The sequence below is a fragment of the Providencia sp. PROV255 genome, from assembly GCF_028478065.1.
In the GTDB taxonomy this organism is placed as follows: Bacteria; Pseudomonadota; Gammaproteobacteria; order Enterobacterales; family Enterobacteriaceae; genus Providencia; species Providencia rettgeri.
On the sequence record NZ_JAMPMI010000006.1, the window covers coordinates 1 to 57,671 of the forward strand.

The following is a 57,671-nucleotide window of genomic DNA, read 5'->3' on the forward strand; positions in this document are numbered from 1 at the left end:
CGTCGCACACTCGCCCTAGTCACATACTCGTGTATGCTCCTAGGGTCTTGTTTAGCTTGCCGCCTAGCGACAGGCCGAACTATTTAGCGGATTATGTAGGTTTTGTCGATATCAGAATTCGGCCTGTAGTGTTGTGTATGGGTTCTAGTTATATGCTTGGGGGCACGTTTAGTTAATGTGCTTATTCAAAAGCACCATTCATCAGTTTGATAATAGGGTCCGAACGCTTATAGCTGTTGATTAGAGGAACGAGGCGTTTGAAATGTTCGCTGGCACAGTGAATATCGAGCGCTTCTTGATTCGGCCACTCCTCGATAAAAATAAAGTGCCCAGGATCTTTTTGGTCAACGTAAAGGTCATAACTGATACACAATGGTTCTTGTTTAGTTGCAGCGACCAATTCACGGTATAGCGGCATAACAATCTCAATCGCTTCGCTTTGAATAAAATCTTCCGCAATGACTTTTAACATATATTTCCCTTTTCTTTATAAAATAACTGTGTATAAACACAGCAATACAAACACAAATTCGTTGAGAGCTCAATGTAAAAAACTGGCGAGATGATGAGTTTTTTTTAATTAAAAAATTTATTATTCATGAAATGTATTGTAATAAAAAAGCCCTGATAGTTTCCTATCAAGGCTTTTATGTTTACAGCTAGCGAGTTGTTAGAAATCAGCAGGTTTTGCCATTTCAGAGGTTGCGACGTTTGAAGCAACGTGGCCACCTGCGCCACCTTTACCTTCAAAGGTAGAGGCTTCACGCTGGAATTCTGTTATCTCAAATGGTGCAGCAGCAACTGCAGGGGCTGGTGCTTTTGTCATTGGAGAATAAGCATGACGTTTATGTAAGCTGACCGCTGGGCTGCTTGCTACCGTTGCTGGTTCAGCTACGGCAACAGGTTCGATAACTTCCTCGACACTGACTACTTCAGTTGAAGCCGTGATAGTAACTTGAGGAAGCTGCGTTTCTTCAACGACGTCATTAACCTCTTCATTGACAATAACAGGCGCCGTTTGTTCGTCTACGATAGTAACGCTTTCAACCGTTTCTGTTTGAGCTGTTTCAACTTGCGGCTCAATAATCTCAGCCGCTATTTCTACAGTCTCTTTTATTACTTTGACGGTTTCAACTTCCTGTGTACCGTTAGTTTCATCGATGGCAATTGGTGCTGATTCAACCATGTGATCGACAGTGGTTGCTTCGTTAACTAAAGATGTTTCTTCAGTATTAACGGTTTCCACTGGAGTGTCATGCGACTCTTGCTTAACTTCCTCAGCCACGACAGGAGTGACGGCCACGCTACTTTGTGACGGGGTAACATTTGTCGTTTCTGCTACAGGAGCATCATTAATACTTTGTTGTTCAAGCATTTCTTCATTAGTGATGATTGCCATGCTTTCTTGTTGAGGCTGGGCAATTGGGTAATGAATAAATACTTTGCCAGACGCCAGCTCAGGTGAGGCAACGGCAGCGATTAATGGCATTGGTGATTTAGTTAGATGGCGTTCATCACGATAACGACGGCGACGTTGCCCACTGACACGTAAGTGACGTGGTGAACGACGTGAGCGTCGTGGAATGATGGTGTCTTGCTTTTCTTCGCCTTCTGCTTGAGTGTTTAACTCTTGCAGGTCGTCAGTTTGTGCGTCACTTTCAACTGGGGTAGTAGGGGCAACGAGTGCTGGTAATGCAGCAACAGGCATTGCCTCCGCGACTTCAGTCACTTCAGCAACTTGTTCGTTGTCTGTTACACGGATTTTTTGTGTCAATTGACGACGTTGGCGACGTGGCGTAACAGGACGTTGTTCTTCTTCCTTTTCAGCCGCATTCTCTACATTGTCTTGCTGAACATCTTGTTGTGATTTAGCAACTTGCTGTTGACGTTTTTCATCTTGACGACGGCGACGTTCAGCGCGTTGTTCACGACGTTGTTGCTGATTATCACGATTCGCATTGTCAGTTGTTTGCTCGTCTTGCGTGTTCGTATTCTTATTGTTGCGACCTTTATTGCGATTATTCGTTTCATCCGCTGATGTATTACGATTATTGCGATCATTACGGTTGTCGCGATTATCACGGTTATCACGATTGTCACGATTGTCAGTATCATCGCGGTCACGACGATTATTATTACGACGGTTATTGTTGCGACGATCATTATTCCGACGGCGCTCATTATTATTGCGGTTTTTCGGCGCTGGTTTCTCAACCACTTTTTCTTCTTCGCCAAACAGGCCTTTAAAGAATGCCGCAATTTTGCTGAACAAACTAGGGGATGCAGGTTCAGCCGCCGCTGATTTAACAGGTGCTTTTGTTACAGTTTCTTTTGGTTTCACTGTAGACATGTCTACAGGCTCTTGCAGTGCAAAAGCAGAAATTGCAGGTTGCTCAGGTGTTTTACGTTCAGATGTCGTTTCATCAATCTGATTTAACGTCTCTGTTTCGTGATATTGCGCTAAGTTATAGCTTAACGTATTGACTTCTTCACCTTTACGAATGCGGATCACATGGAAGTGAGGCGTTTGCATTTGGTCATTAGGAACAACAACAACACGGACATGGCTTTGACGTTGTTCGATATCACTGACCGCTTTGCGTTTTTCGTTCAGCAGGTAAGAGGCGATTTGTACGGGGACAATGGCATGCACTTCATGGGTATTTTCTTTCAGTGCTTCTTCTTCAATAAGACGAAGAACGGACAGAGAAAGTGATTCGTTGTCACGAATGGTTCCGGTTCCTGAACAGCGAGGACACACATGGTGGCTTGACTCACCTAAAGAAGGGCTCAAACGTTGACGAGACATCTCCAATAACCCAAAGCGTGAGATGCGTGCAATTTGAATGCGTGCACGGTCTTGACGTACCGCTTCACGTAGGCGGTTTTCAACTTCACGTTGATGCCTAACGGGTGTCATATCGATAAAGTCGATAACAATCAAACCACCCAGATCGCGTAGACGCAATTGGCGTGCAATTTCATCAGCCGCTTCTAAGTTAGTGTTGAACGCAGTTTCTTCGATATCGCCACCACGTGTTGAACGTGAAGAGTTGATATCGATAGCGGTCAATGCTTCAGTGGTATCAATTACTAATGCACCGCCTGATGGCAAGCGAACTTCACGTTGGAACGCAGATTCGATTTGTGATTCAATTTGGTAGTGGCTAAAGAGTGGAACATCACCACTGTAGTGTTTGATTTTGCTTGCAAAATCACCACGGCCGATAGCTTCGATATGGTTGCGTGCCATTTCGACAACTTTTGGGTTGTCAATCAAAATTTCGCCGATATCTGGGCGCAGATAATCGCGGAATGCGCGGACAATAACGTTACTTTCTTGGTGAATCAAGAACGGTGCAGGGCGATTTTCAGCGGCTTTTTGGATCGCTTCCCAGTGACGTAAACGGTAGAGTAAATCTTGTTGCAGCGATTCTGCAGATTTACCCACACCTGCGGTACGAACGATTAAGCCCATGCCGTCTGGAATTTGTAAAGAAGACAGTGCTTCTTTTAGTTCAGTTCGATCTTCGCCTTCGATACGACGTGAAATGCCCCCCGCACGTGGGTTATTTGGCATTAAAACGAGGTAACTTCCTGCCAAGCTAATGAAGGTGGTTAGCGCCGCACCTTTATTGCCACGCTCTTCTTTATCCACTTGAACGATAACTTCTTGGCCTTCTTTTAACACATCTTTGATGTTAGGACGGCCTTGAGAGTGATAGTTGCTTGGGAAATATTCACGAGCGATTTCTTTGATAGGAAGGAAACCGTGTCTTTCAGCGCCGTAGTCAACAAAAGCAGCTTCAAGACTAGGTTCGATACGAGTGATTTTACCTTTATAGATGTTGGCCTTTTTTTGCTCATGACCGGGACTTTCAATATCCAAATCATAGAGACGTTGCCCGTCAACAAGGGCAACACGCAACTCTTCCTGTTGAGTTGCGTTTATTAGCATTCTTTTCATGTTATTACTTACTCATTATTTTCTTTTAAATAAAGAGCAGCGAAAGAAAGAGCTACTGTAAACCGATGGCCTCGTGATTTTTACAAAACCGTCTGCCTCGCGGCAGTCGTTCGTATAGAGACGCGCAGTATTCGGTGAACCTGATTTTTAGATTAAAAATTCAGCGTTCTTAATCAGGATGCCGTAAGTTATTAAAGAAAACGGAAGTTCCTAACCCAATAAGCCAAAATTCGTTGCTCGCTAATTTATTTGATGTTGCTAAATGTCTTACGCCATTGCTGCATTGTTACGCCATCAAATAAGAAATCCTATAAAACGTTAACTTTCGTTTTTTAAACATCTCAGCAACTTCATATTATTCCATTGCCATAGCTATTATAGCAAGTCGATACGGAAGTTATATGGAAATTTTATTTAGAAATAGGATAAATCATGCAGAAAATAACCAAATTAAAAAAAAACATAAAAAATTTTGTGGAGTCGGTATGATAGGGAAAGCAAATAAGCGCATATTTTAATCAATTAGAGTTAACGCATTCCCGAATGAATACACAAAATCAAGTTCAATTTATTGACATCAGCGATGACGAAGCTGGGCAACGTATCGATAACTTTTTGCTCACTAAACTTAAAGGTGTGCCAAAGAGTATGATTTATCGCATTATCCGCAAAGGGGAAGTGCGTGTTAACAAGGGGCGGATAAAGCCTGAATATAAATTAGTCGAAGGGGACCAAGTGCGCGTTCCTCCCGTTAGGGTTGCTGAGCGTGAAACCGCACCGGTTTCAGCCAAACTGGATAAAGTCGCTGCATTAGCGAATTGCATTTTATTTGAAGATGACGTTCTCTTAGTGCTGAATAAACCATCGGGAACTGCTGTTCATGGTGGGAGTGGTTTAAGCTTTGGTGTTATTGAAGGTTTAAGAGCGTTACGTCCAGAAGCGCGTTTCCTTGAGTTAGTTCATCGTCTTGATAGAGACACCTCAGGTATTTTATTGGTGGCTAAAAAGCGTTCAGCACTTCGAGCGTTACACGAACAATTGCGTTTAAAACAAATGCAAAAGGATTATTTAGCACTCGTAAGAGGCAACTGGCAGTCGCACATGAAAGTTATTCAAGCCCCTTTACTTAAAAACATTCTACAAAGTGGCGAGCGAGTCGTTAAAGTGAGCAGTGAAGGAAAACCGTCAGAGACGCGTTTTAAAGTGGAAGAACGGTTTGATAATGCAACTTTGGTAAAAGCGAGCCCTGTCACGGGGCGGACACATCAAATACGTGTTCATACACTTTATGCAGGGCATCCTATTGCATTTGATGACCGGTACGGTGACAAGCAATTTGATAGCCAACTGGCAGGGACAGGTTTAAATCGCTTATTTTTGCATGCGAGTGCATTGAAATTTACGCACCCTAAAACGGGTGAAGAGATGCGTTTGCAAGCCCCTTTAGATAACCAATTGAATCACTGCCTAAAAATATTACGTAGCCGTAAAGCAGAAAAGTAAGTCATTTGATTAACTGGCAGGTTTTCCCTGCCAGTATAAAGGATTAATTATCAAATAATGGGCTAACTTGGTGTGGACGTAACATTTCGAGTAATAAAATAAGCGGAAGCCCAACTAACGTATTGGGGTCACGCCCTTCTAAACGCTCAAATAAACTAATTCCTAGTCCTTCTGATTTAAAGCTCCCTGCGCATTGATAAGGTTCATCTTTAAGTAGGTAATTCGTTATTTCTGCATCAGATAGTTGCCTGAAATGAACGTGAAACAATTCACACTGCACATTAAATTTATCTGTTTCAGTATCAAGCAGGCATAGTCCAGTATAAAAAGTGACCTTATTACCTGACGCGGATTTAAGCTGCTGAAAAGCGTTTTCAAAATTATGCGGTTTCCCCATAATTTTATTATCAATAACACAAACTTGATCAGAGCCAATAATCAAGTGCTGAGAGTATTGAGCTGAGAGTGCGTTAGCCTTTGCATGAGATAAACGCATAACTAAAGCCTGAGCCGACTCATTCAAAATGGGGGACTCATCAATATTGGGGGCCACTGCTAAAAAAGGTAATCCCAGTTTTTTTAGTAGGGCTTGTCGGTAGGTTGAAGTTGACGCCAAAATAATCGATTTCATGATTTTTCTCGAAACTCGTAGCCAAAAGGGTTAACTCATTTTAAACTATAAAACGTAAAACCTACGGTTTTTTGGTGAAAAGGCGAGTTTACCCCGCCTTTTTCTTTGACTATAGCTCATTACAAAGTTAATATGCGCGCCTTATGCAAAAGGTAAAATTACCCCTGACTATCGATGCGCAGCGTGCAGCTCAGAAAAACCTCGACTATGTCGGGAGTTATACACCTGAGCAAGTTGCACGTCTTGCAGAATCAGTAGTCAGTGTAGACAGTGATGTAGAAACCGAATTATCATTTAATATTGATAAACAACGTCTCACGGTTATCGAAGGGAAATCCGATGTGGATCTCACCCTCCAATGCCAACGTTGCGGAAAAAATTTCAAGCATCATGCCTACGTATCGTATTGTTTTAGTCCTGTCGTCAATGACGAAAAGGCCGAAGCATTACCGGAGCTCTACGAACCGATTCAAATTGATGAATTTGGTGAAATAGATTTGCTGGGAATGATAGAAGATGAAATAATTCTATCCTTACCAGTTGTTCCGGTTCATGATTCTGAACACTGTGAAGTGTCCGAAGCGGACATGGTGTATGGTGAACTGCCTCCCGAGGCAGAAAAACCAAACCCATTTGCCGTATTAGCCAGTTTAAAGAAAAGTACTTAAGGAGTAAGGTCAATGGCCGTACAACAGAATAAACCAACTCGTTCAAAACGCGGTATGCGTCGTTCACATGATGCACTGACTGCTACCCTAGTTTCTGTAGACAAAACTTCCGGTGAAACTCACCTGCGTCACCATGTGACTGCAGATGGTTACTACCGTGGCCGTAAGGTTATCAACAAGTAATTTGTTGTTACCTTGGCTAATCTAACCATTGCGTTAGATGCTATGGGCGGGGATGTTGGTCCCCGCGTCACGGTGCCTGCTGCATTGCAGGCACTGGCATCTAATCCAGCACTCAAATTACTGCTTGTCGGTCAACCCGAAGCCATTCAACCTTTGCTTGCACACCAAAGTGCTGAGCAAATTTCGCGTGTCGAAATTATTCCTGCGGACGGTATTATCGCAAACGATGCAAAACCATCAAATGCGATAAGACAAAGCAAAGGAACCTCGATGCGAGTGGCCTTAGAGTTAGTGAAGACAGGGCAGGCACAAGCGTGCGTGAGTGCGGGGAATACGGGTGCGCTGATGGGGCTAGCAAAATTAATGCTAAAGTCTATAGAGGGGATTGAGCGCCCAGCGCTAATGACCATCTTACCTAATCAGCAAAAAAGCCAAACAGTTGTGCTAGATTTAGGCGCTAATGTTAACTGTAGTAGTGATATGCTAGTCCAATTTGCCGTAATGGGTTCCGTGATGGCAGAAGAAGTGGTTAACATTTCTAAACCGAGAGTCGCGTTACTGAATATTGGCGAAGAAGAGAGTAAAGGTCTGGATAATATCCGCGAAGCCGCCTCAGTATTAAAAGAAACATCATCAATTAATTACATTGGTTATGTAGAAGGTAACGAATTACTGACAGGTAAAACCGATGTGTTAGTGTGTGACGGCTTCGCAGGTAATGTCTCATTGAAGACGATGGAAGGCGTAATACGCGTCATCCTTTCATTGATAAAATCGACCGGTGATCAACATAAAAAAAGCAGTTGGTTTATGCAACTGGCGAAAAAATGGTTAAAAAAACGTTTAATGAAACGTTTTGGGGACATGAACCCCGACCAGTATAACGGTGCGACTCTGTTAGGATTAAAAGGTATTGTCATCAAGAGTCATGGTGCAGCGAATGAAGGCGCTTTCAAAGCGGCTATTGACCGCGCAGTACAAGCTGTTGAAAAACAAGTCCCAGAAAGAATAACAGCGCGACTAAATATTGTTTTACCCAGGAGTGATCAATAACCTATGGCTATGTACAGTAAAATCTTAGGAACAGGCAGCTACTTACCAGCACAAGTACGTACCAATGCTGATCTGGAAAAAATGGTTGATACTTCTGATGAGTGGATTGTGACACGCACTGGCATACATGAAAGAAGAATTGCCAACGAAGATGAAAGTGTCTCAGTGATGGGTTTTCAAGCTGCCAAAAATGCGTTAGACATGGCGCAAGTCGATGCAACTGACATTGGTTTGATTATCGTTGCAACCACATCAGCAACTCACGCTTTTCCTAGCGCTGCTTGCCAAATTCAACAGATGCTAGGTATTCAAGATTGTGCGGCATTTGATGTCGCAGCAGCATGTGCAGGTTTTACCTATGCGATTAGTATTGCTGATCAATTCGTCAAAACAGGTATGACCAAAAAAGCATTAGTTATTGGTGCTGATGCTTTATCTAAAACATTAGACCCAGCAGATCGTGGCACGATTATTTTATTTGGTGATGCGGCAGGGGCTGTTGTTATCGGCGAATCTGAAGAGCCGGGTATTATTTCGACGCATTTACATGCCGATGGCCGTTATGGGGATTTACTCACATTACCTAATCGTAGCCGTTGCTCTGAAGACCCTGCCTATTTGACCATGACAGGTAATGAAGTCTTTAAAGTTGCAGTGCGCGAATTAGCACATATTGTTGATGAGACACTGGCACAAAGCGGTATAGCCAAAGAAGAACTTGATTGGTTGGTCCCACATCAAGCAAATTTAAGAATTATCTCTGCGACGGCGAAAAAATTAGATATGACAATGGATAAAGTCGTTGTCACATTAGACCGTCACGGTAATACTTCAGCAGCATCAGTTCCTACAGCGTTGGATGAAGCGGTGCGTGATGGTCGTATTCAGCGTGGTCAACTTGTGCTTTTAGAAGCCTTCGGTGGCGGTTTCACTTGGGGCTCTGCATTGGTTCGTTTTTAATTAACTGAGAAAATAGACATGACACAATTTGCTATGGTATTTCCCGGACAGGGTTCTCAGTCTTTAGGGATGTTAGCGGCATTGGCTGAAGAAAATCAGCTTGTTGAGCAAACATTCGCTGAAGCATCGGAAGCATTGGGTTACGATCTCTGGGCGTTAGTACAAAATGGGCCAGAAGAAGAATTAAACAAAACATGGCAAACACAGCCTGCTTTATTGGCAGCTTCTGTGGCTATTTTCCGTGTTTGGAAAGACAAAAATGGCGCGATGCCTACGATCATGGCGGGTCACAGCCTTGGTGAATATTCTGCTTTAGTTTGCGCGGGTGTTATCGACTTTAAACAAGCGATTAAACTGGTTGAATTGCGCGGAAAACTCATGCAAGAAGCCGTTCCTGAAGGCACTGGTGCGATGTATGCCATTATTGGTTTGGATAACGAATCAATTGAAAAAGCTTGCCAAGAAGCTTCTCAAGGCCAAGTTGTTTCACCGGTTAATTTTAACTCACCGGGCCAAGTCGTGATTGCGGGTGAAAAAGCCGCAGTTGAACGTGCGGGTATCGCATGTAAAGAAGCGGGGGCTAAACGTGCGTTGCCATTATCTGTTAGCGTCCCGTCTCATTGTGCATTAATGAAGCCAGCTGCTGATAAATTAGCCGAAGCGTTAGAAAAAATTGATTTTTGTGAGCCAGACTATCCAGTTATTAACAATGTTGATGTTAAAATTGAGAAATCGGCACAAAATATTCGTGATGCTTTAGTCCGTCAACTGTATAATCCAGTACGCTGGACGGAAACAGTAGAATTAATGGCAGATCAAGGTGTTGAACATCTTATTGAAGTAGGCCCAGGAAAAGTATTGACTGGTCTTACCAAGCGAATTGTCTCTAATTTAACTGCCGTCGCAGTCAATGATCCTGTATCATTAAGCACTGCTTTAGAAAATAGCTGAGGACGACATGGGCTTTGAAGGAAAAATTGCACTGGTAACAGGCGCGAGTCGTGGAATTGGTAAAGCTATTGCTTTAACATTAATTGCTCGTGGTGCTACCGTTATCGGAACAGCAACCAGCGAAAAAGGCGCAGAAGCCATTACCGCTTATCTTGATGGTAAAGGTAAAGGTTTAGCGTTAAACGTGACTGATGCAGCATCAATCGAAGAAACTTTGACCAAAATCCGTGAAGAATTTGGTGAAATTGATATTTTGATTAATAATGCTGGTATCACTCGTGATAACCTATTGATGCGTATGAAAGAAGATGAATGGCAAGATATTATTGACACCAATCTTTCATCCGTTTACCGTTTGTCTAAATCCGTTTTGCGTGCCATGATGAAAAAACGTTGTGGACGTATTATTTCAATTGCATCCGTTGTCGGTGTGATGGGAAATGCGGGGCAAACTAACTATGCAGCAGCGAAAGCAGGGTTAATTGGTTTTAGTAAATCATTGGCTCGTGAAGTCGCTTCTCGTGGTATCACTGTCAACGTCGTTGCACCTGGTTTTATCGAAACTGATATGACTAAAGCATTGACAGATGAACAGCGTGCAGGCATTTTATCTCAGGTTCCTGCGGATAGACTGGGTGATGCACAAGAAATTGCCAGTGCTGTAGCGTTTTTAGCTTCTGATGAAGCTGCTTACATCACAGGTGAAACATTGCATGTCAATGGTGGCATGTACATGATCTAAAGAAATGATGGAACTATTTGCATTATTAGTGTTATCTAACGCTAAATAATGCAAAATAATAGTTCCAACAGCCGGGATTGGGTTGTATCTTTTCCTGTATTTCATAAACTACGAAAACCATCGCGAAAGCGAGTTTTGATAGGAATTTTAATAGTATGAGCACTATCGAAGAACGCGTTAAGAAAATCATCGTTGAACAACTGGGTGTTAAAGAGGAAGAAGTTGTAAATACAGCTTCATTTGTTGATGACTTGGGCGCTGATTCTCTTGACACAGTTGAGCTGGTTATGGCTCTGGAAGAAGAGTTCGATTGCGAAATCCCTGACGAAGAAGCTGAAAAGATCACAACAGTACAGGCTGCGATTGACTACGTCGAGAACGCATCTAAATAATTGTACGAAAAACTTATCTAGGCGATCACTCGATCGCCTATGTTCCTTTTGTAACTTTTCCCTCCTTGGAGGAAATACGTGTCTAAGCGTCGTGTAGTCGTAACCGGACTGGGCATGTTATCTCCTGTCGGCAACACAGTTGAGTCATCATGGAAAGCTGTTTGTGACGGACAGAGTGGTATCAGCCTAATCGATCATTTTGATACTACTAACCACGCAACTAAATTTGCTGGCTTAGTAAAAGATTTCAATTACGAAGAATTTGGCATCTCCCGCAAAGATGCTAAGAAAATGGACCCATTTATCCAATATGGTATCGCTGCGGGCTTTCAAGCCTTTAAGGATGCTGGATTGGAAGTAACAGAAGCCAATGCTACTCGAATTGGTGCAGCGATTGGTTCTGGTATTGGTGGGTTAGGCTTAATTCAGGACAACTGTGAGTCATTACTGCACGGTGGACCTCGCAAGGTAAGCCCATTCTTCGTACCATCGACCATCATTAATATGGTGGCTGGTCATTTAAGCATTATGTACGGTTTCCGTGGCCCAAGTATTTCAATTGCAACAGCCTGTACATCAGGTGTGCATAATATTGGCCATGCAGCACGTATGATTGCTTACGGTGACGCCGATGTAATGGTTGCAGGCGGTGCTGAAAAAGCGACTACACCACTCGGTGTGGCCGGTTTTGGTGCAGCGCGTGCATTATCGACTCGCAACGATGACCCGCAAGCGGCAAGTCGCCCATGGGATAAAGACCGTGATGGTTTTGTTCTGGGAGATGGCGCAGGTATTATTATTCTTGAAGAATATGAACATGCGAAAGCGCGCGGTGCAAAAATTTATGCTGAAATTGCAGGGTTTGGGATGAGCAGTGATGCTTATCATATGACATCACCACCTGAAAATGGTGCGGGTGCTGCACTTGCGATGGAAAATGCACTGAAAGATGCAGGCATTAAAGCCAGTGACGTGGGGTATATCAATGCTCACGGTACTTCAACTCCTGCCGGTGATTTGGCAGAAGCACAAGCGGTTGTTAATGTATTTGGTGAAGGCACAGAGGTATTAGTTAGCTCAACCAAATCAATGACAGGTCACTTACTGGGTGCTGCGGGTGCTATTGAGTCAATTTTTACTATTTTGTCATTGTGCGATCAAATTGTACCGCCAACCATTAATCTGGATAACCCAGATGAAGCGTGCAAACTGGACTTTGTTCCAGGTGAAGCACGTAAAGTTGAGAACATGGAGTTCGCTCTGTGTAATTCATTTGGTTTTGGTGGCACCAACGGTTCATTAATTTTCCGTCGTTATCACGGCGAATAATTAATCTATTACCGTTATTAATTAGCCCTAGTCACTTAAGGTGGCTGGGGCTTTATTTTGTCCAGTTCTTTGCACAGTTCTTCGCTTTAGTTTATGATAATCCCACTTGATTACTGTCTGATTTATCAGCTTTTATTATAAGTATTATCAATGTCATATTGGGTTAATGGGCAACTTTGCCAGCAAATAAGTGTTACTGATCGCGCAGTCTCTTTTGGGGACGGCTGTTTTACGACCATACATGGCGTTAATCAGCAAGCTAAAATGTTAAATGAGCATATTGCCCGGTTACAGCATGATAGCCAAAGATTAAAAATTGCACAGCCAGATTGGAAAAGCTTAGTAGACCATCTAAAGCAGATTTGTGCAGAGCAAACTCAAGATGAGTTTGTGATTAAAGTTATCCTAAGTCGTGGTGCAGGCGGTAGAGGATATAGCGCGAAAGGTTTTACCTCGCCGACGGTGATAGTCAGTGTTTCTCCCTTCCCAAATAATTATGTTCAGCTACAGTGTAAAGGGGCACGCCTCGTTCTCAGCCAAATTCCGTTAGCTCGTAACCCATTACTAGCAGGAATGAAACACCTCAACCGTCTGGAGCAAGTTCTTATCAAACAAGAGGTTGATGAACTTGATGCAGATGAAGCGATTGTGCTAGACACCGACGGTATTATTGTTGAATGTTGTAGTGCGAATGTTTTCTGGCGAGTTGGGCAAGTAGTATACACCCCAGTTTTATCTCATAGTGGGGTAAATGGATTAATGAGACAAAAGATCATATCACTACTAGAGAATAGCCAGTACCATCTTCAACAGGTCGAACGCTTTGCTAACGTGTTAACTCATTGTGATGAAGTGATTATTTGTAATACGTTGATGCCAGTTTTACCAGTACAAAGCATTCAAATGAGTCAACAGTGTCCGCCATTGCAATTTGCGTCTCGTGAGTTGTTTGAGTATTTATTTTTGCGTTGCAAAATTTAGTTTTTATAAATGAATTAATTATTACCAACACACGCATTGAAATGGTCAATAAATGAAATTAGCCAAAAAAATCATTCTCATCGCCGTTACCTTGGCTGCTATTGTTGCAGTCGCTGTCTATTGGCAATACCGTCAGGTATTGAACTATGCCAAAACGCCTATCAGTATCACACAAGAAAAAATCTTCACAGTTCCTGCAGGAACTGGGCGTGTTGCATTTGAAGGGTTACTTATTGAAGATAAAATTCTTGAAAAAGGGAATGAATTCCAATGGTTGCTCAAACTACGTCCTGAACTGGCTCAGCTAAAAGCGGGAACTTACCGCCTGCAACCGGGAATGAACGTTGAACAGCTCCTACAATTAATTGTGAGTGGTAAAGAAGCACAGTTTTCAATCCGTTTTATTGAAGGTAATCGCTTGAGTGATTGGGGTAATATTTTACGAGATGCGCCTTATTTAGAGCATAAAACCACCAACTTAACCCCGACAGAACTGCATGCGCTTATTGGGTTTAACGGGGAAGGTACTTTAGAAGGATGGTTGTATCCTGATACCTATTTATACACAGCGGGAACAACAGATGCTGAAATCCTGAAACGTGCTTATAAACGTATGCAAAACAGCCTTGATGAAGAGTGGAAAGGGCGAGATAGGGATTTACCCTATAAAAATGCCTATGAAATGCTTATTATGGCTTCGATTATTGAAAAAGAAACCGGTGTTGATAGTGAAAGGGCCCAAGTTGCTTCCGTGTTTGTTAACCGCCTAAAGAAAAATATGCGTTTGCAAACCGACCCAACCGTCATCTATGGGTTAGGCGACAAGTATCGCGGTAAAATTTATCGTAGTGATTTAGATAATTATACTCCGTACAATACTTATAAGATTGATGGTTTGCCACCCACACCGATTGCGATGCCAAGCCTTGCATCGTTAAAAGCTGCAGCACATCCAGCTAAAACGGATTACATATTCTTTGTCGCAGATGGTAAAGGTGGGCATACTTTTAGTCGTAATTTAAACGACCACAATCGTGCCGTTAAAGTTTACCGCCAATTTGAACAGCAAAACTGATAAAAATGAAAAACCAATTTATTGTTATTGAAGGTCTTGAAGGCGCTGGTAAAACGACAGCAATCAACACGGTTGTCGATACGTTGAACCAAGCCGGGATCACAGATATTGTATTCACTCGTGAGCCTGGGGGCACCCCACTGGCAGAAAAATTACGCGAGCTAGTAAAGCAAGGTATTGCGGGTGATAAGGTCACTGATAAGGCTGAGTTGCTCATGCTTTATGCTGCCCGTGTACAACTGGTTGAAACAGTGATTCGTCCTGCATTAGCGGCGGGCAAATGGGTGGTCGGTGACCGTCATGATTTATCTTCCCAAGCGTATCAGGGTGGTGGACGTGAAATTGACCGTCATTTGATGCAATCATTACGTGACTTAGTGTTGGGGGATTTCAAACCTTCATTAACGTTATACCTTGATTTACCACCTGAATTAGGTTTGCAGCGAGCAAGGTCTAGAGGTGAATTAGATAGAATTGAAAAAGAGTCGTTAGCATTTTTCGAAAGAACACGCCGCCGTTATCTTGAGTTGGCCGCGGGTGATGAAACGATACTCACTATTGATGCAAGCCAAAACATCGAGCAAGTGCAGCATGATATTGGCCAAACGTTGACCGAATGGCTAGCGCGTGCTTGATAAACCACATAAGGTATTAATCCCATGAATTGGTATCCTTGGTTAAATGAACCTTACCGACAAATCATTACTGCGTACCAAAGCGGTCGAGGCCACCACGCGTTACTGCTTCATTCAATGCCGGGAAATGGTGCGCAAGCGCTATGCTATGGAATTAGTCGTTGGCTTATTTGCCAAGAAAGAGACGGGCTAAAAAGCTGTGGACAATGCCACAGTTGCCGTTTGATGCTTGCAGGCAATCATCCTGATTATCATATTCTTGAGGTAGAGAAAGGAAAGTCGACTGTTAGTGTCGATGCGGTTAGGAAATTAATTGAAACCTTGAGTCGCCATGCCCAACAAAGTGGTAATAAAGTGGTGTATATTCCACAAGTTGAGGCATTGACAGATGCGGCAGCTAATGCGTTATTGAAAACATTGGAAGAGCCAGCAAAAGACACTTATTTTTTATTAGGAAGTGATAAACAAGAGGATTTGCTTGCAACTATTCGCAGCCGTTGTCTAAGTCATTTCTTACCTGCACCCGATTTACAAATAGCACTCTATTGGCTGCAAAAGCAAAAACCAGGTATTGCTACTGAAAATGCGATAACGGCATTAAAAATATGCCAAGGTACACCGGTTTCTGCGCTAGCTTTATTGGACGAACAACGTTGGCAAAAACGTAATGCACTATGTCATAGTTTAAGCCATGCATTGCAAACGGGTGATATGTTGAGTTTGCTGCCTAGTTTGAATATCGATGAGGTGCCTGATGCCTTAAATTGGCTACTCAGCTTATTTACGGATGCCATTAAAATTCAACAAGGTGCGGGGGCTTTTTGCATCAACCAAGATCAGCAGTCTCAAGTCCTACAATTAGCCGGTGCTATGAATCGTACTCAGTTAATAAATATGTATGATAAGTGGTTATATTGCCGTCATCAATTACTGACAGTTCCTGCATTGAATCAGGAACTGATTCTGACAAATCAATTATTACAATGGGAAGCTTCATTGGCTGTCCCTACATTTTAAAAAGAGTTAAATATGTTTGTTGTTGATTCACACTGTCATCTCGACTGTTTAGATTATGAAAAGTTACACACGAATGTCGATGATGTTATCGCAAAGGCCTCGGCTCGTGATGTTCGCTTCATGTTAGCGGTTGCAACGACGTTGCACGGTTTTGAAAGCATGAAGAAAATGATTGGTCTGCGTGACAATATCGCTTTTTCATGTGGTATTCATCCCCTTAATTTAGACGAGGGATATGATTTTGCACGACTAGCACAATTAGCGGCAGGAAACGAAGTCGTTGCGCTAGGAGAAACTGGGCTGGATTACTATTACCAGCAAGAAAATGCTGCACTACAACAAGAGTCTTTTCGTCAGCACATTCGTATCGGTCGTGAAGTGAATAAACCGGTTATTGTACATACTCGTGCGGCACGAGAAGATACGTTATCTATTTTACGCGAAGAAAACGTGATGGATTGTGGCGGGGTATTACACTGCTTTACTGAAGATAAAGATACGGCAGTGGAACTACTCGATTTGGGCATGTATATCTCATTTTCAGGGATCGTCACATTTCGCAATGCGGAACAAATTAGAGAAGCCGCCCGAGTTGTTCCTTTAGATCGCATTTTAGTCGAAACCGACTCGCCATACTTGGCACCAGTTCCTCATCGTGGTAGGGAAAACCAACCTGCGTACGTTCGGGATGTTATTGAGTACATGGCCGTGCTGAAGGGCGTTAGTGTTGAGCAGCTTGCTGAAATTACGACGCAAAACTTCAATCGTTTGTTTCATTTAAATGTTGGTACAAATAACGTATAAATTAGTTCACAAGAACGATTAAATGACTAAGGAAATTGAAATGGCAGAAGAAACGATTTTCAGTAAAATTATCCGTCGCGAGATCCCGGCAGATGTGGTTTACCAAGACGAACTTGTCACGGCATTTCGTGACATTTCACCACAAGCACCATCACATATTCTTATCATCCCTAATAAATTAATTCCGACTGTAAATGATGTTACTGCGGATGACGAACTAGCGTTAGGCCGTTTGTTTACTGTAGCGGCTAAAATTGCCAAAGAAGAAGGTATTGCAGAGAATGGTTACCGTTTAATCATGAACTGTAATGAACATTCAGGCCAAGAAGTGTTTCATATCCACATGCATCTAGTGGGTGGTCGCCCATTAGGCCCTCTATTGGCGAAATAATAAGGTATAGGGGTCGACGATGAACCGTATTGCATTACTTGCTTTGGTAACCGTGTTGCTAAGTGGTTGCGTATTTAAAAAGACACAAGGACTGGTTTTTAATGAGCAACAGCGCATCATTATGGAGCCAGCAGTACTTGCACAAGGGGTCATTGTCGAAAACCCAGTGATAGGTAATGAAAATCACCAAACTATCGCCACGATCAATATGAGTAATTCGCAATCTGAAGTGGTCAATATTGCTTATCGTTTATATTGGTATGATAAGCAAGGGTTAAAAGTAGACACTTCAAATATTATGCATCAGCAAATTGCGGCGAATTCTGTTGCGAAAGTTCGTGCCGTGACTTCCTCTCCACGTGCAACAAATGTACGTGTTCATGTATTTTTATCGCCAAAGGCCGGAGAATAATAATGAAACGCATTTTAATGGTTGCTGCCGCGACATTAATTTTGGCTGGCTGCCCTTCATATCCACCTCAACAACCAGGTACACAACCCCCGATAGTGCCCGTCGAGCCTGAAAAACAACCGGAAGTGACTCCGCCACCCGTTGATGTTGTGCCAACTCCACCAAAACAACAAACTATAGATTGGTCAGCTTCCATTACGCCTTTAGTTAATCAAATGGTGAGTGCGGATGGGGTAGAAAGTGGCAAAGTATTGTTAGTTGACTCAGTGAAAAATAATACGAATGGCTCACTGCCTGTGCAGGCTGTGACATCAGTTATGACAACCGCGGTTGAAAATACGAATCGCTTTAAAGTTGTTCCTGCCAGTGTGGTGAGTTCTGCACGTAAAACACTCGGTTTATCACAAGAAGACAGCTTAGTAACCCGTAGCAAAGCGATAGGGTTAGGCCGCTATGTTCAAGCAGAGTATGTGATCTACAGCGTGATGTCAGGCTCCAACAAAGAAAGAAGCCTTGAAATGCAATTGATGGAAGTGCAAACAGGTGAAATTATTTGGACTGGAAAGCACAATATTGAGTAACCCGCAGTCGCTTTTTCGGCTGTTAGCGTTGTGTTTTCCAACAATCTCTGTCCATGATTGGAAAATATCTTCGCTAACAGGGCTATCAGGTGGAAGCTTTTTGTTGCAATGTTCCTTATCTGGTAGTGAAATAAAGCTTATCGCGCGCGCTGATGGAAATGCACAAACTGCTTTGTATGTTGACCGAAAGAAAGAAGCGCGGATATTGCAGCAATTACGCGCTTATTCATTTACACCTAAAGTGATTGGCCGAAATGCGCAATGGTTATTATTAGGGTGGTGTGAAGGACAACACCCTGATAATAATACTTTTCTGTTACCTAGTTTTCAGTGCGAGCTTGCAAATATAGTCACACAATTACATCGCGCTCCACTGCTGGGGTATCATTTACAACTACGCGATGAAATATCACATTATGGCTATTTAATTGATAAAAAAAGGTTTTCGCCTCGCTGGAAAAAATTACATCGTCATTTTACCTCTGATGCATTTCCCAAAACGCTGAAACTGGCTCCTGCCCATATGGATATTCATGCAAAAAATATTGTTCGTACATCAACAGGGCAGTTAATGCTATTGGATTGGGAATATGCAGCCAATACAGATATCGCTTTTTCTTTAGAAACCTATTTTCAATTTAATGGTCTGACTGACATTCAGCGAGATTTTTTCTTAACGCAATATTGTGATATTCACGGTGCTTATCGTGACAAACAGCAATTGGCGAAAAGCTGTCAATCATGGGCACCTTGGGTAAAATATATGACATTAATGTGGTATGAAGTGCAGTGGAATGAAAGCCAGTCATCTGACTTTTTGTTACACTCACAGTCATTAAGACAATATTTTGGTTTATTAGGTTGATGGCTGAAAGCTATCAGAAAACAGTATCGAATTGAGATAATTTGTTTAATAAGTGAGGCATGTTATGGGTCCTATAATGCTAGATGTTCAGGGTTATGAATTGGACAATGAAGAGCGCGAAATATTAGCACACCCATCCGTGGGCGGCTTAATATTATTTACCCGTAACTTTCATGATGCAGCGCAATTACGAGAGCTTGTTCGCCAAATTCGTGACGCATCAAGACACCGGTTATTGATAGCCGTTGACCAAGAAGGTGGTCGAGTACAGCGTTTTCGTGATGGTTTCACCGCATTGCCTTCTGCTCAGGCATTTGCCGCGCTCAATAGTGAAATGGATGGCGCCAAGCTTGCTGAAGAGGCGGGCTGGTTAATGGCATCAGAGATGATAGCCATGGATATTGATATTAGTTTCGCACCTGTTCTGGACCTTGGCCATCAAAGTATTGCGATAGGCGAACGCTCATTCCACGAAGATCCTGAAATTGCCATGGTTATGGCGGAGCGTTTTATTAAAGGCATGCGCAGTGCGGGAATGAAAACAACAGGAAAACACTTTCCTGGTCATGGCGCTGTGAAAGCTGACTCACACAAAGAAACACCACGCGATGACCGCACTTTAGAGAAGATCCGTGGTAAAGATATGTTGATATTTAAAGATTTTATTCAACGAGAGCTACTCGATGCGGTTATGCCTGCCCATGTTATTTATACTCAAGCTGATGACCGTCCGGCGAGTGGATCGCCATTTTGGTTAAAATCAGTATTGAGAGAACAACTTGGGTTTCAGGGGGTTATCTTCTCTGATGATTTATCGATGGAAGGTGCGGCGGTTATGGGAAGTTATCCCGAGAGAGCACAGGCTTCATTGAATGCTGGGTGTGACATGATTTTAGTCTGTAATAATCGTGAAGGTGCTGTCAGTGTTTTAGATAATTTACCAAAACAACATGATAGCCAAGCTTCTAAGCTATATCATAGTGGTCGACAATATAGCTTAACAGAATTACAAGCCGTTGGGCGTTGGAAAGAAAGTCATCGTCAACTGGTTGACTTGCATTCACGTTGGCAAGAACATCGCTAATAATTTCAATGATATCTAAAGGGCCAGTATTTTATTTACTGGCCTTTTTTGTATCAATACACATCATAAAGCCCATGATTATGCATAAATAAAATAATAAAATTATTGCCCACAGTAAAAGTTACCCGTAACTTCATTAATAATTGCACAGTTAATCTCAATGTTATTTGAAATTGCTTTAGATAAAATGAATCAATACTTATTTCACTATTAAAAATAATTAGATTATTTTTTATTGAAATAAAAAAATGAAAATATTAATAATTATATTTATTGTTAATTGTATTTTGAGTTTACTTAAAATAAATAACTGGAAATTTGGATTATGGTCTGTTTTTTCATTTAGTTGGAATTATTAAATATGATTATGATACTTTTAATCATGAAATCGATTATCTTCAAAAGTTAAGATAATTTTAAATAAATGAAACATAAGATGAGTTAAAGGGGGGAGGGAATCACTAAGTCATGCTTATCATTTACTCAAATGTTACTTAATTGAAATTGAACGCTAGGGAATAATGCTTTCTTCTATGAGGAATTAAATAAAACATTCATAGATTGGTTATACACCTATCAGCAATATGCATTTATATGTGAAATTTTATTAGGTTATATTTTATTCATAAGTCTTTATATGTATCAAGCTGATTACAAATATCCATTTAAATCTGTGTTTTAACCAGATATAAATGAATTATTTATTAAATCCTATCCAAATGAAAGATTTATACATTAAGAACCCCTTAAGATAAAACGTGACCAATATCACTATTAATGGGTAGTTTAATGCAACCGATGTAACGTGTTGTGACAGCGATCGTTTTAATTGACATAAAATTACGATAGCATTCGTATTATGAAAGATTTATGACAATTTAGAGTGATAAGTAATCAATTAAAAAAACAGCAATTTAGAAGTTGTATTTTAAGTTAAATATTTAAATTGATTTGAGGTGATTATTTCTCAGGGGCATCTTTTGTCATAAAAAATAGATAAGGAATAGAGTGGTAATTATTTTTTAATGGGTAAGTGTAGCGTCATTGCTTGAATTTTAAGTTAAATAAACGCGTAATGTGAGTAGTGTGTCATTATCGATTAAATAATATATTTATGTAATCCCTATAAGGGATACCTCTATTCATAGAAATAAGTAAACACAAATGCAGACGAATACTGTATTAAATTTTTTAAAAAATGACTTATGTGTTTGAAATGGATGTATCTGTTTGTCTTTAAGTGAAATTATTTTATTAAGCTAAAAATAAAAATGGTGTTTTGTTGTTCATGGAAACATGGCACAGCATAAAATTAATTCAAATAATCATTAACTAGGTTAATTCCAATGAAAGTTAAAAATATTGCGTTATTAATGCTTTCTCCTTGCTATTTAGCTGTAGCAATGGCAAATGCCAGTAACTGGGAAGATTCTATCAAGGAAAATTCATTCATTGCGGATTCGGAGCTAGAGCTGTCAACCCGTAACATGTGGAAATACTTAAAAACAGAAAACCGTTTTGATAAAGACGAAAACCGTTATAGAAAACAAGTAGCGAATGCTTGGGGTCAAAACTTTCAAGCGGATTTCAAATCAGGTTATTTCGCTGACATCATTGGTTTTGACGCTTCCTACTATGGTGGTATCAAGTTAGGCGCAAGTAAAGACTTCGCCTCCCGTGCAATTTTATATAATGATGATGGCCATGCGAAAGGGTACAACAAAATTGGTCAACGTTATGCAAAAGTAAAACTAGACCTTGAGCCAGTGAAATTTAATGCCAAAGCAGGTTGGTTTACACTGAAAAATACGGGTATTTTCACGAATTCACAGCGTTTATCATTGAACAGCTATAGCGGTTACTACACGAATACTGCGATCAGTGATTGGAGTTTGGATTTATTATATCTCGATAAAAAAGTTATGCGTCGTGATAGCCCAAATATTGATGCCATGTATTTTACTGATGCTAACGGCGTTCGACACAATGTTAATCATGTCATCACGGGTGGAATTAACTACAATACTAACCCATTGAAAGTTTACTATTTCTATGGTCAAGCCGATGATTTATTCCGTCAGCAAGGTTTAGAAGCGAAATATAAACTAACTTCAGATGTCACTTTAGGTACGCAGATCTATAACCATGAATATGGTAGTGACGGTAAGCGTACTGAGACCGATAAACAAAAAGGTAAGCGTAATTTTGACAAGCGTGCTTGGCACTATGCAGGAACGGCAGAATGGCGCATCCCTGAATCGCCTTGGACGCTAAGCACAGGCTTAACTTACACCCAAGCGAAAAAAGCGAACGGTGTCGGACAATTTGCGCGTAACCCAATTGGTAACACGCGTGGCCGTTTTAACTCTCCAGCTTATGCAGATATCGACTACGTACGTGATGGCGAAACCATGATTGCAATGGCGGCTGAATATCGTATCAGCAAAGAACTGTCTGTTGGTGCCCGTACCAACTATTCAGAATTTAAATATGAAGGTGAAAGATTAAAGCAAGGCCAATTTGGTCTGTTTAGCTATTGGAAACCAACTGAGAATCTATCTGTGTCATTAAGTGGTGGTTTGGGTTGGCACCACCAGCAAGAAAACGACTACACAACGCCAAAATTATATGATGGGCACTCACGTCGTGCACATTCGTTATCTGGATCAATGACAACGACTTACCGTTTTAAAATGTAGTCGATAATTGAAAAAGATTAAAAAAGGTAGGATAAATGAAACATAAAATTGGATTACTCACACTGCTTATCTCTGGTGCACTCTTGGCGGGTTGTGCTCCCAAAAATGCAGATACTGTAAAAGTACAAGTCATAGGTATTAATGATTTCCATGGTGCTTTACAAGCTCCGGGTGATGGTAAATTAGGCGGAATTGAGTCAATTGCAACACTGGTTAATCAATTAAGAGCACAAAACGATAAAACTATCGTGGTTGGCGCTGGTGACTTAGTAGGGGCTAGCCCATTACTGTCATCAATGTTCTATGACGAACCCACAATTGAAGCGCTAAGCGCGATTGGTATGGAAACCAGCGCAGTTGGTAACCATGAGTTTGATAAAGGTAAAGAAGAGCTGCTGAGAAAACAAAACGGTGGCTGTCACCCAACCGCAGGTTGCGTGGGTAAAGATTCCTTTGCGGGTGCTGATTTTAACTACTTAGCAGCTAACGTTATTGTTAAAGAAACAGGTGAAACTCTGTTCCCATCTTACTTTATTAAAGAGTTTGATGGCATTCCAATGGCATTTATTGGTTTAACGTTAGAAGGTACACCTGCTATCGTAACGCCAAGTGGAACGGCAGGGTTAGAATTCAAAAATGAAGTTGAAACTATCAATAACCAAGTTAAGTTATTAAAAGCACAGGGTATTAATAGTATCGGTGTTTTGATCCATGAAGGCGCAACACAACAAGTTGACACTAAAGTTAAAGATATTAACCGTTGTGATAATATCAAAGGCCCAATTGTTGATATCGTTAAACAGTTAGATACTAATGTAGACTTTGTTGTTAGTGGCCATACGCACCAAGCATATAATTGTGAAATCAATGGAATGACAGTAATTTCTGCTCAATCTAATGGGACTTTATTGTCTCAATTAAATATTGAGATTGATAGAAATACGAAAGATATTGTTAGCATCAATGCAAAAAATATCCCCGTTGAAACCAGCCGTTATGAGAAAAACCCTGAGTTAACCACCTTCGTACAAAAATACGAAAAAATTGCCTTACCTATTTCACAGCAAGTGATGGGGTCTTTGACGGCTAATGTGGATAAAAAATTATTACCAGCAGGGGATTCTACCTTAGGTAAGATTATTGCAGATGGTCAATTATATGCAGCCTCCAGTAAAGAAGCAGGCGGTGCACAAATTGCATTTATGAACAGTGGCGGTATTCGCGCTGACATGAAAGCAGGGGAATTGACTTATGGTGACATTTTCACGGTGCAACCGTTCTCTAATGTGGTTGTCACACAGTCACTGACAGGTGCTCAAATCAAGCAAGCACTTGAGCAACAATGGGATCGTGCTCGTCCGCAAGTTATGCCTGTTTCTAAAGGTTTTTACTACGAGTGGGATGACAGCCGCCCAGTGGGTGACAAAGTTATTCAAAAATCAATGAAATTAAACGGTAAGCCGTTAGACATGAATAAAAGCTATCGTGTTGCTGCAAATGAATTCTTAGCAACTGGTGGTAGCCGTTTCTCTGCCTTTAATCAAGGTAAAGACCGTGTTTATAGCCTTCCAGACAACGAAGCATTAATGCAATACTTTAAAGATAACTCGCCAGTTTCAGTTCCAACTGATGTGCGTATCAAGAAAATTAAATAATAAAATTTAATATTTCATGAAAAACTCTGAGGGTGTTTATCATCCTTGGAGTTTTTTTTGTGCTTTATTTAGAGGTATGTTGAAAATGAGAAGAGGGTAATTGATTATGCGCAACAAATAAAAAATGATAGAATAATGATTCTCATTATCACCATTCTATCTGTGGAATTAAACAATTGATTGATATAAATACCAAAAAGCTGACTCGATTCATTTGGTGGAAAAAATGATTTGACGAATGTGATCGTAGTCATAATAATCAACTAAATTGATGTGAATCAATATTTGGTATTACCAATAGACCACTCATGATATTCTAGTTGGTATGGAAGGAGCTGTGGCTAATTATTGTTATATAAGGCTTTTCTAGATGAGAAGCCTTAAATAACATTAATATATTTTGTTTCGAGGGATTTATGACCTTATCTCAACCCAAAATCATCGTTGTAGGCGGCGGTGCTGGTGGATTAGAACTGGCAACACGTTTAGGCCGTAAGTTGGGCCGTAAGAAACGTGCACAAATTACGTTGGTTGACCGCAACCCGAGTCATTTATGGAAACCGCTATTGCATGAAGTTGCGACAGGTTCTTTAGATGATGGCGTCGATGCGATAAGCTATCTGGCTCATGCTCGCCATAATGCGTTCAATTTCCAACTGGGTTCACTAACGAATATTGACCGTGAAAATAAAACAGTCGTTCTCGGTGAACTTTATGATAAGCATGGTGAATTATTAGTTCCTTTGCGTGAGCTTGAGTACGATATTTTAGTCATGGCATTAGGCAGTACTTCGAATGATTTTGGTACACCGGGTGTTAAAGAACATTGTATTTTCCTAGATAACCCACACCAAGCGCACCGTTTTCACGATGAAATGTTAAATCTATTTTTACGTTATTCAGTACGCGATAACGCAGAAGAGAGCGTTAATATTGCCATTGTTGGGGGGGGAGCTACGGGGGTTGAGTTATCTGCTGAACTCTATAATGCGGTTGAGCAATTAACCAGCTATGGTTTTAAAGGGTTAGACACAGATGCACTGAATGTCACATTAGTTGAAGCAGGCGAGCGTATCCTACCCGCTTTACCTCCGCGAATTTCAAGTGCCGCACACCAAGAACTTAATAAGCTAGGTGTAAATGTATTGACGAAAACTATGGTAACCAGTGCTGATGCAGATGGTTTGAATACTAAAGAAGATGGTAAAATTCATGCAGACCTAATGGTTTGGGCAGCGGGGATTAAAGCACCTGATTTCATGAAAGATATCGCTGGATTAGAAACAAACCGTATTAACCAATTGGTAGTAAAGCCGACATTGCAAACGTCTCGTGATGATATGATTTTTGCTATTGGCGATTGCGCATCTTGTGCTAAGCCAGAAGGGGGCTTTGTTCCTCCAAGAGCACAGTCAGCCCACCAAATGGCCAGCCTTTGTTATGACAATATTGTTGCTTTAATGAAAGGCAAACCTTTAAAAGAGTATGTATATAAAGACCATGGCTCATTAGTTTCACTATCTCGATTTAGTACAGTTGGTAGCTTAATGGGGAATTTAATGCGTGGGGATATGATGGTAGAAGGGCGAATTGCGCGTTTTGTATACATTTCTTTATATCGTATGCACCAAATTGCATTACATGGTTACATTAAGACAGGGCTAATGATGCTTGTTGGCAGTATTAACAGAATTATTCGACCAAAGTTAAAACTGCATTAATCTACGAGTAGTTACTGGTTTAATTTGGTTTGATGATCGCCATGCACCTGTGTATTTATATAACAGGTGCATGTTTTTTTGTATTTTATAATGATAAATAGGTATGCTAATAAAGTATATTAACTGAATCTGTCAAGGTTTATTTATGTTAAATATTACTTGGAAAAACTATTTAGATCAAATTTAAGAGATTGAATATCGATTATATTGCCACTATTACTTATATATTCTATTTAAATGAAATTAAAACCTACAAATTAATATATATTGAGTCAATATAATTTAGCTTACCTTAAGTTTAAAATAATTTAAGTATAAATGTATTTATATAACGAAAAGTTATCATGGAAATCACTCCATCTATCTTATTGATTATTAATTATAAAATAACGCATTCAATTGAGGTGATATGTGAAGTTGCACTAATGGTGAAACTTATGGTTTCTAATACAGTTATAATAAATACTTGTTTTGATGATAAATTAAGATAATTCCAAAAAACAATACAAATAGTACGTAATTATCGAATTATTTTAGATTGTGGTTACAATAGATGCGGCATATTTTAATAAGGGTTAATACAATGAAGCTAAAATTTAAGTTGTTATTAGCAACTGTAGTGGTATTCGTTATTGTATTGCTCGTGACTTTATTCAACCAAGAACCTGAAACGAAATTGGCGACAGTGTTATCTGTCGAGCCGATCAAAGCTAATCGCCTTGTTGAGTACCAAAATTGTACAGTAACAGGAGTCTTAGGCACGTTTAACCAACAATCCCTTTCTCGGTTTCATCCTGCACAAAGCGAATGCAAAATGATTTTCATGATTGAAGCATTACAAGGGAAAGGCTTTCCATCTCTGTTTGATATGCAAAATCAAACCTGTGTTAACACACAAAAAATGGAATTAGTTATTGTTGGATATGACGTCGTTTACCAAATTGATAAAAGCATTGGGAAAGTTAGAACATCCTATGAACCATCAATGTTTATTCCTTTGGATGACAAAGGGCGCTTAGTGCTAACATCATCTAATTCAGTGTGTGAAACCATGCGCAGTGATATAAAAGAATTATTACCATTTTATTGTTTGCAACAAAATGAATTGTCAATCACCAGAAACTCATCAACAATCTTAGAACTGCAACCGAACAAAAATACATTTGGCTTTGTGGAATAATAATTATATAAAAATTATAGAGATAAAAGGCTACACGAAAGTAGCCTTTTATCATTTTATAGCTTTAAACCTAGATAATTTGGTGTTCTTCAAATCCGATAAGTAACTGCTTAATAAATTCTAGTCGAGAGGCTCGTTCTGTTAAATCGTGGAAAAATTTTAGTCGAACAGGGCCATCTAACCGATAAGTTTGTGGCTGGTTTTGTAATAAGCTGATTAAGAAACTTGGATCGACTTTATTTTTATCACCAAATTCAATAAAACCACCTTTTTCATGGGCTTCAATACGTTTAATACCAAGGGATTGCGCTTGTAATCGAATAGCTGCGTTAGCTAACAGGAATTTACCTGCGTCAGGTAAGCTGCCAAAGCGGTCGATTAGCTCTGTACGCAATTCGTCGAGCTCCTGACTATTTTTAGCACTGGCTATTCGTTTATAGAAAGATAAGCGAATGTTCACATCGTGAATATAGTCGTCTGGCAGCAGAACAGGCATGCGTAATTCAACTTCGGTTTGTTGGCTAGTTAAATCTTCCAATGAAGGCTCGCGCCCCTCTTTTAGCGCATCAACAGCACTTTCTAGCAGTTCCATATAGAGGGTAAAACCAATCGTGGTCATTTGGCCACTTTGATCTTCACCAAGTAATTCACCTGCACCGCGAATTTCTAAATCGTGAGTTGCTAGAGCAAACCCCGCACCTAAATCCTCCAGTGAAGAAAGGGCTTCAAGGCGTTTATGAGCATCAGTGGTCATCGCTTTTGGATGTGGTGTGAGCAAGTATGCATAAGCTTGGTGGTGAGAACGTCCTACTCGGCCACGCAGTTGATGGAGTTGAGCTAACCCGAAATGGTCAGCACGCTCAATAATAATAGTATTCGCTGTTGGTATATCAATACCCGTTTCAATAATTGTAGTGCATATCAATACATTAAAACGTTGATGGTGGAAATCCGTCATAACGCGCTCTAATTCACGTTCGCGCATTTGACCATGGCCAACAACAAAGCGTGCCTCAGGAACTAACTCTTCAAGGCGTGCCTTTGCCTTTTCAATATTTTCAACATCATTGTAAAGGTAATAAACTTGGCCGCCACGTAAAGTTTCTCGTAAAATTGCTTCACGGACAACTAAGTCATCATATTGGCGAACAAAGGTTTTCACAGCCAAACGGCGAGCTGGTGGTGTGGCGATAATCGATAAATCACGCATGCCACTCATGGCCATGTTAAGAGTACGAGGGATCGGTGTGGCTGTCAGTGTTAGGATATCAACGTCTGCACGCATAGCTTTGATGCGTTCTTTATGGCGGACACCAAAGCGGTGCTCTTCATCGACGACGAGTAAGCCTAAATCTTTCCATACTAAGTCACTTTGCAGTAACTTATGGGTACCAATTAGAATATCAACTTTACCTTCAGCAGTTTGTGCAATAATTTGTTGTTGCTCTTTCGCTGTTTTAAAGCGTGATAACATTTCGATGCGGACAGGCCAGTTAGCAAACCTATCTTTAAAATTATCGTAATGCTGTTGGGCAAGTAGTGTCGTGGGCACTAAAACGGCAACTTGCTTGTTATTATTAATCGCCAAGAATGCGGCTCGCATTGCCACTTCGGTTTTACCAAAGCCTACATCGCCACAAACCAATCGGTCCATGGCTAAGGGTTGGCACATATCGCTGAGAACGGCATTGATAGCGACTTCTTGGTCAGGTGTCGTTTCGAAAGGAAAGCCTTGGCAAAATTCTTGGTATTGTTGTTTATCATGCTTGAAAGCAAAGCCCGCTTTAGCTGCACGTTGTGCATAGATATCAAGAAGTTCAGCCGCAACATCGCGCACTTTTTCTGCGGCTTTTTGACGGGCTCGCCCCCAGCTATCACTACCTAATTTATGCAATGGGGCGTTTTCATCAGCGCCACCCGCATAACGGCTAATTAAATGGAGTGAAGAAACTGGAACATACAGTTTATCATTGCCTGCATAGGTTAAAATTAAATATTCAGCTTTAATACCACCCGCTTCTAAGGTAATCAAACCTTGGTAACGACCTACACCGTGTTCAATATGAACAACGGGTTGCCCAGGGCGCAATTCAGCTAAATTGCGAATGAGGGTATCTGTATTAATGGTGCGGCGATTATCTGTTCGGCGGCGAACAATTCGCTCCCCAAGTAAATCACTTTCGCAAATTAATGCCCTATGGATATCGGATTGAATAAAGCCATGCTCAGCGGCCCCAATCGTGATGGCAAATCGGCTGTCAGTAGGGTGAGTATAGCTTTGAATAATATCAGGCCGAATTTTTAAACGTGCTAAGAGCTCGGTAACAGTTTCACGCCGGCCTTCACTTTCCACAGAAAAGACGATAGTTCCATCAAACTGTTCAGTAAACTGCCGCAATTTTTCGAGCGGTGTTTTACTTTGCCCCTGTGTGCTGATATCCGGTAATGGCAGGTAATCTAAATTGGTATTTGCCGCTTTTTTGGGCAGAGACTCGGGTGATAATTGAATACGAGGCCATTTTTTTAACGATTGATTCAGTTGTTCAACAGTTAGCCATAGCTCTGAAGGTGGGAGCAATGGGCGCATTGGGTCGACACCACGGCTTTCATACCGCTGCTGAGTATCAACCTGAAAGCGTTCAGCCGCTTCTTGTAAGCTCTGCGAAACAATTAAACTTGATGGTGGTAAATACTCAAATAACGATGGCAGTGGCTGCGCGAAGAATAAAGGCTGCCAATACTCTATACCTGTTGGTAAGGTATTCTTACTGACCTGCTGGTAAATATGTTCTGGATCACGGCGAACTTCAAAGCGCTCGCGCCATTGGCTGCGAAAACGTTCAATAGCGTCTTTATCGGTTGGAAATTCATGAGCTGGCAGTAAATTAATTTGTTCTACTTCTTCGAGTGTTCTTTGCGAGTCAACGTCAAAAGTTCGCAAGCTATCAATTTCATCATCGAAGAAATCAATACGAAATGGCAATGAACTTCCCATAGGATATAAATCGAGTAAAGCGCCACGTGTGGCATATTCACCATGTTCTAAAACTTGTTCTACATGGCGATAACCAGCGTTATCGAGTTCATTACGTAAGTTATCTCGGGAAAGTTTGTCACCTTTTGCCATCACTAAGGCATGGCTGGTTAAAAAGTCAGCAGGACAGACTTTTTGCATCAGTGTATTGACGGGAAGAATTAACGCGCCTTTTTGTAAACTGGATAAGCGGTACAGTGTCGATAAACGATGAGAAATAATTTCCTGATGGGGAGAGAAATTGTCATATGGCAATGTTTCCCAGTCAGAAAGTGTCTCTATAGGGTGTTTTGTAAACTGTTGAATTTCATCTCTTAAACGTAATGCATTTTGCATATCACGTGTCACGATGATAACAGGCCCTTGATGACGTTGTATTATTTCTCCACATTCAAGTGCACCAGCCGCCCCGATAAGGCAACCTAAATGGCGAACATCGCCACTACGACTAGGGAGTTCATAACGAAATTTTGACAACATAGAAATCTTCGGTATCTCACAGCGGTTAGTAAGCAGTTAAACAAGAGTTAGCACAAATATAGCCAATTTTTGTACGAAAAATAGTTAAGTTAATTAATGGATAGTTAAACTACAAAATTCGTAACAAAACAATCAGTTTTAACTCGTAATTCGTCTGAAAGTCAGACAAAAAGGCATTCAAAACAGAAAAAAAACCATCGAGTGGTTCCATTCATCAATCGTACCCTTTATTATCGCTGAACACTTCGCTTTGGCAACAGGGGCATCATAGATTTCATGCACCAATCTGTCTCATTATTTATAGGCCTACGTTATTTACGTGGGCGTGCTGCGGATAAATTTGGGCGTTTCGTTTCCAGTTTATCTGCTATTGGTATCACACTGGGGGTGGCGGCATTGATAACCGTCACTTCAGTGATGAATGGGTTCGAGCGATCTTTACAAGATAGCATACTTGCTTATATGCCGCAGGCAATTTTAACATCTGCCTCTGGAAATATAGACCCAGCAAAGTATCCAATAACTGGTCTACAACATTTAAACGGTGTCAGCCATATCGCACCTATTGTGCAATCTGACGTGGTATTACAAAGCCGAACCAATGTTGGCGTTGGCGTCATGGGGGGGATTGAACCTGAAGAACCTTCTCTGTTATTGGATAAACTGGTTGTTGGGCAACGCAGTGACCTTAAAGAAGGCAGTTATAATGTTTTTCTGGGGAATAAACTTGCAGAAACGCTCGGGGTAAAACGTGGTGATGAAGTTCGCTTAATTATACCTGGGGTGAGTCAACTAACACCAATGGGGCGCATTCCTAGCCAGCGCCTATTTACTGTGGCGGGTATTTTCCAAACAAATGGGGAAGCGGATACAAGTGAACTTGTCGTAGCACAACAAGATGCCGCACGCATGTTACGTTATCCTACAGGGCATATTACTGGGTGGCGTTTATATTTGGATGAGCCCCTAAAGGTTGATGTTCTAAGTCAGCAAGCGTTGCCGAATGGCTTAGTATGGAAAGATTGGCGAGAGCGTAAAGGGGAGTTTTTCCAAGCCGTTCGCATGGAAAAAAATATGATGGGCTTATTGCTCAGTTTAATTATTGCGGTGGCGGCATTCAACATTATTACTTCACTATCATTGTTAGTGATGGAAAAACAAGGTGAAGTCGCTATTTTAAAAACCCTTGGCCTCAAACGTTGGCGAATTTTAATGATTTTTATGATCCAAGGCGCTGGAGCGGGGGTGATTGGTTCACTCATTGGCACAATATTAGGTACGATACTTTCTAGCCAACTGAATGTCATTATGCCGCTGATTGGTTTATTACCAAAAGGTGTCTCTTTACCGATTGTGCTTGATTACTCTGGTATTTTAATTATTGCACTTAGTGCAATGCTGATTTCTCTGCTGGCAACGCTTTATCCTTCTTGGCGTGCAGCAGCGGTTCAACCTGCTGAGGCGTTACGTTATGAATAAACAACCACTTCTGGTCTGTGAAAATTTAAGTAAAACATATCAGGAAGGGACATTGTCGACGCAAGTGTTGAAAAATGTCAGTTTTTCCATGGGGCTGGGGGAAATGATGGCCATCGTGGGAAGTTCTGGTTCGGGTAAAAGTACCTTATTACATTTACTGGGTGGGTTAGATACTCCTTCAGAAGGGAATGTTATCTTTCGTGGCCAGCATATTAATCAATTATCTTCAGATGAGCGAGCTGCTATTCGTAATAAAGATTTAGGTTTTATTTATCAATTTCATCACCTTTTACCGGATTTTACCGCCCTTGAAAATGTGGCGATGCCTTTATTAATTGGTGGTATTGCGAAAGAAACTGCATTTTCGAAAGCCACTGAAATGCTAGAAGCAGTTGGACTAGCGCATCGGGCGGGGCATCGTCCTTCTGAATTATCAGGAGGGGAGCGCCAGCGTGTTGCTATTGCAAGGGCGTTAGTGAATGAGCCTGCACTGGTTTTAGCGGATGAGCCTACAGGTAACCTTGATTTACGTAATGCAGATGCCATTTTTGAATTGTTGGGGGAATTAAACCGAACACAGCGGACTGCATTTTTAGTGGTCACCCATGATATGACACTGGCTCGCCGGTTATCTCGCCAATTGGAAATGCGTGATGGGCATTTGCAGCAGGATATTACCTTGGGGGCGCGGTAATGTCTAAGTTGCCTCTTTCACTACTCACAGCGCTGCGTTTCAGCCGTGGTCGCCGCCGAACAGGGATGGTTTCGTTAGTTTCGATAGTTTCAACGTTGGGTATTGTTCTTGGGGTTGCGGTATTAATTATTGGTTTGAGCGCGATGAATGGCTTTGAACGCGAATTAAATAACCGTGTGTTATCTGTTGTTCCCCATGGGCAAATTTATGCTGTTAAACCACCCTATAAGGATTTGCAGTTTGCTGAACAAGTTATCCGGAAAACGCCAGGGGTTGAAGGCGTTAGCCCTTACATTAACTTTACAGGGTTACTTGAGCGTGGTGCAAATTTAAAAGCAATCCAAGTGATGGGGGTTTCACGAGAAACTCAGCCACAAGTCAGTGCATTACCACAATTCATTCTTAATGATGCTTGGCAGCATTTTGAAGCGGGCAAACAATCGATTATTTTAGGCCAAGGTGTGGCTGATGCATTAAATGTGAAAGTTGGGGATTGGGTGACAATCATGATCCCAAATACCGATGCCAGCTTAAAGATTCAGCAGCCTAAGCGTATTCGTGTACAAGTGACGGGTATTTTTAAGCTTAGTGGCTTGCTTGATCACCAGCTAGCACTCGTTCCTCTCGCTGATGCACAAGAATATCTCGACTATGGTGATGGTGTGACGGGATTTGAAATCAAAGCCACAGACCCATTTATTGCCGATCAAGTCGTTTATGATGCAGGCTTGAAAACTATGCATCATGTTATTGTAAAAAGTTGGATAGGTGATTATGGTTATATGTACAATGATATCCAAATGGTTAGAAGTATCATGTGCTTAGCTATGATATTGGTGATTGGCGTTGCGTGTTTTAATATTGTTTCTACTCTTGTTATGGCGGTTAAAGATAAAAGTAGTGATATCGCGGTATTGCGCACCTTAGGGGCAAAAGATAGGCAGATTCGTGCTATTTTCTTATGGTATGGTTTGTTGGGTGGGCTGGTTGGTTCTCTGATTGGTGCTGTACTTGGGGTCGTCATATCTTTAAATTTAACACCAATGATTAAGGTTATAGAGGCTATTGTTGGTCATCCAATTTTATCGGGTGATGTCTATTTTATTGACTTTTTACCTTCTGAATTGCATGTCATGGATGTGGTTTATGTTTTAATTACAACCATTGTATTAAGCTTACTAGCCAGTTGGTATCCTGCTCGCCGAGCGAGTAAGTTAGACCCTGCACGTATTCTCAGTGGGCAATAGTTATTAGGGTTAGAGAGCCAATGATTTTTAGGGTATAAATCCAAAAATTTATTGGCTCTTTATATAATCACTGTGCTGTTAAAAACATTTGTTTATAACTACGAGTTTCTACCATCGCTTCTGTAAAACCATACTGTTTGGCGGTCGCCATCAACGTTTGATATAAACTATCCAGTAAGTCCTGCTCATCAGTCATAATGGCAAACTCAGCAAACCAGCCGATCCCACTCAAGTGATCAATTGTGATGTGGATATCATTCAGAAAATAAATGCTTCTTATTTTAGTTGTGGTTAAGTAGCAATGATATCCCAATGTCGTTAACATGTTTTGCACATGGTTGCAGTCATCAATATTAATGGCTTTGCATTCAGAAGCTCCAGGGCCTTTGACTATCCACAACTTTATGCCTGATGGCACCATTTCACGTACGCACATACTGACGTTCTTGTCAGCCAGTGGTGAATGTAGGTTTTCATAGAAATAATCTGTCTCTGTATTATTTTCCGTAAATGGCTCAGCTAAATCGGCTCTTATTTTGTGTAAGAAGGTGTCGGGATCCGATAATTGAAATTTAATTTCAGCTTCATATTTACCGACAAAATGTTGGCTCATGTAGAGTTCCTTGGTACTAGTCTTTTAGACTATTGATGGTAACACAAAGCAGAAATCGACGAGGGAGATAAAGATGAAATTAGTGAATAGATAAGTGCCTAGATGTTTAAATTAGGCACTTTGAGTGTAAATTTTACCGTTTATTTCTTGGTCATTTTATCTAGATAGCCCATCACAAATGCAGATAATACAAAGGTTAAATGGATGATGACATACCACATCAGTTTGTCATTTGAGACGCTTTTTAAGTCCATGAAGATTTTTAATAGGTGAATAGAGGAAATTGCCACAATGGAGGCCGCGACTTTATTTTTTAATGATGATGCGTCCATTTTACCTAGCCAGCCTAGTTTTTCACTGCTGTCAGGGATATCCATTTGGGAGACAAAGTTCTCATAACCTGAAAACATTACCATCACCAATAAACCACCGACTAATGCCATATCAATCAATGATAATAGCGTCAAAATTAAGTCTGCTTCAGGAATTGAAAGGATATTTGGCAAAATATGGTATAGCTCTTGAAAGAACTTAATGGTTAAAGCCAATAGTGTCAGTGAAAGCCCAAAATAGATAGGCGCTAAAATCCAACGTGAAGCATACATTGCTCTTTCAAAAAACTTTTCCATGAAATCCCTTGTAGTGGTGAGTTAATAACACAGTAAAATCTGCGAGGCATATTTTAGCGGTAGCGCGAGTGAAGAAGAAAGGTTTTTTTATTGTTTTATCATTGTGGAAGTTTTATGGCGTATTTATGAAATAAAGATGTCATTTTTATGAATAAAAAGTGACAAAATCGATACCTTCGATATTTTTATTTGCATTCAGCAAGATGATGCGTTTTAGTATGTTAACATTTAGATAATGTCATCAGTTATGGTAAGGAAATAGTTAGTCTGCCAATAAAATAAGTACTTGGAGCTTGATTATTTTAATAATTTCACACAATCAGCATTTCTAAATTCATGTCATAATGACATGGTAAAAAGCAGTTAATATTTAATATGATATAAATTTATTGGTTATATGGATGAAAGGAAGCTTTGATGTTGCGATTTCGTTATAGGTTAAAAAAAGCTCGCAAGAATAAATGTATACGCCGCCAGCGACTTCGCAATCGGTCTTTTTATATAGATAATAGATTGGATAACATGAAAAAGGTCAATATTGTCGTTTTAACAGGAGCGGGTATATCAGCTGAATCTGGGATCCAAACATTCCGTTCTGCGGATGGATTATGGGAAGAGCATCGCGTTGAAGATGTGGCAACACCTGAAGGTTTCGAACGTAACCGTGAATTAGTACAACGTTTTTATAATGAACGGCGTCGGCAGTTACAGCAAGAAAATATTAAGCCTAACGCCGCTCACTATGCACTTGCTCAGCTTGAAGAGCTTTTTGGTGACCGCTTTTTGTTAATTACGCAAAATATAGACAACTTGCATGAAAGAGCGGGAAGTCAGCGAGTTATCCATATGCATGGTGAACTATTAAAAGTTCGCTGCAACTGGTCAAATCAAGTATTGGAATGGAAAGGGGATTTATCTGCCGATGACCGCTGTCATTGTTGCCAGTTTCCTCAGCCGCTCAGACCCCACATTGTTTGGTTTGGTGAAATGCCAATTGGAATGGATTATATTTATCAATCCCTTGAATCTGCGACTATTTTTATTTCAATTGGGACATCTGGTCATGTATACCCTGCGGCAGGTTTTGTTCATGAGGCTAAATTACATGGGGCACATACGGTCGAACTTAATTTAGAGCCTAGCCAAGTGGAAAGTGAGTTTGATGAGAAACACTATGGTTTAGCCAGCAAAGTCGTTGTTGAATATATCAATAAGCTTATTACAGAGTTACAGGTTAAAAATACAGCGCAATAAGCTTTCAATACATAATAATATAAGGGGAAACGTATTGTTTTCTCTTATAGGTTAGACATTTGTATCCATCATGGCCGGCATCGTAATCTCTTTGACGCAGGTTGCATTGCTCGTACTGGTGATAAAGCGTACGGCATTGACAACATCTTGTAATGGGATTAGCTGTCCATTACTTTTTTCAATGACTTCGTCGGCAGGAACCGTTAATGGGTATTCAGTTGCTAGATAACCTAAGTTTATGACTGATATTGCTATTTTATCTTCACGCAGTGTTTCTCTTAATGACTGTGCTATGCCTCTGAGGGCATATTTCGTGGCGGAAAAGGCGACTTCTTTGCCATTATGGTTATCTAGGCCCCATGTGGAACCGATCAATATAATCTTGCTATTTTTCGCTAAACGTAAATTGGGTAATAGTGCTTTTAAATTTAATAAACAAGCACTGATATTGGTTTGAATCATATTGAGCAGCTCAATGTCATCAGTCGATTCAAATTGGTATTCTTCACTAAAAGCCAGTTTCTCCCAAATACCCACATTATAAATTAAGGTATGAATAGGTTGATCCTGAATAATCTGCTTAATGGCATTCGCGCTATGAATATCATTTAAATCAGCAGGGATCCACGTAAAGTTAATGTGTTCAAAAGGAGGCTTTGAGCGAGACACTCCATAAATATGGTCTGCTTTTTCAGGAAATCCTTCGACCAATGCTTTACCTAAGCCTTTACTAACACCATAAATTAAACATGTTTTTGACATGAATTTTCCTGTTAACGAGTAAAATTTCGTTTTGTTTATTAATTAGCTAATAAATAAAATAATAAGACTTCATATATAGCATACTATTTCAATTTAATGATTGATGATTCGTGTAGTGGGTGAGTGATATTTAACCAAATAAGAGGTAATTAGGTAACAAATAAATAATAACCTACTAATTAATACAATTTGATTATTACCCTTATTTATTATAGGTATTGATTGCCAGTGTAATAGGTAGCTTACAAAAATTACGCTAAAAAATAAATTTCACTAACGATTTCCTGCAAAAAATAGAGAGCATTAACAGGAAAGCTGATTTGAAACAATAATTGAATCTGTGATCTTTCCCATAATATGGACATTGATATTTTAGGGGGAAGGGTATGGACAAACTCTTAGAGCGGTTTTTTGAATATACCGCTTTCGATACACAATCAAAACTAAATGCCAAAACAGTGCCTAGCAGCGCAGGACAGCTAAAGTTTGCTCGTGCATTAGTTAACGAGCTGAATGAATTAGGTTTTGAAAAAATAACGCTTAGCGATCAAGGTTGTGTGATGGCTTATTTACCGTCAAACGTTGATTGGGATGTTCCTACTATTGGGTTTATTTCACATTTAGACACAGCACCTGATTTTTCAGGTAAAAATGTGAGTCCACAAGTACTCGAAAATTATCGAGGGGGAGATATCGCGTTAGGTATAGGTGATGAAGTGCTATCCCCAGTGATGTTTCCAGTGCTGCATGAAATGATTGGCAAAACCCTCATCATGACCGATGGCAAAACCTTACTCGGTGCCGATGATAAAGCGGGTATCGCAGAAATAATTACAGCTCTAGTACGTTTAAAGGGTAAGAACATTCCTCATGGTAAAATCTGTCTTGCATTTACCCCTGATGAAGAGATAGGGCGTGGGGCTCGTCATATCGATTTTAAACAATTTGATGCATTGTGGGCCTATACCGTCGATGGTGGTGGTGTTGGTGAGTTAGAGTATGAAAATTTTAATGCAGCTAACGTTTCTATTAAAATTGTTGGCAATAACACGCATCCCGGTACAGCTAAAGGCGTAATGGTGAATGCATTAGGGCTAGCGAACCGTATTCATTCGATGTTACCACCTGATGAAACACCTGAAAACACCGAAGGTTATGAAGGCTTTTATCATTTAACATCGTTAAAAGGGACAGTAGAAAAGGCAGAATTGAATTATATTATTCGTGATTTTGACTTAGCGGGCTTTGAAGCTAGGAAGAAAAATATCATTCGAATTGCTGAAAAAGTTGGGGAAGGGTTACATCCAAGCTGCTATATCGAACTGACACTTGATGATACCTATTATAATATGCATAAAGAGGTCATGAAGTACCCACATGTTATTGAATTAGCAAAGCAAGCAATGCTTGATTGTGGTATTGAGCCAATTATCCAACCCGTCCGGGGTGGTACTGACGGTGCGCAGCTTTCACATCGTGGTTTACCGTGCCCAAATATTTTCACAGGTGGCTATAACTTCCATAGTAAACATGAATTTATAACACAAGAGGGTATGGAGCAGGCAGTTAGTGTGATCATGCGTATTGCGGAATTAACGGCTATTCACGCAAGGCAATCATGATATTTCATGATAAACAAGCGTGCTTATAACAATAAGCACGCGTAAATTTGCTATTGAAATAATACAGAAACGCCACTAAGCGCCAGTAAAACACCCATGACTAAATTAAAGCGTTTTAATGTCTTAGGTTGTTTTAGCTTTTCTCTTAATTTACTGCCAAACATCGCCCAAATAGCAACACATGGCCAGTTGATGGCCGCAAATATAACGGCAACCTGTACCATTGATAAATAGGGGGCGTTTATATTGGTATACATCGCCATTCCTGAAATAGCCATCATCCATGCTTTAGGGTTTATCCATTGAAATAATGCTGCTTCTAAGAAAGTTAGCGGCTTAATTTCCTGGTTATTTGATTGTGCAACTGAATGGCTAATAGTCGTTTTCCATGCAAGCCAGAACAAATAAATAATTCCAAAATATTTTAATACTGAATAAGTTATAGGGGATGATTGGATCAATGCCCCGACTCCTAGCCCGACAGCAAACAGCATAATAAGAAAACCAATTGATACCCCAAATGAATGCGGTAATGTCTTGCTAAATCCAAAATTAATGCCTGAAGCAAGTAACATAATATTATTTGGACCTGGCGTTATGGATGTTACAAAGGAAAACAATGATAAAGCTAAAAGTGTTTCTAAGTTCATATTGTTATCATCTTTAAAATGGATAATTAATGCTGCGTGAGAATGATAATAGTGAAGTAAAAACAGTTTAGGGTTGAATTAAAGAATGTGCTTTATCTTTGCGTGCTTACGGGCACGTAAGGATCATAATATGAGTATGTAATTGGGAAATAAAATATATAAAAAAATAAATAAGTTAGTTATTAATAAGGGGGGGTAATTGGCAATTAGCGGTTTTCATCAATAGGGAGGAGAGCCTTGTCATATTATACTGAGAATATTATTTTTAATAAAAGGCCCATAATTAATGAGCCCTTACACAAAATACAAATTTAATATTAACGGTATTGATTAATCATCAAAATACCAATAACCATTATTGACGAGTGCGGTAAGCAGTGCGATAAAATTAACGTCATCAATGGCATCAGCTAAAATTTGGCTATTAACGGCATCATAACGACATAAGCTATCAGCAGCCTCATAACACTCGGTTTCTAAGCATTCTCCATTAACAAAAAATTGGTCGCCAACGCGCAATGCTCTGAGACCATTTAATTTGTATAAGGTTTCTTGCTGAGTTTTCAGTAAATCATAAATTTCTTCTTGCTCATAAGGTGGTTCAGGTGGAGCAATGTCTAATTCATGACGTGATTGTGAGATAAACTCACCTAGCCATTTACGAAATAGCTCAGGGTCATTAATCAGTGATTCCATCATTTCGCGCAGTTTAATTTGTTCACCTTGCAAGATCTCAGCAGGGTTATCACGGAATGATAAATCAGGATCGCTATAACGATAACTGCCTAAGTCATTAGAAATTAGGTGATCGGCAAAACTACTGAGCAGCTCACGAGTATTTGGGGCACGGAAACCAACTGAGTAATTTAATGAAGGCTCAATGGCGTAACCTTCATGTGGAAACCCAGGTGGAATATATAAAATATCGCCGGGTTCCATTTCTTCGTCGATGATGGCGTCAAAAGGTTGAACTTGTAGTAAGTCAGGGTGCGGGCAATGTTGTTTCATTGGGATTTTTTCACCCACTCGCCAATGACGACGGCCTTCACCTTGAATAATAAACACATCGTATTGGTCTAGGTGAGGACCTACACCACCGCCGGGGACTGAGTAGGAAATCATTAAGTCGTCCATCCGCCAGTCCGAAAGGACGCGAAATGGTTTCATTAATGCAGAGCTTGGATGATGCCAGTGGTCAACTGCTTGAACTAAAATAGACCAATTCTCTTCGCCAAGGTGGTCATAGCTTTCAAATGGTCCGTGACCAACCTGCCAAATCCCTTCTTTATGGCTAACCAAACGGCTATCAACCTCATCTTCCATCGCCAAACCTGCAAGTTCATCAGGCGAGATAGGATCAATAAAATTTGCAAACCCTTTTTTGATAAGCAGTGGGCGCTTCTGCCAGTGACTGTCGAGGAAACTCTGCCAGTCGAGATTTAGTTTGTAATCCATCTTATTGTCCCTTGGAGCTGCTAAGTATTGCTAATCAGTTTATTACAATATACCCGGTTCCAATACTGCAAAATGACCTATATGTGTGTAATGGTATGCTGTTAAATAAACTTTCTGAGAAACGGGTATTAAAGGTTTATCTTGAGAGTGAACCAAGTACATTACCCTAAATTACTATTTATAAAACACTTCATAAATAGTATACCGGAAATGGTTTGTAAAATAGGGGACAAGTGGACGCATATCACAGATTAACTATCTTCAATCATAGATTGCTGCCTAAATGTGACGGATAAACGAGCACCACCAAGCGGGCTGTCACTAATTGTGATATCTCCCTCGTATTGGTCGATAATATCCACTGCAATGGACAAACCTAAACCTTGACCTGGACGAAGGGTGTCTGCACGTTGCCCACGAAGGAAAATCAAACTACGTTTGCTTTCGGGCACGCCTGGGCCATCATCATCAACAACCAATGTTAAGCTATCAGTTCCGGCAATAGCACTAACTTCGACGAATTCAAGGCAATATTTACACGCGTTTTCCATGATATTACCCATCACTTCCATAAAGTCATTTGGTTGACCCAGCCAAGTTGTTTCAGGAGAAACATTAACCGTAATAGAAACACCTTTGTGTTGGTAAACTTTATGGAGGGCACTCGCAAGGCTGTCTAATATTGATGGAACAGATGAAATTTCGCGCAGCATCATATTTTCATCACCTTGCGTTGATGCGCGGTGCAAATAATAACCCACCTGTTGAGATATACGGCCAATTTGTTCGAGCATGATGGGTTCAGCCTGCTCAATATTCATTTGCTTACCTGAACGAAGAAGCCGCAGTGTTGACTGTAAAACGGCTAAAGGCGTCTTTAAACTGTGTGTTAAATCAGAAAGTGTCGTGCGGTATTTGCTGTAACGCTTACGTTCATTCGTTAATAAAATATTAAGATTACGTACTAGCCCACGAAGCTCATACGGAGGGTTCTCATCCAGTGTATCTCGTTCACCTTTTTCTAAGCTACTTAGTTGTGATACTAATGATTTAATTGGCCGTAGGCTCCAATAGGCCGCTAACCATAATAGTGGGATAACTAAGATTAAGTTAGCTAGTAACACATAACCGAACCACTCCCAAACTAAACCCGTATTTTGTAAGTCTTGTGGTAGTGTATCAACAACGACAATGGTGAGCGGAGGCAGGTTTTCACTAGCTGCATATTGGTTGACGGACACGGAGTGAGTAAGCGGTTCATCGTCGTTATCCATGTCATCTAATTTTGTATTGAATTCGGGGTTGTCATCTAGAAGTTGGCGAGTTTCGCGAATGTCTGTATCAATTTCATATAAGCCTTCTTTTTTAAGCCAGTCATTACGGATCAGCCGTTCAACGCTAGGTACATCACGTTGGCGCCATAACACGAGCCCTTGTTCATCATAAATAATGACCAAAGTCGGGTTGTTTAACGTGAAATTTGGGGGGACGCGAATGTCAATTTTATGGTTTTGCCATTGGGCTAGGCTATAAATTAAATTACTTTGGCTACGTAATAGGGTGTAAGTGGTTTTATCGAAACTAATCAAATACCCCAAAATCGCGACGATGCCGTAGGATAAAGTGAGTGCCAAGATCACCGCGGATGTTGCACAGAGAAAACGTGCTCGTAGCGAAAGGGGTTTGAACTTAAATTTACGTAGCTTCATGTTAGCCATTCACATCAAAACGGTAGCCTTGACCACGCACTGTGACAATTACATCATCACTATGAAATTGTTGGATTTTTTTTCGTAAACGGCCCATTAAAACATCAATGGTATGACTTTCTCTGAGCTCAGCATCTGGGTAAAGCTGGCGCATTAACGAGTCTTTGCTAACCACTTTCCCATTGTTGCGTAGTAGCGTTTCAATGATAGTGTATTCAAAAGCGGTTAATTTGACGGTTTCGCCATTAACGGTAAATTCTTTGCGTGATAGGTCAATCACGAAATTGCCTAATTCGAGTACTTGTGAAGCAAGACCACTATTTCTGCGCATCAAAGCTTGCATACGGGCAACCAGTTCTTCTAACTGGAAAGGTTTAGTCACGTAGTCATCAGCACCACTGTTTAGCGCTTGTACTTTTTCTTGCCAACTTTCCCGAGCAGTTAATACTAATAGTGGAATATTGACGTGCTCGCTACGCCAGCGTTTGATCATAGAAAGCCCGTCTTCATCAGGTAAGCCCAAATCGACAACTGCGATATCTGGACAGCTTTCGTGCAAAAAGTAATCAGCTTCTTTTGCGTCTTCAGCTGAATCAACCTGATGGCCAAGCTCTTTAAGCTGGACGGTTAAATGGTGACGAAGTAACGCATTGTCTTCGACAATAAGAATACGCATCGGAAACCCTCATATTGAAAAGAGATAGCTACAACTTATCAGATAGTAGCACTAGATACGCTATGGTAAAAAGAGTTCTGAACAACGACAAGGGATTAAGTAAATATAAATCAAACGAAGCGGAAATATAATTTATCTATATTTAGCTTTGAATAGCTTAGTATGATAGATAGAGCAGGGAATTCAAAATGATAATTAAAAAAGGCGACTTATAAGCCGCCTTTTTTGAAACCATGGAAGCTATTTTAGCTCGTCGATGAAAGTGACAGCGTAACCGATGTAGTTTGCAGGCGTCATTTCTTTCAAACGTGCTTTTTCGTGCTCTGGCAGGTCTAAACTATCAATAAATTGTTTCATACCTTCAGCGGTAACACGTTTACCGCGGGTCAATTCTTTGAGCTTTTCATACGGTTTTTCAATACCATAACGGCGCATTACAGTTTGAATTGGCTCAGCCAATACTTCCCAGTTTTGGTCTAATTCATCCAGTAAATGTTGTTCATTCACTTCTAATTTATTCAAACCTTTCATGGTTGATTGATATGCAATCAATGCATAACCTAATCCGACACCGAGATTACGTAATACTGTCGAATCAGTTAAGTCGCGCTGCCAGCGAGAAACGGGAAGTTTGCTAGCTAAATGGCCTAAGACGGCATTGGCTAAGCCTAAATTACCCTCAGAGTTTTCGAAATCAATCGGGTTGACTTTGTGTGGCATGGTAGAGGAACCAATTTCACCTGCGATTGTTTTTTGTTTGAAGTGATTTAATGCGATGTAGCCCCAAATATCACGGTCGAAGTCTAACACGATAGTGTTAAAGCGAGCGACGCAATCAAATAACTCAGCAATATAGTCATGAGGTTCAATTTGCGTAGTGAATGGGTTCCATTGAATGCCTAAAGAGGTAACAAAGGTTTCGCTGAATTCGTGCCAGTTAACTTCAGGATAAGCGACCATATGTGCATTATAGTTACCGACTGCGCCATTGATTTTACCTAGAATTTCAACTTGTTGTAGCTGGCGGAATTGGCGCTCTAAACGATAAGCAACGTTCGCAAACTCTTTACCAATGGTGGACGGGGTTGCAGGTTGACCGTGAGTACGTGAAAGTAACGGTAAATTGCGGTACTCATGAGCCATTGTTTTGATTTTATCAATGATTTGACGCCATTGTGGCAGCAAGACTTCTTCACGAGCGGTTTTCAGCATTAATGCGTGAGAGAGGTTATTGATATCTTCTGAAGTACAAGCAAAGTGAATAAATTCAGAAACTGCATGAAGAGCAGGGATGTCCGCTACCTTTTCTTTTAGAAAGTATTCTACAGCTTTCACATCATGGTTAGTTGTGCGTTCAATTTCTTTGATACGCATTGCGTCTTTTTCACAGAAGTTCGCGACAATTTCATCCAAGTAAGCGATTGCGTCAGCGGCAAATGCAGGAACTTCTTTGATTTGAGCGGTTGCAGCCAGTTTTTGTAGCCAGCGAACTTCAACTTGTACGCGAAATTTCAGTAAACCAAACTCACTAAAAATAGTGCGTAACGTGCTGACTTTATCACCGTAACGGCCGTCAATCGGGGATACAGCGGTCAGTGAGGATAATTCCATTGGTAGCAACTCCAGATTTAAAGGTGAGACAAAATATCTTTCGCCTGATTAGCCAGACGATTGCGAGAGAACATGAGTTGAATGCGACTTCCACCAACTTGTTGCCAAAGCACTGCGCAGCGAATGCCAGCGAGCAAGGTGGCTCTAACTTTTGCTTGAACGAGTGTGTTTTTTAGGATGTCAGGGGAACCAGTGACCTGAATTCGCGGTCCAGCTGGGCTGACTACATCTACATAAATACCCGCAAGTGCGTTAAACACGCCTTCAGAAAGTGGTTCAAAATAACCCGCTTGGCGTTCAAATTGCTCAATACGTTGGCCCAGCTGGTTCATCGCTTCTTGGTTTTTATTGAGGCGACGTTCAAGCGTCATAATGCTTAACATATATCGCGTCATTTCAGCCGATAAACCACTGTTACCGCCAGTCAGCATACCTAACATGGCACTGAGGCCCGTCTTTAAATTTTCGGCATCATTACCAAATACATCCAAAGTGGATTTTGGATTCATATTGGTGAGGCTATTGACCATGGTTTCAGTGTCTTTCTCAAGACAAACACCTTCATGTGCGAGTTTTTGAACCATCGCGCTTGCTTGGCAGATACCCGCTAAAGCAAGCGTAATGTCATAATAGTTTTTTGCCACATTTACTCCTGAATACGGGCTTCAATAATACCGCCACCGAGACAAACTTCATCGATATAAAATACAGCGGATTGACCTGGAGTGACAGCCGCGACAGGGTAGTCAAAAGCCACTTCAATGCGATCATCACTTAATGGGGTGATCGTACAAGGGATATCCGCTTGACGATAACGTGTTTTTACTACGCAACGTAGCGGCTCAGTCATGGTTTTCCGGTCAACCCAATGTAATTGCTGAGCAATTAACCCAACAGACATCAAACGAGGGTGTTCATGGCCTTGAGCTACGATAAGAATGTTGTTTTCGACGTCTTTATCGACAACATACCAAGGTTCTTCGGAGCCTTCTTTTGTACCACCGATACCGAGACCTTTTCGTTGCCCTAAAGTGTGGTACATCAAACCTTCATGTTGACCAATTGTTTCGCCATCAACAGTGACGATAGGGCCAGGCTGAGCGGGTAAGTAGCGGCCTAAAAAGTCGCGAAACTTACGCTCACCAATGAAACAGATCCCCGTGGAGTCTTTTTTCTTTGCAGTAACTAAGCCAATTTCTTCTGCAATACGGCGTACTTCAGGTTTTTCGAGTTCACCAACGGGGAAAAGGCTTTTAGCTACTTGTTCGTGGCTCAGAGTATATAAAAAATAGCTTTGGTCTTTGTTGTTATCTAAACCACGTAATAATTGGCTTTTACCATTGACATCACGGCGGCGCACATAGTGACCAGTAGCAATGTAATCTGCGCCTAAATCTTCAGCCGCAAATTCTAAGAAAGCTTTAAACTTGATTTCTTTGTTGCAGAGAATATCTGGGTTCGGTGTGCGGCCTGCTTTGTATTCAGTTAAGAAATGTTCGAAAACATTGTCCCAATATTCAGCAGCGAAATTAATGGTATGAAGTTCAATACCCAGTTTGTCACACACAGCTTGTGCATCGGCAAGGTCAGTAGCAGCTGAACAATATTCTGTGTCGTCATCTTCTTCCCAGTTCTTCATAAACAGACCAGCAACCTGATACCCTTGTTGCTGTAGCAAGTAAGCGGATACAGAGGAGTCAACACCACCGGACATCCCGACGATGACTTTTTTTTGGCTGTTATCTGACATGGTACTATTATTTGACATGGAAATATCTCACTGCGGAAAAATCAAGCCCCATACTTTAGCATGTTGTTCCCGCATTACACCAGAGTTAGCAGGGAATATTATTGCTTGGTGAAATCTTCACCAAGCAGAAGTTAAGTACTTAAAGATAATGGTCGCCGTAAGCGGTTAAAATATCGAGAGGATAATGCTTTCCTGTGAGAAAACAGCGCAAACTTTCCGCCACTAGTGGTGAACGCAGGCAGTTGCTATTTAGAATTTCTTGGGCAGTCAGCCAATGGCATTTGCTAATATCACTGTCTTGTGGCTGTGTCTCACAAATGGATTCAAGTTCTACGGCAAATAAAAAACGGATAAACTGAGTTTTATCTGGGGCAATCCATTGATGAATTTTAATTAATTGTGTTGGTGTGGCTTTGATTCCAGTTTCTTCTAGTAATTCACGTTCGGCGGCTTGCAAAATAGTTTCATTAGCTTCTAAATGCCCAGCTGGTTGATTCCAAGTGGGTTTATCATTTATCCACTCTTCCACGACTAAAAATTTGCCTTGAGCATGCACAACAGTTGCTACAGTCACATTAGGTTTAAACAACAGTTACCTCCTTCCATTCGCCAACTGAAAGATTTCCCAAATTAAATTCACCAATTTGATAACGAATTAGCCTAAGCGTTGGAAAACCTATATTTGCCGTCATACGACGGACTTGCCGGTTACGTCCTTCATATAATGTAATTTTTAACCAGCTAGTCGGGATATTTTTGCGTTCCCGTATTGGCGGAGTTCTTTGCCATAGCCATTCAGGTTCGCCAACTAACTCGATTCCCGCAGGGAGTGTTGGACCATCATTTAATATTAACCCTTGCCGAAATTTTAGTAGTGCATCTTCATCGGGAATACCTTCTACCTGAGCATAGTATATTTTCCCTGTTTTTTTCTGTGGTTGAGTTAAACGTGCCTGTAGTTTTCCATCATTGGTTAAAATTAATAGCCCTTCACTGTCCCTATCAAGACGTCCTGCGGCGTATACATCGTTGATTGGAATATATTTTTTTAGTGTGTCGCGACCTTGTTCATCAGTAAATTGAGGAAGAACATCAAAGGGTTTGTTAAATAAAATGATTTTAGTTGATATTTGCTGTCTTACCGAAACACGCTTAGCGTTATGCTTTAAAGCAGTCGAGGGTGGCGAGTAACGATTTTTCTTCGGAACTGATTTTTTGTTCGGTCTGTTCATGGTCATTCAATGAGAATTTATTGGTTTTAATTTGCGGCGACTTATTTCATCTAGTGTAGGAGATTTAACGGTTTGATCCTAGAACGTATTTTTCATGGCGATGTAATATTTAATTAACAACTTTAAAAACATTTAAATCAATAAAAACAATTTTCCATTTAAAAATAAGTACATATGGATTTGTTTGGATGGTGATAGTGTGAGCAAAACGTATTTTTAATTTGAGTTAACTTGCTAATATTATTTTTTGTGAGGGAAGTATTTTAACAAAAGTTGTGTCGTTCCCTCAAATGGGTTATTGACAACTTTTCATCGCGGTTTGATTTATTTCTAATAATGGAATGCTTAAATTAATTTATTGATTTAACAGTATTTATAAATAGATATTCGATTAACTTACAAGGTAAAACAGTACGTTAAATGCGATCGGCATTGAAGCTTAGATGAGTAATCATTGGCGTTCGACGCAGATTGAAGTAGTATTGACACGTCTCTTACAAAAAATTAACAAGCAAAATACGCAAGTGAAAGGAGAGGTTAATGGAAAGCAAAGTAGTAGTTCCGGCAGAAGGCGCTAAAATTACCATTGATGCAAAAGGCAAACTAAACGTTCCGAACAACCCAATTATCCCTTTTATCGAAGGTGACGGCATTGGTATCGATGTCACACCAGCAATGTTGAAAGTGGTTGATGCGGCAGTGAAAAAAGCCTACAACGGTGAGCGCAAAATTTCTTGGATGGAAGTTTACACCGGTGAAAAATCTACACAAATTTATGGTAAAGATGTTTGGTTACCAGAAGAAACTCTCGATTTAATCCGTGATTACAGTGTTTCAATTAAAGGCCCTTTAACAACTCCTGTTGGTGGTGGTATTCGTTCTCTGAACGTTGCATTGCGTCAACAACTTGACCTGTATATCTGTTTACGTCCTGTTCGCTACTACAAAGGCACTCCAAGCCCAGTTAAACAACCTGAACTGACTGATATGGTTATTTTCCGTGAAAACTCTGAAGATATCTATGCGGGTATCGAGTGGAAAGCGGGTAGTGCAGAAGCAGATAAAGTTATTAAATTCCTGAAAGATGAAATGGGTGTGACTAAAATCCGTTTCCCACAAGACTGTGGTATTGGTATTAAGCCTTGTTCAGAAGAGGGCACAAAACGTTTAGTTCGTGCTGCTATTGAATATGCTATTGATAACGGCCGTGATTCAGTGACTTTAGTTCATAAAGGTAACATTATGAAATTCACTGAAGGTGCATTTAAAGATTGGGGATACCAATTAGCACAAGAGGAATTTGGCGGCGAATTATTAGATGGCGGCCCATGGGTTAAAATTAAAAACCCTAAAACTGGTAAAGATATTATCGTTAAAGATGTTATCGCAGATGCTTTCTTACAACAAATCCTGCTACGCCCAGCAGAATACGATGTTATCGCTTGTATGAACCTAAATGGTGACTACATTTCTGATGCATTAGCAGCGCAGGTCGGTGGTATTGGTATCGCTCCTGGTGCAAATATTGGTTCTGAGTGCGCATTATTCGAAGCAACTCACGGTACTGCACCAAAATATGCAGGCCAAGATAAAGTTAACCCAGGCTCTATTATTCTTTCTGCTGAGATGATGCTGCGCCATATGGGCTGGACTGAAGCTGCTGACCTAATCGTTAAAGGTATGGAAGGCGCAATCGAAGCTAAGACTGTAACCTATGACTTCGAACGTCAATTAGAAGGCGCTAAATTACTGAAATGTAGCGAGTTCGGTGACGCAATCATTAAGCACATGTAATTTATTACGTGGTGTGATTAGTAACGGGAGCTTAATAGTTCCCGTTTTTTATTATCACTTCTGAAACGGTTATCAAAAAGTTATCAAAACGAATTATCAAAATCTATCTATATTCCGACTATTAAATAACAACTCTCACCCAATCCTTACCCCGATCATCATTATATTTATCGGTCATTTTTTGCGATTTATGACCCAGTAAATCTTTTGTATTAATTCCCTGATCCCGATACAGTCTTTCTGATAAAGATCGTTGTTCATGAAATGAAGCTGGTGTTCCTTCACCCCAATCAATATCAGTTTTATTTCGCGCCTTCTTGAAGTTTGTTGTTATTGTATTTGCTGTAACTTGCTCACCTCTATTTGCTTGAGATGTTGTTCTAAAATAATGAATCAGATACGGACTGAGAACACGGTCACGGCATCTAGAAACAACATCTCTCAGCGACATGTTTAATGCATCAGATCTTAACGCCAGTGGAATAGCCAGTTTACTTCCTGTTTTTTCTTGCGTTACATGTAAATGGTCATCCCAAATATCACTAAATTTCATTGCTGAAATATCGCCAAGTCGTTGTCCTGTAATGACAGCTAATAACATCGCATTGCCTAAGTACTTATGTTGTTTACCCGGAGTTTCTTGATGAAAACGACATTGAGCGTGAAGATTACGACTACTGCGATATTCCAAACGGCCACTGGATTGACGTGCGTGTAAATATGCCATCCAATTCTATCTACAATCAAAAGCAAGCTGAAGCACAGAGACTCGCTAAGCTGGAAGCAGAGCGATTAGCACAAGAAGAAGCTAAACGTGCAGCAGAGGAAGCGGAAAGGGCAGAGCAGGAAGCTGCGGAGCGCGAACAAAATGAGACTATAGAAAATTGATCTTTACATACGCATAAAATGGTTAAATAATACTGTTTATGCATACAGTATTATTTGGTGTCGTATGAAATTAAGACTAATTGAAACAGATGATTTACTAGCAAGCTTCCCCCTCTTTCTTGACCGAGTGCCAGCAGGCTTTCCATCACCCGCTGCGGACTATGTTGAAGACCGCATTAATTTAAATAGCGCCCTCATTAAGCACCCTGAAAGCACATATATGCTCAGGGTGGAAGGGAATTCAATGATTGATGCAAATATCAATGATGGTGACGTTGTTATTGTTGACAGCGCGGTCACAGCAAAAGAGGGGGATATCGTTATAGCTAGCTTTGAGGGGGAGTTTACGGTTAAGAAACTACACCTCAACCCACCTATGTTACTTCCAATGAATCCCGCTTATTCACCAATCATTATCAACGATGAACAGGATTTTCAAATATTTGGCGTTGTTACCTACATTATTCATCGGGCGCAATAATGTTTGCGCTGGTTGATGTAAATAGTTTTTATGCAAGTTGTGAGAAAGTCTTTAGGCCAGATCTGGCAGGGAAGCCAGTAATTGTTTTAAGTAATAACGATGGCTGCGTGATTGCACGTTCATCAGAAGCGAAAAAACTTGGCGTAAAGATGGGGGAACTGTATTACGAGCGCCACAGTTTTTATAGACAAAACAACATTAATATATTTAGTTCTAACTACGTACTTTATGCTGACATGAGTAATAGAGTCATGTCACTATTATCAACATTCGCGCCCCGTTTAGAAATCTATTCAATAGACGAGGCCTTTCTTGATTTTGCAGGTATGAATAGTACCTTTAATCTTGAGGAATACGGCCGTGAAATTCAATCAACTATCCTCCAAAACACTCACCTCCCTGTAGGTATCGGTATTGGCCCTACAAAAACTTTAGCTAAACTAGCTAACCATGCGGCAAAAACATGGAGAAAAACAGGTGGAGTTGTTGAACTCTCCTGCAAGCAACGGCAGCGAAAATTATTATCTCTTATCCCAATCGAAGAGGTGTGGGGTATTGGTCGTAGAATATCGGCAAAATTAAGAATTATGGGTGTAAATACTGCTTTGGATTTAGCGAATGCACCGGTAGCAACCATCCGTAAAACGTTTGGGGTTATATTAGAAAGGACATTGAGAGAACTCAATGGTGAGCCATGTATTGAATTAGAAGAAGTCCGAAAAATTAAGCAGCAAATACTGTGCTCTCGTTCATTTGGCCAGAAAGTTTTAGATATAGAAACAATGCGTAAGGCTGTTTGTGATTATGCAGAACGCGCAGCAGAAAAATTAAGGGAAGAGAAGCAACGCTGTAAAATTATCGGATTATTTATTCAAACTAGCCGTCACGCATCAGGTGAAGATTACGCAAATAGCATTAATATAAAACTCGAATACCCCAGCAGTGACACCAGAGATATTATCAATGCAGCAATGCGTGGGTTAAATACTATTTGGCGTGACGGTTACCGGTATTATAAAGCAGGCATCATACTATCTGATTTTACTGATTCAGATGTTACTCAGTTTGATATGTTTTCAACACAAAAGCCATTTCGTAATAGCGATGAGTTAATGAAAACATTAGACGCGATTAATAAGAGTGGGCAGGGTAAAGTGTGGTTTGCAAGTAAGGGCGGTGATAGCGGATACAAAATGAAAAGAGAAATGTTGTCGCCTGCTTACACGACAAATTTTGATGAATTACGAGTGGTTAAAAGCTAAGAAATGGGCTGGACGTTTTAACTGTATTGCTGAATAAGTAAAAAAGGGTAGGGAGAGGAGCTGTGAAGTACAAACAATATGGACTTTACTTTTTGACCTGACACAACTGGGGCACAGAGCTAAATTGAATATAATTGGCTGCTTTGTGCCAGAAGCAGACATAATTCATTATTCATGGATTGAGCCTTAGTGTATCGCCACGTAAGTTAAAAAAATTCCATTAGGTTATAAGTATTTTTCCATAAACATCGCAAATTAATAATGAAGATTCGAAAGATTTATCTGTAAAAACGCTATGAACATGACGATAACACCATATTACATTCATCTTAAATACTGTGAGAAAAAGTGCCCCACCTCAGTGAAATGAGTTATTGTTTCGGATGCATTTGGGTCCATGTGGTACTGAGCATGAGATATTCCTTCAAGTATCATTAAATTTGCATCAACGCCTGCTTGACGTAATTTTAAGTGCATACGAACGGTATTGCTTAAAAATAAATCTCGCGTGCCTGAGGTTAATAATGTGGGAGGAAATCCTGTAACGTCACTATAAACAGGTGAAAGCATTGGGCCTTTTAAATCATGCCCATTCGCATAAAGCTTTGCAGCATCACCTAACCAACCATCATAGCTGACCAAAACATTATCGACGCCTTCATTCGTAAAATAGCTATCCCCAGTTTTTGTTAAATCAGACCAGGGGGTGCCAGGGGCTATAGCAGCAGGTAAAGGTAACCCAGCCGTCTTAATCCTTAACATAAGGGCTAACGTCATGCCACCGCCCGCCGAAGTGCCAAATACACCAATTTTATTTGCGGGTACACTTTTTAATAACGTTTGATAAGCATCAAAAGCATCATCTAGCGCAGCAGGATAAGGATGTTCTGGTGGCATTCGGTAATCAACCACAATGACTCGATACCCTGCGATCCCCGCCATATAAGTTGCTTCTAATGTCCCTGCTTCTCCCGCCCCAAGAACATAACCCCCCCCATGAAGATTGAGTAACACACGGTCTTGATTTTCTTTTTTCATCCGTTTAGGGGTGAGAATAAAAATAGGTACGTTACCGAGTTTATTCGCTTCTAATGAAACTTCTAATTGTTGGCGTAACGCGGGTAATGTTGTTTCAATTGCAGTATCAAAATCTTGAACCCATTGATTCCACTCTTGTGCATTTTTAGGATGAACGTCCCACGAAGATGCAGGTTTGGCAATCAAAGACTGCATCTGTGTACTGACCGTATTAGGAATAGGAAACTGACGAGTTTCGCTCGAAGAAAAAGCAAAGAAAGTCATCATAAAATTGACCAATAAAGCAAACAGTATTTTTCTCAATGCATTTACCTCAATTGTGATTTAATGACTAAACAGGCTACAACTTATAAGTTCTGCTGAAAGAAAACAGTGAGTTTATCGAAAGGGATCTTGCTTGGATTATCATATAAATCAACATGATCAGCATTTGGAATAATCAAGAGTTCTTTAGGTTCTGAAGCTACTTTGTACACATCTTCAGAGTAATAACGAGAGTGTGCATTTTCTCCTGCAATCAGCAAAATTGGTCTTGGTGATATCATTTCAATATTGGTATGCATTGGAAAATTAAAAAAAGATATAGGCGTTGTTGCTGTCCACGCGGTTGTTGAGTTAATTGAACGAGGGTGAAAACCTCGAGGAGTACGGTAATAATCAAAAAATGCGGCTAATACAGGTGGCGCATTCTCTGGCAAAGTCTCCGGTAAAACACGTTGCCCCTCGATAATATTGCCATCTTCATCGAATGGCACCTCATGGTAACCTAAAGCATAGTATCCATTTTTTGCATCTTTCCAGCGCTGCTGGCTAAGATAATCAATCACTTTATGTTGTTCTTCAATAGTGTAACTATCTTGGTACCCACGGCTAATACTGCGAGACATATCGTACATTGATGCTGTCGCTACGGCTTTAATGCGTGAATCGCTGCTTGCTGCGGTTAAAGCCATACCACTTAATCCACAAATAGCTAGTACCCCAATACGATTACGGTCAACATTTGGCTGCAGACCTAAAAAATCAACAGCAGCGCTAAAGTCTTCCGTATTGATATCCGCAGAAGCAACATTTCGAGGCTCCCCCCCACTTTCGCCAGTAAAAGAGGGATCAAACGCGAGAGTAATAAAACCACGTTCCGCTAATGTCTGTGCATACAACCCTGAAGACTGTTCTTTTACCGCGCCAAATGGACCACTCAATACAATCGCAGCGGATAACCCACTGGTATCTTTAGGTTGATATAAGTCCCCAACTAGCACTAAACCATAACGATTTTTGAATGTGACTTTTTTATGTTCAACTTTATCACTTTTTACAAAGGTTTTATCCCATCGCTCACTGAAACTTGTATTTGGTTGTGCTAATACTGGCGCTGTAATTATGGATGCCATACTTGCAACAGCAATACTTGCCCCCGTCAATTTCAATAAATCTCTACGTTCATGATTCATAATGTGCATCCTCTTTTAGTCATTTCTTTGGATAAGCTCTATTACGGCTTGTTTTGGTGATGTAAATTCCAGATATTCCAGTCCTTGAGTTATTTTTCCTAATTTAAATAACCCTGATGAGTAACTAAATGGTTGATAAAAAATAGCGATATTCCCCCAAGGGGCATAATAAGTAATGTCTCCCACTTCTGGCACGATCCCACTGGATGTATTACCGGTCAGTAACTTTCGGGGAAGATAAGTGATTTTTTCTGTGGATGAGTAATCTGCCAATTCAACGGTGAGCGGTAATAAACGGATAAAATCACGCGTCATTTCTGAATCTTCTAGCTCTGCCTTAATTATTTGCGTATCAAGACGGATTTCGATTAAGTACACTTGAGGCTCTATTGATAAATTACGCGCCAATAATGGCTGGTTAATACTGCCAAATACCAACAGAAAATAAAAAGTTAATGGGGTAAACCTATTTTTAAATAATAGATTCAACATATTATTTTTCCCTTTCGGCCTTTGCTGTGCATTGAACAAGTATTGCTGCAACGATAAGAAATAACGCACTGATTGCAAAAGTACTTTCATAGCCCATCGAATCAAAGAATATGCCTCCTACCGAAGCACCACAGGCAATAGAAAGTTGGATTACTGCAACCATCAATCCGCCTCCAGCCTCTGCGTTATTGGTAAATACTCGAGGTACCCAGCTCCACCAGCCAACAGGTGCCGCAGTCGCAATAAAGCCCCAAATACTCAGCAATACAATGACAACAAAAATGGAGTAACTAAAGAAAATAAGTGATACTGCAATACTGGCCATCAGTAATGGAATGACCATCAATGTTTGATAGAACCCTATTTTTAATACACGATTAATCAGTAGAGTTCCGATAAATCCCGTAATACCAATAAGTAACAAAATAAATGTCACCATTGAGATATCGACTTTTACCACGGTCTCAAGAAAAGGACGTACATAGGTAAATAGAGTAAATTGCCCCATAAAAAATAGACCGATAGCAAACATACCGAGTATGACGACACGGTATTTCAAAAAGCTAAAAATCCCGAAAATCTGAGGTGTATTTTTATGATTACTAGAATCAGTTGGCATTGAGGGTAAACTCACCCATAACCACACCATCGTTGCCACGGCTATAGGGACTAAACTTAAAAAAGCACCTCGCCACCCAATAGTTGATCCTAAATAAGCTCCTAAAGGTGCAGCAATAACGGTTGCTAGCGCATTACCGCTATTGAAAATAGCCAGTGCTTTAGGCACTTGCTCTATTGGTACAAGACGCATTGCTGTCGCAGCTGACATAGACCAAAAGCCACCTACGACAATACCGATTAGCGCACGGCCTGCCATATAAATATAATAATTGGAGGCTAAAGCAATCAATGCACCTGAGACTCCCATTAAGAACGTAAGCCCCAGTAATAAAGCTTTACGATTTAAATGGCGAGTAAGTGCAGAAATAAATAAGCTCGTTATGACAGCAAATATTCCAGAGATAGTAATACCTTGTCCCGCCATTCCTTCTGTCACCTGAAAATCAAGCGCTAACGGCGTTAACAAACTCACAGGCATAAATTCTGAAGCTACCAAAACAAAAACACATAGCGTCATGGCAAAAACTGCACTCCAGTTCGCTCTTTCGGGAAAGTTTCGCTCTTGTAAAATGGCATCATCCATCGATTATATTCACCTATGCACCTACGATATTTAATGGACATCATCATGGCATATGGGTAATAATTTAATTAGTGGGTATAATCTTTATGAACTTGTGAGAAAAATTCATTAATGATGAAAGGTAAAATGAATGACTTGCACGCTTTTCTGATCGTTGCTCAAGAGCAAAGTTTTACAAAAGCGGCTGCAAGACTTGGTGTGACGCCTTCGGCCTTAAGCCATACAATACGACTTTTGGAAGAGCGTTTAGGGATTCGACTTCTCGCAAGAACAACCCGAAATGTTTCAGTGACAGAGGCTGGCGCACAACTGATGAATGCCATTCGTCCTCTATTTGAACAGATTGATATTGAACTTAATGCATTAAGTGAGTTAAGAGACAGCCCCAGAGGGACTATTCGCTTAAGTTGTACCGATGACCAAATAGAAATTTATATTCGACCAATATTGAATAATTTAGTAGTGCTTGGATATTTGAGCAGCCCTAATTTAAACGGTTCGTCTGCGCTATATCAGTTATCCATAAAAGATCGCCTAGGCGGTCTTTTTTATAGTTAAAATAAACATAAGATTTATCGTCACGATTGGTCAGAGTTACATGTGCAGTTATGTGCAATAACCCCTCTAAAGTGTTAATTATTTGCCTTAAGATTCTGTTAAGATTTAATCGATAAACTATAAA

At 40.5% G+C, this 57,671-nt stretch carries 53 protein-coding genes and 1 pseudogene; 33 read left to right on the forward strand and 21 right to left on the reverse strand.

Annotated elements, in window-relative coordinates; all coding sequences use genetic code 11:
* Nucleotides 1–181: 181 nt before the first annotated feature.
* Nucleotides 182–472: a putative quinol monooxygenase gene (locus PR725_RS05330; protein ID WP_004253191.1), complete on the reverse strand. Its 291-nt coding sequence runs from the start codon at nucleotides 470–472 to the stop codon at nucleotides 182–184.
* A gap of 198 nt (nucleotides 473–670) precedes the next feature.
* Complete coding sequence (rne, locus tag PR725_RS05335) at nucleotides 671–3,967, reverse strand: ribonuclease E (RefSeq protein WP_198634787.1); 3,297 nt, start codon at nucleotides 3,965–3,967, stop codon at nucleotides 671–673.
* A gap of 543 nt (nucleotides 3,968–4,510) precedes the next feature.
* Here rne and rluC point away from each other — a divergent pair.
* Nucleotides 4,511–5,470, forward strand: a complete 960-nt coding sequence (gene rluC, locus PR725_RS05340) for a 23S rRNA pseudouridine(955/2504/2580) synthase RluC (protein ID WP_109911596.1) — start codon at nucleotides 4,511–4,513, stop codon at nucleotides 5,468–5,470.
* 43 nt (nucleotides 5,471–5,513) lie between these two features.
* Here the strand turns inward: rluC and PR725_RS05345 are convergent, their stop codons facing one another.
* Nucleotides 5,514–6,101 carry a Maf family protein gene (locus tag PR725_RS05345; RefSeq protein ID WP_164528739.1) on the reverse strand — a complete coding sequence of 196 codons (588 nt, stop codon included), beginning with the start codon at nucleotides 6,099–6,101 and terminating at the stop codon, nucleotides 5,514–5,516.
* A 143-nt stretch (nucleotides 6,102–6,244) separates the two neighbouring features.
* Between PR725_RS05345 and yceD the strand changes: the two genes are divergently transcribed.
* From yceD to umoD, 22 genes are all read left to right on the forward strand, one after another.
* On the forward strand, nucleotides 6,245–6,769 hold the full coding sequence (gene yceD / locus PR725_RS05350) for a 23S rRNA accumulation protein YceD (RefSeq protein WP_004911841.1): 525 nt from the start codon (nucleotides 6,245–6,247) through the stop codon (nucleotides 6,767–6,769).
* 12 nt (nucleotides 6,770–6,781) lie between these two features.
* Nucleotides 6,782–6,952: a 50S ribosomal protein L32 gene (rpmF, locus tag PR725_RS05355; protein ID WP_004253223.1), complete on the forward strand. Its 171-nt coding sequence runs from the start codon at nucleotides 6,782–6,784 to the stop codon at nucleotides 6,950–6,952.
* A 12-nt stretch (nucleotides 6,953–6,964) separates the two neighbouring features.
* Nucleotides 6,965–8,005 carry a phosphate acyltransferase PlsX gene (plsX, locus tag PR725_RS05360; protein WP_004911832.1) on the forward strand — a complete coding sequence of 347 codons (1,041 nt, stop codon included), beginning with the start codon at nucleotides 6,965–6,967 and terminating at the stop codon, nucleotides 8,003–8,005.
* A gap of 9 nt (nucleotides 8,006–8,014) precedes the next feature.
* Nucleotides 8,015–8,965: a beta-ketoacyl-ACP synthase III gene (locus PR725_RS05365; RefSeq protein WP_004911829.1), complete on the forward strand. Its 951-nt coding sequence runs from the start codon at nucleotides 8,015–8,017 to the stop codon at nucleotides 8,963–8,965.
* 18 nt (nucleotides 8,966–8,983) lie between these two features.
* On the forward strand, nucleotides 8,984–9,916 hold the full coding sequence (fabD, locus tag PR725_RS05370; RefSeq protein WP_117162363.1) for an ACP S-malonyltransferase: 933 nt from the start codon (nucleotides 8,984–8,986) through the stop codon (nucleotides 9,914–9,916).
* 7 nt (nucleotides 9,917–9,923) lie between these two features.
* Entirely contained in the window at nucleotides 9,924–10,658 is a 735-nt protein-coding gene (gene fabG, locus PR725_RS05375; RefSeq protein WP_109911597.1) for a 3-oxoacyl-ACP reductase FabG, read from the forward strand.
* Between the two features lie 155 nt (nucleotides 10,659–10,813).
* Nucleotides 10,814–11,050, forward strand: a complete 237-nt coding sequence (gene acpP, locus PR725_RS05380) for an acyl carrier protein (RefSeq protein ID WP_004253236.1) — start codon at nucleotides 10,814–10,816, stop codon at nucleotides 11,048–11,050.
* 78 nt (nucleotides 11,051–11,128) lie between these two features.
* Entirely contained in the window at nucleotides 11,129–12,379 is a 1,251-nt protein-coding gene (gene fabF, locus PR725_RS05385) for a beta-ketoacyl-ACP synthase II (protein ID WP_004911823.1), read from the forward strand.
* 150 nt (nucleotides 12,380–12,529) lie between these two features.
* The gene (gene pabC / locus PR725_RS05390) at nucleotides 12,530–13,360 is read left to right on the forward strand and encodes an aminodeoxychorismate lyase (protein ID WP_272567950.1); all 831 of its coding nucleotides are present in this window, start codon (nucleotides 12,530–12,532) and stop codon (nucleotides 13,358–13,360) included.
* A gap of 52 nt (nucleotides 13,361–13,412) precedes the next feature.
* Entirely contained in the window at nucleotides 13,413–14,435 is a 1,023-nt protein-coding gene (gene mltG / locus PR725_RS05395) for an endolytic transglycosylase MltG (protein WP_210844808.1), read from the forward strand.
* A 5-nt stretch (nucleotides 14,436–14,440) separates the two neighbouring features.
* Nucleotides 14,441–15,070, forward strand: a complete 630-nt coding sequence (tmk, locus tag PR725_RS05400) for a dTMP kinase (RefSeq protein ID WP_164528740.1) — start codon at nucleotides 14,441–14,443, stop codon at nucleotides 15,068–15,070.
* Nucleotides 15,071–15,094: 24 nt separating this feature from the next.
* Nucleotides 15,095–16,087 (forward strand): DNA polymerase III subunit delta', encoded by a 993-nt coding sequence (holB, locus tag PR725_RS05405; protein WP_272567954.1) that lies wholly within the window; start codon nucleotides 15,095–15,097, stop codon nucleotides 16,085–16,087.
* Nucleotides 16,088–16,099: 12 nt separating this feature from the next.
* Nucleotides 16,100–16,891, forward strand: coding sequence for a metal-dependent hydrolase (locus tag PR725_RS05410; protein WP_109911601.1), 792 nt, complete (start codon nucleotides 16,100–16,102; stop codon nucleotides 16,889–16,891).
* Nucleotides 16,892–16,931: 40 nt separating this feature from the next.
* Nucleotides 16,932–17,282, forward strand: coding sequence for a purine nucleoside phosphoramidase (hinT, locus tag PR725_RS05415; protein WP_004911802.1), 351 nt, complete (start codon nucleotides 16,932–16,934; stop codon nucleotides 17,280–17,282).
* 19 nt (nucleotides 17,283–17,301) lie between these two features.
* A complete protein-coding gene (locus PR725_RS05420) occupies nucleotides 17,302–17,694 on the forward strand; it encodes a YcfL family protein (protein ID WP_004911800.1) in 393 nt (130 codons plus the stop codon).
* Between the two features lie 2 nt (nucleotides 17,695–17,696).
* Nucleotides 17,697–18,275, forward strand: coding sequence for a penicillin-binding protein activator LpoB (lpoB, locus tag PR725_RS05425; protein ID WP_004911798.1), 579 nt, complete (start codon nucleotides 17,697–17,699; stop codon nucleotides 18,273–18,275).
* Entirely contained in the window at nucleotides 18,238–19,140 is a 903-nt protein-coding gene (locus PR725_RS05430) for a phosphotransferase (protein ID WP_226537901.1), read from the forward strand. Before lpoB ends, PR725_RS05430 begins: the two co-directional genes overlap by 38 nt.
* A gap of 64 nt (nucleotides 19,141–19,204) precedes the next feature.
* Nucleotides 19,205–20,224 (forward strand): beta-N-acetylhexosaminidase, encoded by a 1,020-nt coding sequence (gene nagZ, locus PR725_RS05435; protein ID WP_004911794.1) that lies wholly within the window; start codon nucleotides 19,205–19,207, stop codon nucleotides 20,222–20,224.
* Nucleotides 20,225–21,570: 1,346 nt separating this feature from the next.
* Entirely contained in the window at nucleotides 21,571–22,923 is a 1,353-nt protein-coding gene (locus tag PR725_RS05440) for an OprD family outer membrane porin (RefSeq protein ID WP_272567960.1), read from the forward strand.
* Between the two features lie 35 nt (nucleotides 22,924–22,958).
* Nucleotides 22,959–24,578, forward strand: a complete 1,620-nt coding sequence (locus PR725_RS05445) for a bifunctional metallophosphatase/5'-nucleotidase (protein ID WP_272520186.1) — start codon at nucleotides 22,959–22,961, stop codon at nucleotides 24,576–24,578.
* A 416-nt stretch (nucleotides 24,579–24,994) separates the two neighbouring features.
* Complete coding sequence (locus PR725_RS05450) at nucleotides 24,995–26,299, forward strand: NAD(P)/FAD-dependent oxidoreductase (protein WP_004911786.1); 1,305 nt, start codon at nucleotides 24,995–24,997, stop codon at nucleotides 26,297–26,299.
* Between the two features lie 583 nt (nucleotides 26,300–26,882).
* Nucleotides 26,883–27,479: a UmoD family flagellar biogenesis regulator gene (gene umoD, locus PR725_RS05455; RefSeq protein WP_272567962.1), complete on the forward strand. Its 597-nt coding sequence runs from the start codon at nucleotides 26,883–26,885 to the stop codon at nucleotides 27,477–27,479.
* 70 nt (nucleotides 27,480–27,549) lie between these two features.
* On the opposite strand, the gene mfd is transcribed toward umoD, so the two are convergent.
* Nucleotides 27,550–30,993 (reverse strand): transcription-repair coupling factor, encoded by a 3,444-nt coding sequence (gene mfd, locus PR725_RS05460; protein WP_209102162.1) that lies wholly within the window; start codon nucleotides 30,991–30,993, stop codon nucleotides 27,550–27,552.
* Nucleotides 30,994–31,269: 276 nt separating this feature from the next.
* On the opposite strand from mfd, the gene lolC reads away from it, so the two are divergent.
* From lolC to lolE, 3 genes are read left to right on the forward strand one after another with little or no spacing between them, the layout of a single operon-like run.
* Nucleotides 31,270–32,472, forward strand: a complete 1,203-nt coding sequence (gene lolC / locus PR725_RS05465) for a lipoprotein-releasing ABC transporter permease subunit LolC (protein WP_004911780.1) — start codon at nucleotides 31,270–31,272, stop codon at nucleotides 32,470–32,472.
* The gene (lolD, locus tag PR725_RS05470) at nucleotides 32,465–33,166 is read left to right on the forward strand and encodes a lipoprotein-releasing ABC transporter ATP-binding protein LolD (protein WP_004911778.1); all 702 of its coding nucleotides are present in this window, start codon (nucleotides 32,465–32,467) and stop codon (nucleotides 33,164–33,166) included. Before lolC ends, lolD begins: the two co-directional genes overlap by 8 nt.
* A complete protein-coding gene (lolE, locus tag PR725_RS05475; protein WP_272567968.1) occupies nucleotides 33,166–34,413 on the forward strand; it encodes a lipoprotein-releasing ABC transporter permease subunit LolE in 1,248 nt (415 codons plus the stop codon). Before lolD ends, lolE begins: the two co-directional genes overlap by 1 nt.
* A 67-nt stretch (nucleotides 34,414–34,480) precedes the next feature.
* Here lolE and PR725_RS05480 read toward each other — a convergent pair whose 3' ends face one another.
* The gene (locus PR725_RS05480) at nucleotides 34,481–35,026 is read right to left on the reverse strand and encodes a class IV adenylate cyclase (RefSeq protein ID WP_004911771.1); all 546 of its coding nucleotides are present in this window, start codon (nucleotides 35,024–35,026) and stop codon (nucleotides 34,481–34,483) included.
* A 140-nt stretch (nucleotides 35,027–35,166) separates the two neighbouring features.
* The gene (locus PR725_RS05485) at nucleotides 35,167–35,655 is read right to left on the reverse strand and encodes a TIGR00645 family protein (RefSeq protein WP_004911769.1); all 489 of its coding nucleotides are present in this window, start codon (nucleotides 35,653–35,655) and stop codon (nucleotides 35,167–35,169) included.
* 420 nt (nucleotides 35,656–36,075) lie between these two features.
* Between PR725_RS05485 and cobB the strand changes: the two genes are divergently transcribed.
* Nucleotides 36,076–36,909, forward strand: a complete 834-nt coding sequence (cobB, locus tag PR725_RS05490; protein ID WP_272568232.1) for a Sir2 family NAD+-dependent deacetylase — start codon at nucleotides 36,076–36,078, stop codon at nucleotides 36,907–36,909.
* Nucleotides 36,910–36,960: 51 nt separating this feature from the next.
* On the opposite strand, the gene PR725_RS05495 is transcribed toward cobB, so the two are convergent.
* On the reverse strand, nucleotides 36,961–37,671 hold the full coding sequence (locus PR725_RS05495; RefSeq protein ID WP_110731988.1) for an SDR family oxidoreductase: 711 nt from the start codon (nucleotides 37,669–37,671) through the stop codon (nucleotides 36,961–36,963).
* 386 nt (nucleotides 37,672–38,057) lie between these two features.
* On the opposite strand from PR725_RS05495, the gene pepT reads away from it, so the two are divergent.
* Nucleotides 38,058–39,293 (forward strand): peptidase T, encoded by a 1,236-nt coding sequence (gene pepT, locus PR725_RS05500; RefSeq protein ID WP_004911762.1) that lies wholly within the window; start codon nucleotides 38,058–38,060, stop codon nucleotides 39,291–39,293.
* A gap of 50 nt (nucleotides 39,294–39,343) precedes the next feature.
* On the opposite strand, the gene PR725_RS05505 is transcribed toward pepT, so the two are convergent.
* The 9 genes from PR725_RS05505 to rluE form a co-directional block, all read right to left on the reverse strand.
* Nucleotides 39,344–39,943 (reverse strand): LysE family translocator, encoded by a 600-nt coding sequence (locus PR725_RS05505; protein WP_109911610.1) that lies wholly within the window; start codon nucleotides 39,941–39,943, stop codon nucleotides 39,344–39,346.
* Nucleotides 39,944–40,273: 330 nt separating this feature from the next.
* Complete coding sequence (locus PR725_RS05510; protein ID WP_004911758.1) at nucleotides 40,274–41,398, reverse strand: ribosomal protein uL16 3-hydroxylase; 1,125 nt, start codon at nucleotides 41,396–41,398, stop codon at nucleotides 40,274–40,276.
* A 251-nt stretch (nucleotides 41,399–41,649) separates the two neighbouring features.
* Nucleotides 41,650–43,107: a two-component system sensor histidine kinase PhoQ gene (phoQ, locus tag PR725_RS05515; protein WP_181937042.1), complete on the reverse strand. Its 1,458-nt coding sequence runs from the start codon at nucleotides 43,105–43,107 to the stop codon at nucleotides 41,650–41,652.
* 1 nt (nucleotide 43,108) lies between these two features.
* Nucleotides 43,109–43,783, reverse strand: coding sequence for a two-component system response regulator PhoP (gene phoP, locus PR725_RS05520; protein ID WP_004911754.1), 675 nt, complete (start codon nucleotides 43,781–43,783; stop codon nucleotides 43,109–43,111).
* A 240-nt stretch (nucleotides 43,784–44,023) separates the two neighbouring features.
* Entirely contained in the window at nucleotides 44,024–45,394 is a 1,371-nt protein-coding gene (gene purB, locus PR725_RS05525; protein ID WP_109911612.1) for an adenylosuccinate lyase, read from the reverse strand.
* 17 nt (nucleotides 45,395–45,411) lie between these two features.
* Complete coding sequence (hflD, locus tag PR725_RS05530) at nucleotides 45,412–46,038, reverse strand: high frequency lysogenization protein HflD (protein ID WP_004911750.1); 627 nt, start codon at nucleotides 46,036–46,038, stop codon at nucleotides 45,412–45,414.
* A 2-nt stretch (nucleotides 46,039–46,040) separates the two neighbouring features.
* Nucleotides 46,041–47,144 carry a tRNA 2-thiouridine(34) synthase MnmA gene (gene mnmA / locus PR725_RS05535; protein WP_117162510.1) on the reverse strand — a complete coding sequence of 368 codons (1,104 nt, stop codon included), beginning with the start codon at nucleotides 47,142–47,144 and terminating at the stop codon, nucleotides 46,041–46,043.
* Between the two features lie 139 nt (nucleotides 47,145–47,283).
* Complete coding sequence (locus tag PR725_RS05540; protein WP_117162357.1) at nucleotides 47,284–47,733, reverse strand: NUDIX hydrolase; 450 nt, start codon at nucleotides 47,731–47,733, stop codon at nucleotides 47,284–47,286.
* Nucleotides 47,726–48,382, reverse strand: coding sequence for a 23S rRNA pseudouridine(2457) synthase RluE (rluE, locus tag PR725_RS05545; RefSeq protein ID WP_004911743.1), 657 nt, complete (start codon nucleotides 48,380–48,382; stop codon nucleotides 47,726–47,728). The genes PR725_RS05540 and rluE overlap by 8 nt, the downstream gene beginning before the upstream one ends.
* Nucleotides 48,383–48,916: 534 nt before the next feature.
* Here rluE and icd point away from each other — a divergent pair.
* Entirely contained in the window at nucleotides 48,917–50,170 is a 1,254-nt protein-coding gene (gene icd / locus PR725_RS05550; RefSeq protein ID WP_272567975.1) for an NADP-dependent isocitrate dehydrogenase, read from the forward strand.
* Nucleotides 50,171–50,291: 121 nt separating this feature from the next.
* Here the strand turns inward: icd and PR725_RS05555 are convergent.
* Nucleotides 50,292–50,798 (reverse strand): annotated as a pseudogene (locus tag PR725_RS05555) (tyrosine-type recombinase/integrase); the annotation flags it as partial.
* A gap of 92 nt (nucleotides 50,799–50,890) precedes the next feature.
* Here PR725_RS05555 and PR725_RS05560 point away from each other — a divergent pair.
* From PR725_RS05560 to umuC, 3 genes are all read left to right on the forward strand, one after another.
* Nucleotides 50,891–51,058, forward strand: coding sequence for a hypothetical protein (locus tag PR725_RS05560; RefSeq protein WP_155242213.1), 168 nt, complete (start codon nucleotides 50,891–50,893; stop codon nucleotides 51,056–51,058).
* A gap of 64 nt (nucleotides 51,059–51,122) precedes the next feature.
* Nucleotides 51,123–51,539: a translesion error-prone DNA polymerase V autoproteolytic subunit gene (gene umuD, locus PR725_RS05565; RefSeq protein WP_110731987.1), complete on the forward strand. Its 417-nt coding sequence runs from the start codon at nucleotides 51,123–51,125 to the stop codon at nucleotides 51,537–51,539.
* Complete coding sequence (gene umuC, locus PR725_RS05570) at nucleotides 51,539–52,801, forward strand: translesion error-prone DNA polymerase V subunit UmuC (protein WP_272567977.1); 1,263 nt, start codon at nucleotides 51,539–51,541, stop codon at nucleotides 52,799–52,801. Before umuD ends, umuC begins: the two co-directional genes overlap by 1 nt.
* Nucleotides 52,802–53,125: 324 nt before the next feature.
* On the opposite strand, the gene PR725_RS05575 is transcribed toward umuC, so the two are convergent.
* Genes PR725_RS05575 through PR725_RS05590 form a run of 4 tightly spaced genes read right to left on the reverse strand, consistent with a single transcriptional unit; the run spans nucleotide 53,126 to nucleotide 56,989 of the window.
* Nucleotides 53,126–54,142: an alpha/beta hydrolase gene (locus PR725_RS05575; RefSeq protein ID WP_196718336.1), complete on the reverse strand. Its 1,017-nt coding sequence runs from the start codon at nucleotides 54,140–54,142 to the stop codon at nucleotides 53,126–53,128.
* Nucleotides 54,143–54,186: 44 nt separating this feature from the next.
* Nucleotides 54,187–55,302 carry an alpha/beta hydrolase gene (locus PR725_RS05580; protein WP_164528747.1) on the reverse strand — a complete coding sequence of 372 codons (1,116 nt, stop codon included), beginning with the start codon at nucleotides 55,300–55,302 and terminating at the stop codon, nucleotides 54,187–54,189.
* A gap of 6 nt (nucleotides 55,303–55,308) precedes the next feature.
* Nucleotides 55,309–55,785, reverse strand: coding sequence for a cyclophilin-like fold protein (locus PR725_RS05585; protein WP_117162310.1), 477 nt, complete (start codon nucleotides 55,783–55,785; stop codon nucleotides 55,309–55,311).
* 1 nt (nucleotide 55,786) lies between these two features.
* Nucleotides 55,787–56,989: an MFS transporter gene (locus PR725_RS05590; protein WP_196718338.1), complete on the reverse strand. Its 1,203-nt coding sequence runs from the start codon at nucleotides 56,987–56,989 to the stop codon at nucleotides 55,787–55,789.
* 111 nt (nucleotides 56,990–57,100) lie between these two features.
* On the opposite strand from PR725_RS05590, the gene PR725_RS05595 reads away from it, so the two are divergent.
* Entirely contained in the window at nucleotides 57,101–57,547 is a 447-nt protein-coding gene (locus PR725_RS05595) for a LysR family transcriptional regulator (protein ID WP_272567982.1), read from the forward strand.
* Nucleotides 57,548–57,671 lie beyond the last annotated feature (124 nt).

What these genes read in the sequence shown, in the direction of transcription:
- rluC (WP_109911596.1), top strand. Translation starts at nt 4,511, where the DNA reads ATGAATACACAAAATCAAGTTCAATTTATTGACATCAGCGATGACGAA.
- PR725_RS05410 (WP_109911601.1), top strand. Translation starts at nt 16,100, where the DNA reads ATGTTTGTTGTTGATTCACACTGTCATCTCGACTGTTTAGATTATGAA.
- rluE (WP_004911743.1), bottom strand. Translation starts at nt 48,382, where the DNA reads ATGACCATGAACAGACCGAACAAAAAATCAGTTCCGAAGAAAAATCGT.
- PR725_RS05330 (WP_004253191.1), bottom strand. Translation starts at nt 472, where the DNA reads ATGTTAAAAGTCATTGCGGAAGATTTTATTCAAAGCGAAGCGATTGAG.
- pepT (WP_004911762.1), top strand. Translation starts at nt 38,058, where the DNA reads ATGGACAAACTCTTAGAGCGGTTTTTTGAATATACCGCTTTCGATACA.
- rpmF (WP_004253223.1), top strand. Translation starts at nt 6,782, where the DNA reads ATGGCCGTACAACAGAATAAACCAACTCGTTCAAAACGCGGTATGCGT.
- tmk (WP_164528740.1), top strand. Translation starts at nt 14,441, where the DNA reads ATGAAAAACCAATTTATTGTTATTGAAGGTCTTGAAGGCGCTGGTAAA.
- PR725_RS05560 (WP_155242213.1), top strand. Translation starts at nt 50,891, where the DNA reads ATGCCATCCAATTCTATCTACAATCAAAAGCAAGCTGAAGCACAGAGA.
- mfd (WP_209102162.1), bottom strand. Translation starts at nt 30,993, where the DNA reads ATGTTGTCAAAATTTCGTTATGAACTCCCTAGTCGTAGTGGCGATGTT.
- fabG (WP_109911597.1), top strand. Translation starts at nt 9,924, where the DNA reads ATGGGCTTTGAAGGAAAAATTGCACTGGTAACAGGCGCGAGTCGTGGA.
- PR725_RS05510 (WP_004911758.1), bottom strand. Translation starts at nt 41,398, where the DNA reads ATGGATTACAAACTAAATCTCGACTGGCAGAGTTTCCTCGACAGTCAC.
- phoP (WP_004911754.1), bottom strand. Translation starts at nt 43,783, where the DNA reads ATGCGTATTCTTATTGTCGAAGACAATGCGTTACTTCGTCACCATTTA.
- PR725_RS05420 (WP_004911800.1), top strand. Translation starts at nt 17,302, where the DNA reads ATGAACCGTATTGCATTACTTGCTTTGGTAACCGTGTTGCTAAGTGGT.
- PR725_RS05495 (WP_110731988.1), bottom strand. Translation starts at nt 37,671, where the DNA reads ATGTCAAAAACATGTTTAATTTATGGTGTTAGTAAAGGCTTAGGTAAA.
- PR725_RS05445 (WP_272520186.1), top strand. Translation starts at nt 22,959, where the DNA reads ATGAAACATAAAATTGGATTACTCACACTGCTTATCTCTGGTGCACTC.
- pabC (WP_272567950.1), top strand. Translation starts at nt 12,530, where the DNA reads ATGTCATATTGGGTTAATGGGCAACTTTGCCAGCAAATAAGTGTTACT.
- holB (WP_272567954.1), top strand. Translation starts at nt 15,095, where the DNA reads ATGAATTGGTATCCTTGGTTAAATGAACCTTACCGACAAATCATTACT.
- lolE (WP_272567968.1), top strand. Translation starts at nt 33,166, where the DNA reads ATGTCTAAGTTGCCTCTTTCACTACTCACAGCGCTGCGTTTCAGCCGT.
- lolC (WP_004911780.1), top strand. Translation starts at nt 31,270, where the DNA reads ATGCACCAATCTGTCTCATTATTTATAGGCCTACGTTATTTACGTGGG.
- umoD (WP_272567962.1), top strand. Translation starts at nt 26,883, where the DNA reads ATGAAGCTAAAATTTAAGTTGTTATTAGCAACTGTAGTGGTATTCGTT.
- icd (WP_272567975.1), top strand. Translation starts at nt 48,917, where the DNA reads ATGGAAAGCAAAGTAGTAGTTCCGGCAGAAGGCGCTAAAATTACCATT.
- mnmA (WP_117162510.1), bottom strand. Translation starts at nt 47,144, where the DNA reads ATGTCAGATAACAGCCAAAAAAAAGTCATCGTCGGGATGTCCGGTGGT.
- PR725_RS05440 (WP_272567960.1), top strand. Translation starts at nt 21,571, where the DNA reads ATGAAAGTTAAAAATATTGCGTTATTAATGCTTTCTCCTTGCTATTTA.
- PR725_RS05450 (WP_004911786.1), top strand. Translation starts at nt 24,995, where the DNA reads ATGACCTTATCTCAACCCAAAATCATCGTTGTAGGCGGCGGTGCTGGT.
- PR725_RS05585 (WP_117162310.1), bottom strand. Translation starts at nt 55,785, where the DNA reads ATGTTGAATCTATTATTTAAAAATAGGTTTACCCCATTAACTTTTTAT.
- hinT (WP_004911802.1), top strand. Translation starts at nt 16,932, where the DNA reads ATGGCAGAAGAAACGATTTTCAGTAAAATTATCCGTCGCGAGATCCCG.
- PR725_RS05580 (WP_164528747.1), bottom strand. Translation starts at nt 55,302, where the DNA reads ATGCACATTATGAATCATGAACGTAGAGATTTATTGAAATTGACGGGG.
- lpoB (WP_004911798.1), top strand. Translation starts at nt 17,697, where the DNA reads ATGAAACGCATTTTAATGGTTGCTGCCGCGACATTAATTTTGGCTGGC.
- PR725_RS05595 (WP_272567982.1), top strand. Translation starts at nt 57,101, where the DNA reads ATGATGAAAGGTAAAATGAATGACTTGCACGCTTTTCTGATCGTTGCT.
- PR725_RS05485 (WP_004911769.1), bottom strand. Translation starts at nt 35,655, where the DNA reads ATGGAAAAGTTTTTTGAAAGAGCAATGTATGCTTCACGTTGGATTTTA.
- umuD (WP_110731987.1), top strand. Translation starts at nt 51,123, where the DNA reads ATGAAATTAAGACTAATTGAAACAGATGATTTACTAGCAAGCTTCCCC.
- PR725_RS05590 (WP_196718338.1), bottom strand. Translation starts at nt 56,989, where the DNA reads ATGGATGATGCCATTTTACAAGAGCGAAACTTTCCCGAAAGAGCGAAC.
- acpP (WP_004253236.1), top strand. Translation starts at nt 10,814, where the DNA reads ATGAGCACTATCGAAGAACGCGTTAAGAAAATCATCGTTGAACAACTG.
- PR725_RS05480 (WP_004911771.1), bottom strand. Translation starts at nt 35,026, where the DNA reads ATGAGCCAACATTTTGTCGGTAAATATGAAGCTGAAATTAAATTTCAA.
- PR725_RS05505 (WP_109911610.1), bottom strand. Translation starts at nt 39,943, where the DNA reads ATGAACTTAGAAACACTTTTAGCTTTATCATTGTTTTCCTTTGTAACA.
- PR725_RS05345 (WP_164528739.1), bottom strand. Translation starts at nt 6,101, where the DNA reads ATGAAATCGATTATTTTGGCGTCAACTTCAACCTACCGACAAGCCCTA.
- PR725_RS05365 (WP_004911829.1), top strand. Translation starts at nt 8,015, where the DNA reads ATGTACAGTAAAATCTTAGGAACAGGCAGCTACTTACCAGCACAAGTA.
- fabD (WP_117162363.1), top strand. Translation starts at nt 8,984, where the DNA reads ATGACACAATTTGCTATGGTATTTCCCGGACAGGGTTCTCAGTCTTTA.
- phoQ (WP_181937042.1), bottom strand. Translation starts at nt 43,107, where the DNA reads ATGAAGCTACGTAAATTTAAGTTCAAACCCCTTTCGCTACGAGCACGT.
- purB (WP_109911612.1), bottom strand. Translation starts at nt 45,394, where the DNA reads ATGGAATTATCCTCACTGACCGCTGTATCCCCGATTGACGGCCGTTAC.
- mltG (WP_210844808.1), top strand. Translation starts at nt 13,413, where the DNA reads ATGAAATTAGCCAAAAAAATCATTCTCATCGCCGTTACCTTGGCTGCT.
- nagZ (WP_004911794.1), top strand. Translation starts at nt 19,205, where the DNA reads ATGGGTCCTATAATGCTAGATGTTCAGGGTTATGAATTGGACAATGAA.
- umuC (WP_272567977.1), top strand. Translation starts at nt 51,539, where the DNA reads ATGTTTGCGCTGGTTGATGTAAATAGTTTTTATGCAAGTTGTGAGAAA.
- rne (WP_198634787.1), bottom strand. Translation starts at nt 3,967, where the DNA reads ATGAAAAGAATGCTAATAAACGCAACTCAACAGGAAGAGTTGCGTGTT.
- yceD (WP_004911841.1), top strand. Translation starts at nt 6,245, where the DNA reads ATGCAAAAGGTAAAATTACCCCTGACTATCGATGCGCAGCGTGCAGCT.
- lolD (WP_004911778.1), top strand. Translation starts at nt 32,465, where the DNA reads ATGAATAAACAACCACTTCTGGTCTGTGAAAATTTAAGTAAAACATAT.